A 57322-nucleotide genomic window follows, 5' to 3' on the forward strand; every position below is an offset into this window, starting at 1 on the left:
TTTTTGTATGGCCGGGATGAGGCGGTAATGGGCTTTATGACAGCCGTTTTGTTTTTTGTCGTCCTTGATTGGATGTCGGGGATCAGCGCGGCCAAGATGGATAATTCCTATGGCAGTCGTTACGGCTTGCAAGGTATCTGGCGGACGTTCTTTGTGCTGCTACTGCCTGCCGGGGGGCATTTGTTGGATGTGGTTTTCCAGATGCCTGGTTTAATCTTCGGGGCATTGTCTATCGGTACGCTATATCATGTGATCCAAAGCATGGTTGCCAACTCGATCAGGGCAGGGTGGGGGGAATGGGTTCCACTCCCTGTATTCAATTGGCTGATTAACTGGGTGAAATCTGAAATGGACAAAAAAATGGAACGGGCTGAGTCTCGTAAAGGAGCGGGTACGGATGCGTAAAATATCTAAAGTAGGAATTGATCTGATTAAATCATTTGAAGGATGCAAACTCACAGCGTACAAGCCAGTGTCCACGGAGCAGTATTGGACAATCGGTTGGGGACATTATGGGGAGGATGTAAAACAAGGTCAGAAGATCACACAGGCGCAGGCTGACGCTATGCTAGTTGCCGATCTTGCTAAATATGAAGCTTATGTCAATAATCCGTCTTACGTGCCAGTTACGGACAAGCTCACACAGAATCAATTCGATGCACTCACAAGCTTTTGCTACAACACTGGCCCGGGAAATCTAAAACAGCTATGTAACGGACGTACAGTAGCCCAGATTGCCTCAAGCATCACCAAGTATAACAAGGCAGGGGGCAATGTATTGAAAGGCTTGGTGCGGCGTAGACAGGCCGAGCTTGATCTTTTCAATACACCTGACACTCAGAAAGCTGAAGCTGAAGACAAGGTAACGGCAATCGTTAATGGAAATCAGATTGAAGGTGCAGTCATGATCAATAATACGGTGCTTATCCCGTTGCGTGCAGCAGGCGACAACATCTCAGGTTCCAAAATCGATTGGAATCAAAAGACTAAAACGGCAACGCTAGATACACCGCAATAATCCCAAGCGATTGGTAATACAAAAGGCCCTATCAGCACATTGCAGCTGGTAGGGTCTATTTGTGCTCTCAGTTTTTTTCGTAAATCTCAGTGAGTTCATTGTATTGTACAATCGCTTTTGAATCATCGCCATTCTGTATACTCTGTGTTAGCGCTGTGAATGCCTCTTTATCATTGGGGTTTACTAACATGATATTTGAACTCATTCCACTGACAATGCTATCCAGGTTCTCGGCCGATACTTTCCCTTCTGCATCAAGATACAGAGCAGCAAACTCTAAAATGATTTGACCAAATCTCTGTTCCGTCTCACTGAGTTGGGTGGCTTTCGGAGGTTCTGAAGCTATTGTTTTTTCATTTCCGTCCAACTCTATGTATAGCTTGCGCAATTCGCTAGTTTTCATATTCTTCATCAAACCTGTAACCTCACTAAAACGTTCCTTGTCTTCACCATCATAGGAACGTAACAGAACATCATTCATTTCAGAGTACAATTGAGCCTGTTCATCACTTATGGATCCTTTTGAATCATAAGAACTCAGGTACTTCTCAACATTCTCGACAAGCTTATTACGTTCCTTGTCACCGCCACATGCGGCCAGAATAACAATGATTCCTAGAAGCAAGATCGTAATCTTTAGCTTATACATGTACATCCTCCTTAGCTTTATGTTTCGTAAGTAGTCTATCAGACCTAGGAAAATGTTTCTAGATATTTTGGGACAATTTACAATATAAACAAACTGAGTTATGATGTATCTATAATCCGAAAGCATCGGTAAAGCCTCTGTTATGTATTCTGGCAGAGGCTCTTTATGATGAGAATATTGAAATCTTTCACTGAGGGGAAATGAAATGCCTAATTATGTGAAATTCAAGAGGGATAAGGTTGATATCTGTAATATTTGTTTACAGAAGAGGCAACTGACTTGGGATCACATCCCTCCAAAAGGTGGAGTTGAATTTACTGAAGTTGAACAATGGAATATCATGCAGCACATGGTTGAGAAAAACACAAAACATATACCGTCTCAAAACGGGGTGAAGTACAGGACTTTGTGTCAAGAGTGTAATAACAGCCTTTTAGGAGCACAATATGATCCTGTTATTAACTCTTTTGCTGAGGATGTTGGTCAATATCTAAAAAGTTCACTTATAATTCCCGAAGTGATCAGATTTAAGACTAAGCCAGTCAAGATTGTTAAAGCTGTTTTAGGTCACTTACTTGCTGCAAAGGGAGAGCTCTCTTTTTCAAACCAAGATGTAGCCTTTAGGGAGTACGTATTAGATCATGATATGAAAGTGCCTAGAGGGTATAAGGTGTTCTATTGGGTGTATCCATTTAACAATATAAGAATTATGCAAAATTTTAGTATGATGAAGGTGAAGGGATCTGAAAGCGGAAGACATGGAATGTTCAGCTTGTTGAAATATTTACCCATTGCTTATTTAGTTACGGATCTCGAATATTACGAAGGTTTAGACGAGCTTACTCAATATTGTATAAATGCTCCAGATACTGAGATGGAAATCCCTATTAGGTTAAATGACTTGAAAAATCAAGTATGGCCTGAAGTAGATGATTATAATGTACTTCTCACCGGGGATGATATAGGCGTTTTTGCTAAGCCTAAAATTAGAATGATTAAACAACGATAAAAAATAATAAGGTTCTGTTGGCTTATGCTGACGGAGCCTTTTTTGCGTGAAAAGTACAGAACATATGAATATTTCTCGTCCGTCAGGGGGGTTGTCCTTGGCGGACTATTTTTTTGTTGATTCAAAAACCTATTTGCCTATATACTTACATGTAAGAAACGTACGTTCCCATTCCTGTTCAGCAGCTAAGGAGGTTCGCAACATGAAAAGGTTAAGTCGCAGGGAAGAGGAAGCATTACAGGCTATAAAGGAGTTCTTTAAGGACAACAGGTATCCACCAACAACGAGAGAACTTGGCGATATGATGGGTTTGACCTCGTCCTCAACTGCCCATGGTTACCTGGATCGATTAGAGAAAAAGGGCTACATAAAACGTACTGAAAGCACCCCTAGGGGCATTAAAATTTTGATGGAGGATGAAATCTATGGGGAGTAAATTGAGCGACAACGGAATCTATGAGGGTTCAAGAATGATTCTTCCAGAACACAAAGAGGCGTACCTAGCTCATATGCGGGAACAGGAACGCAGAGGGAAACCGGTTTTGGATGAGCAGGAAGTTCAACTTATTGAGCAGGCAATTTTCGAGTCGTATAAAGAGCAAGTGCCAGTCACATTAACGGTGTTCAACCCGTTTGACGATGAGGATATACGTGGAGTTATTGCATCGGTCGATAGAGGCAGGAGAGCAGTGAAAATCGTCCGAGGGGAAGAAGATTACAGCTGGATTAGGTTAGAGGAAATTACACGCGCAAGCTTATAAGGCTACAAAACACATAGGATCTGAAGTCCGTCAGGGTGCTGTCATGACGGATTTTTGTCATTATTCATCCCAAATTCATCCATTCGTTCTACTCCCTGCTCACCTATACCCGGTAATATGTTGTTTATAGTCGACAAAATAAATATATTATCAGGAACTCTTGTTCCGTGTATGTTATTGTGTATAACTTACTAATAAAGTTAATCGTCCGTTTCATGAAGTGTAGTTTTGTTAAATTTTACCTTCTGGACGTTCGACATGTTACGACACCAGATGTCATAGGAAAAAGGTATTATTTACATACTCAATGTTTAGAACAATTTGTTCTAAACGGGCCGGGGGAGTGCGGTAATACCGCCTCATGTACGCTTAACTTCAAACTCATATAGATCTTCCCATTTACAACCCAGTAAAAGCACGGCGGTATACATATCTTCAGGCAGCATAACTCGTTTACTGTTACAAAAATGGGATATCATTCGCTGAGACCTTCCAGATCGATTTGCATATTCAGTCTGAGACCAGCCATTAGCGGTTATGAGTTCAAGTAGCCTACATCTCCCTCGGGAGATTTCCACTTATTGACCTCCAGTAGCCTATTAATGCCATGATTATATCATTGAAAAGCACTGTGGGTAAACTTGTCAGCAAAGGGCGTGCAGCATGCGATCACACCAAATTGATGTAAACCAGACGCTTAGTTACGATGCAGCAAAAACCCTTGCGCAGATTTTGATTTCTGCACAAGGGTTAGTAAAACCTATTCAAGTCAAAGTAGTTTCACCATCAGTAGAACACTCAATTTTACTTGAGTAAACTTGGGGGCGAGCTGGGGACGATTTGGGGACAGACTGTAGGTCAAACTGTAGAAATCAGTCCAAGCCAGTCCAATTAACCAATGACTTGAAACCTTGATATGACTGCATTTTATACTTCCGTTCTATTCTATATCAATCAGAGCATATGTCTTAAAATCCTGCGGTAGGTGACTACCGTACCGGTTCGATCCCGGTCCTCGGCATCCATTAATAAAAGGAAACTCCTTTATACATAAGGAGTTTCCTTTTTTTTTTATAGTTTTGATTGAATTGCCTGAGTCACAGGGATTGAGCGTCTTTTTTGCCGTTGGGGACGAGATTTAGGATCGAAGACATCGAGTTGTGCTGTTGTTTTGCGACTTAATTTCTTGGTGACGTGAGCATATGTGTCTGTGGTCACCTGGGATGTCGAGTGTCGTAGCTGATGTTGAATCTCTTTAATGGATGCACCCTGACCAAGCAAATAGGTCGCATTTGTATGCAGCAGACCATATTTTCCACTGATGGATAGGGAGGTTGAGTACCCGTCCTTGTATGGAATACAAAGTTTCCATTTGGAGTATGTTCAATTGAGGACAACGTAACCCTTAAATCTATTTCAGAGTAATATGGGGTAACGAAAAAACAGTAAGAAACCGCATGAAAGAGCATGGCGGTTTCTGGATTGCTGATGGCGAAATTGGTGGAAAATAAAATAACAGGCAGTTTCAAATGACTTTGGTTAAGTAAATCTATTTCTGAGCTAGTCAAACTTCGAGATCGTTGCTATTAAGCTCATTAACTTGCATTTACAGTTATGAGGTATTTTACGTAATCACCATTAGGATTAAAAGAATATACAACAGCGGTTCCAAGGGAATTATTAGATGAAACAACTCCCCCACTGCTTATTGAAATAAGGTGTCCACCAGACTGGATTTGAATATTTTGATTAGCGGAGAATAACTTTACAGATGAATTCCTGAGCATGTTGTAATTAACAGTTGCAATCAGTTCCCCTTGAGTTACAACAGAAGAATTAGTTGGTATTTCTTTAGCAAGTACCTGTGAAGATAGCGAAGGAATGGTAAAAATTGAGAGTGTAAGTGTTAATAAAATCAAGACACTTCTTACATTTTTCATAAACATACCTCCTAAAATTAGTATGAGGTTATTATATCACAGTAAAAGTTTGGAAAACAAATATTATTTTTACTTATAAAACAATAATTATAAGTATTCTAGATCCCTTAAATTTAAGCAATAGTTTTATAAGAATGAAGCATCATTCGGGGGGCTGGGGACGAATTTGAGACAGATTGTAGGTCAACCCATAAAAAACAGTCCTAATCAAAACAATACACAAACATCTTAAATCCTTGAAATCGTTCCATTTCAGATCAATCAAAAATTATGTCTTAAAATCCTGCGGTAGGTGACTACCGCTGTACCATTCAGTTCATAAACATTAAAAAACGATAATACATATCAGATGATGCCTGTCGGGCTGCCCATTATGAATTACCAGGATCGATGGTGTATACTATCCGTAGGCATAAATTACCTTTATCTTTGAACTTGAAGAACTCAAGGTTGCATATCAAACTAAACAATTTAATGGACGGAGGACTCGACCCATGTTGAAACAGCTTAAGCCCTATAAGGTGCTGCAGGAACGCAGAATTGAAGAGTTGAAGTCAGATGCGTATCTCCTGGAACATCAGAAATCCGGAGCCAAAATTGTACTCTTATCCAATCAAGATGATAATAAAGTGTTCAGTATCGGTTTCCGTACTCCTCCGGAAGACAATACAGGTGTAGCTCACATTCTGGAACATTCCGTTCTTTGCGGCTCCAAGAAATTTCCGGCCAAGGATTCCTTTGTTGAATTGCTGAAGGGTTCACTCAATACATTTCTGAATGCGATGACCTATCCCGATAAAACGATCTATCCGATTGCAAGTCGGAATGATCATGACTTCCATAACCTGATGGACATTTATCTGGATGCGGTACTCCACACGAATATTTATGATAATGAAAAAATATTTCTGCAAGAGGGTTGGAATTACAATCTGACCTCAGCTGAAGACGAGTTAACCTATAACGGCGTTGTATATAACGAGATGAAGGGTGCTTTTTCTTCACCGGAACGGATTGTACGCAGAGAAGTCCTGAATTCACTTTTTCCGGATACTACATATTCCTGTGAATCAGGCGGATTTCCCGATGCAATTCCTGATCTGACCTATCAAGGCTTGCTGGATTTCCACTCCAGATACTATCATCCATCCAACAGCTTCATTTATTTATATGGGGATATGGATATGGAAGAGAAATTGCAGTGGTTAGATGAGAACTATCTGAATGAATATGATCGAATTGAGATTGATTCTGCAATAAAGCTCCAGCCTGCTTTTGCAGAAAGAGTGGACACCGTGAAGACATATTCTGCCGGAAGTACCGAATCCGAAGTGGATAACAGCTTTTTGACCTACAATGCGGTGATCGGAACAAGTCTGGACAAGGAATTGAATATCTCGTTTCAAATTTTGCTGTACGCACTGCTTAACGCTCCGGGAGCGGTTCTGAAGCAGGCCTTGCTGGATAAGGGCATTGCTAAGGATGTCTATGGCACATATGATGACAGCCTGTATCAGCCAGTGTTCACCGTTGGATTGAAGAAGAGCAATCTGGCAAGCAAAGAAGATTTTCTGGGGACTGTCAAAGAAGTGCTTGAGCGTGTTGTGAAGGAAGGATTTGATCCAAAAGCGCTGCTCGCAGGTATTAATTCCTATGAATTCAACCACCGCGAAGCCGATTATGGAAGAATGCCCAAAGGATTAATCTACGGTTTCTCCTCATTGCAAAGCTGGCTGTATGATGTCGATGCTCCATTTACTCATTTGGAAGCAAATGACGTATTCGCCGAGCTCAGAACGAAGATGACTGAGGGTTACTTCGAAAAGTTGATTGATACGTATTTACTGAAAAATACGCATACTTCCTTCGTTGCTGTCACGCCGGATAAAGGATTGAACGCGCGTAAAGAAGAAGCTTTGAAAGCACATCTGAAATCAGTTCAGGCGGGACTGAGTCAGGAAGAGATTCAGCAGCTCATTCAGAGAACCGAGGCTCTCGCCGAGTACCAGAATGCACCGTCAACCAAGGAGCAACAACAGGTGATTCCGACGTTATCGATAGAGGATATTGAACCGAAAGCATCGACGCTGTATCAGACGGTAAATCAGGTCGAAGGTACAACGGTACTGCACCATAATATCTATACCAACGGGATCGGTTATCTGAGACTGTTGTTCGATATTAAGGAAGTCCCACGGCGTTTGCTGCCGTATGTTGGATTGCTGAAAAGTGTGCTCGGTTACGTCGACACTCAGAATTTCTCATTTAATGAATTGTCGAATGAAATCCATATTCATTCCGGGGGCATTCATAGTGGCATCGGTACGTATGCAAACGCGCATGAGCACCGTGATTTCAAGGCTACGTATGAATTCAACGCCAAAGTGCTGTATGACAAACTTGGATTTGCTTTTGACATGATCAACGAAATTGTGTTTACGTCCAAATTTGATGATTCGAAGCGTTTATATGAGATTATTGCCCAGTTGAAAGGCAACCTGCAGCGCAAGCTGATCAGCGGAGGGCATTCAGCGGGGATTGGTCGATCTACCTCTAAACACTCGGCTGTTGCAGACTTCAGGGAAGCGGTTAGCGGTATTGCCTTTTACCAGTGGCTTGAGGAGCTTCAAGCGAACTTTGAGGCTAGAAAAGAAGAACTGTCGACCAGTCTTCAATCGTTGACCAGCTTTATTTTCAGACCGGAAAACTTGCTTGTAAGTTACACTGCGGATGATCAGGGGTATGAAGGTTTGGAGAAACAGGTATCCGATTTGAAAGCGAAGCTGTTCACCCAGGACGTTGCCAAGGAAAAAGAGGCATTTACACCTGTGCATCACAAAGAAGGATTCAGATCTCCATCTGAAGTCCAATATGTCGTTCAAACAGGTAATTTTATCGATAAAGGGTATTCGTACACCGGCTCGCTTCGTGTCTTGCAGGGGATTTTATCTCTGGATTACTTGTGGAACAATATCAGGGCCAAGGGTGGAGCATACGGGTGCATGTCAGGCTTCAGACGTAATGGAGACAGCTATGTAGCATCGTACCGCGACCCGAATCTCGAAAAAACGTACAAAGTTTATGAAGAGATGCCGCAATACCTGAAGGATTTCAAAGCAGACACACGGGAAATGACGAGATATATCATTGGCGCCATCCAGGACCTCGATACACCAAGAACACCTTATGGCGAAGGATCATTCTCTCTGGAATGTTACCTGTCTAATGTCACTGAAGCCGATCTCCAGAAAGAACGGGATGAAGTGTTAAACACAACAGAAAGTGACATTATAGGTTTTGCCGAAGTGGTATCTTCCATATTGGAACAGCAGCAACGTTGTGTTATCGGTAATGAAAACAAGATTGAGGAACAGAAGCAATTATTTGACGAAACCCTTGATTTGATCAAGAACTAATCGAATGATGCATCTAAATCAAAGTATGAATGAATAAACACATCTGATCCAAACAGGGCGCTTTTATGAGCTGTAATAGCTTATAACTGCCGCCCTTTTCTTGTTATACATGGATTAATTCTCAAACTTAATTCTCAAACAACAATCTAATCAATCAGCTTCTGTTGAGGTTTAGGTAACGGCGAGCATATTATAGATCTTTAACGTGCGTAGATCTTCCTTAGACATTTTCAGTTCGTTATATAACTCCTGATTCTCAGACAAGGGTGTTCGAGAGAATAACATTTTCAAAGCGATGGGCATAAAGGGACGGAAGGAAACGCCTGCCATCAACCCCCACTTTTTCTCGGATTCCTGAAAAGATGCCAGAATGTTAATATACAGATTCTCCAGCGGTGTAGCCTGATTTTTCAGAATCAGCGTGGTGAGTGTGTCGTAATGCTCGGTGTGACCCCAATACATATTTTCGCATTCCTGATAATTCTCAAAATTCTTGACGTTCATATACATCACGGTTCGATAACGATTCGCGTCCGACTGTGCCATCATGTCAATGACACAACGGATGAGGCTGTTGTTGCGTCCATCATAAAAATACGAATAAAACCGTGTGGAATTTTTGAAAAAGCTGGACGGTACCGTATTCATAAGGGGAGAGGCTTGCTTCGGTTCAATATACAGCAGCTGCTCCACCTGAATGTTCAATGAATCAGCAATTTGATGCAGCGTGACTATATCAAGGGTGATATCTCCGCTCTCGTATTTGGACAGAGTAGCTTTACTTTTGTGAATCTGATCCGCCAGCTGCTGAACCGTTAACCCTTTCCATTTGCGGAAATTACGGATTTTCTTGCCCACTTCTTTGTTGATGGTGTTCATATCGGATCTCCTTCTGCTAAGTTTCTTAAGAATATGAGAAAAGGTGAAACCCCTCGGTAAAATCAATCTTTACGAAAAATATAACACTTTTCTCATGAAAAAACCTATTCAGAAGAAACATTAAGATCAATTTGTTTCTTCTGAATAGATTGTATTGCGTTTGATGGAACTTCTGAGCCATGAAATAATGTGACTACCAGAACCTCATCCCAGGATGGAGAACAGAGAGAAAGAGGCGCAGAAGGCTATGAAGTATGATTTTGATGAGATTATCGATCGCACAGGAACCAACGCCATGAATACGGATGGTTTCCGTCAATATATTTTTAATGCAACAGAAGATATGCAATTTCCCTTTAAGGATGAAGAATTTATTCGCATGTGGATTGCAGATATGGAGTTTGCCACACCTCCCGAAATACGGGAAGCAGTTAAGGAGCGTTTGGACCGGAAAATTATGGGGTACTCCCAGGTATTCGATCCCGCATACTACGAAGCTGTCTCCAACTGGATGAACAGATACTACGACTGGTCTTTTCCCAAGGAGCATCTGGAGACATCACATGGAATCATTCCCGCTCTATATGAATTAGTTGAATATATTTGCAAACCAAATGAGAAGGTGCTGATTGTGACACCCTCCTATGGTTATTTCAAATCGGCGTCGGAGCATAACCATCTTGAACTCGTTTGCTCAGATCTGATCAACGAGCAGGGACATTATTCCATAGACTTTGCAGATTTTGAAGCCAAAGCGAGGGATGAACAAGTCACGTTATGTATTTTTTGCAATCCGCATAATCCGTCAGGAAGGGTATGGTCAACAGAAGAGTTACAACGTGTGGGTGAGATCTGTCTGAACCATAACGTATGGGTAATCTCGGATGAAATTCACTGTGACTTGCTGCGTACAGGTAAGACGCATACGCCTCTTGCCAAGCTGTTCCCGGATACGGATCGAATCATTACCTGTATGTCTCCAAGCAAAACGTTCAACATGGCGGGCCTAATGTTCTCGAACGTGATTATTGCCAATGAAGGTCTTCGAACGATCTGGCAGAAACGCCATTATGGGTTCAAAAATCCGCTGAGCATTGCAGCGACTCAAGCGGCTTATGAACATGGCGACGAATGGCTGAAACAGTTGAAAACGTATCTCGACGACAATTTTGCCTTTGTGGATCAGTATGTGAAACGTTATCTGCCACAGGCAGTCTTTCATATTCCGGAGGCTACGTATCTGGCATGGATTGATATTACGGCATACGTCACCACAAATGTAAACCTGCCCTTGTTTTTCGCTGAACAAGCGGGGGTATTACTTGAAGATGGGCATATGTTTGTAGCTAATGGAGGCGGGTGTATCCGCTTGAACCTGGCATGTCCGCGTTCGGTTGTTGAAGAGGGTCTCAGAAGAATAAGCACTCTATTGGTCAATAAAGATGAAGGCGTACCCGTTCAAGTTTGATAAGTTTTCTATAATCAAGGTACTGGTTTGCTTTAACGCTGTAGTACAAAATCAAAGCGTATCAGTTTGCAGTGTTAGCTATTCTATGGTCACTCCCAAGTAACGTTAGTTATACAGGTAACCTATCCCCCTGAGGTACACTTCTGGTCTGCGGTCCCCGGTTATGTTAAAATGGTGGATAGTCTATGAGTCGTAGGATACGGCTCACGCAGGTGGCAGTTCGTTATGTGGACTGCACGGATATGTATTCATCAGGGAAAGGAGCCTTTACATATGTTTGGAAATGATTGGGACTCTGTACTTCAGGAAGAGACTGAAGCCGAGTATTTTAACAACATTCGTTATGCACTCGCCGCCGAGTATAAAACACAGACCATCTTTCCACCCAAGGAAGATTTGTTCTCGGCTCTTAAACTGACCCCGTACCATAAGGTCAAGGCCGTTATTATCGGTCAGGACCCTTATCACGGAGCGGGTCAGGCTCAAGGATTAAGTTTCTCGGTCAGACCGGGGGTGCGCGTTCCTCCTTCTTTGAAAAATATATATAAGGAGCTTCACGCGGATCTGGGTCTGCCGATTCCGAATCACGGATCGCTGGTTCATTGGGCAGAGCAGGGCGTGCTGTTGCTTAATGCGGTTCTGACGGTACGGGAAGGACAGCCGAACTCCCATCAGGGACTAGGTTGGCAGACGTTTACTGACGCTGTCATCCGGGCATTGAATGAACGTTCAGAACCGATGGTATTTATGCTTTGGGGCAGTCATGCCCAGAAGAAAGGGGCATTCATTAACCGGGATAAACACCTGGTGTTGGAGTCTACGCATCCAAGTCCGCTTGCAGCACATCGTGGCTTCCTGGGCAGTCGTCCTTTTTCCAAAGCCAATGAATTTCTGACCTCCAAAGGTATTGAACCGATTGATTGGACGATACCGGAAAACTAGACAAACGGGGGGGCGATGGCATTGCGACATTGGGTAGGACGGAAAGTAGCCGTATATCGTGCAACCGGCATACGAGAGCCACTGAAAGGAACGCTGGTCGAGTGGGATGAAGAAGCGGATTGTGTACGAATCGGACCCAAGCGGATCAAGGTATCGTTCGACAATATCGCAATGATCCGGCCTCTGCCTGAAGAGAGCCTTCCCTTGAAAAAAGCGCGTTCCGAGGTGCATAAGGTTGGATATGTGATGAAAAAGGCCGTACAGTTTGAAAATGCCATCTATTTCAAATCACAGGTTATGATTTGGCGTCGGGCCAAAATTGTAGCATTATCCACAACAATTATACGCCATAATGATGATCAGGTTGAGCTTGCAGACGGCCGGATTCTTCGTAAGGACAAGCATATGTTTGTGGTGCGCTCACGACGTGGAATACGATAAGTCCACGGATATTTAATATTCATTTCATGCAAAGATCATATGGATTTAATGTTCGGCCTTTATAGTAAACAGTATAACAACCCCTTCTAAATGATGTGTACTAAGTATGGGAGCCCGGCCGGCTGCAAACGGTCGGGTTTTTTTTATTCACTTGTGTATGATGTGTGATGTAACATAGTATTTACATTCATGTTGTACACTAATGAAATAGATATCAAGAAGGAGTGAAACCCATTGAAACGTATATGTGTTTTTGCAGGCTCCAACCCGGGAAATCACCCCGATTACACACAGCAGGCTATCAACTTGGGTAAACAGATCGCCGATAGCGGGTACGCACTTGTCTATGGCGGTTCATGTATGGGATTAATGGGTGCCGTCGCGGATGCTGCTCTGGAGCAGGGTGGAGAAGTGATTGGTGTCATGCCGACTGGTTTGTTCCGGGGAGAGGTTGTACATGGAGGCCTTACGCAGCTGATTGAAGTAGGTACGATGCATGAACGCAAGGCAACGATGGCCGAGCTGTCCGACGGATTTGTGGCTCTTCCTGGTGGTATGGGGACATTTGAAGAATTATTCGAGGTTCTATGCTGGGCACAGATCGGCATTCATCGTAAACCTGTCGGTTTGTTAAATGTAAACGGATATTACGAGCCATTGATGAAAATGGTTGATCACAGCGTGCATGAAGGTTTTTCCAATACCTCACATCTTAGTCTATGGAGTCTGGAATCCGATCCGGCTGAACTGTTGAACCGGATGTCATCCTATATTCCGGCACAGTTGACCCAGAAGTGGTCTCAGCTTCAGGATAAGTAACTACCCGCTCCAGCAGAAAACTTTTCGATGTGCCCAAGCAAGTTCCCTCTCCAAACATAGTCTATAGTGTACTTTCTTAAAAGAGGGGAGTGTCACTCATGAGCGAAATCAAAGGCACAGGATACGGTTACGGATACGGTGGGTTTGCCGGTGGAGCATGGACATCAACAGGCGCAATTCTGGTGTTGTTTATCCTGCTCGTTATCATCTCTCGTACATTCATTCTGTAATTCGGTTAGCCATTCCGGGACGGTGACATGGTCGCCGGGGCAACGCCCGATGAAGAAATGGCCTTTCCAAAGAGACGCCGGTATGGCTGGCGTCTCAGGGGAACGGTTTTTTTCTGTCTGCAAAAAAAGAACTCCGTCTCCATGGAAAAGAGAGACAGAGCGGGGCAAGAGGAGTTAGACCGTTACCTCAGCACCACCACCAGGCAAACTGAGTGTTCTCCAGGCAATGTATAGTCCAATTGCGGCTGCAATAAGAGCAAGGATGGCAGCGATAAAAGCCAACTTATCCAGTTGATGTTGTTCTTCAAGAGCAGATGATTGATTACTTGTTTTGTCTGGAACAGAGAGCCCCCGAACAGATGCCTTTTTCATGTGTTGGCGTGGTCCAGGGCGCGTTCTTGTTTTGTTGTTGGGTTTGCCAGAACTGCTTTTGGCAGAAACTCTGAGCAAGGGAGCTTTTTTGGAGGGAGATTTGGGAGATACAGATCTGTTCTTCGTTAGGGGTTTCAATGGGCGACCTCCTTACAGCGGAGTGCAGTTGTCTATGACTGATATTATATTATGTCTGCTTTACAGATTGAGTTCACAAAATGAGTGAATCCCCAGCCCTCCAAGACGTTGCCCTATTCACGGACGGGGCATGCAATTAAACGCTCTGTTAATACAGGTATGACAAACTGCGTTTATAGTGAGAATCATAGAGTTAATGTTGAACTCAGGAGGCGCTGGAATGAAAAAAATAGAAAATATCGCCCATAGGGGAGCATCTGCCGTATGTCCCGAGAATACAATGGTTGCGTTTGAACGAAGTTTTCAGCTTGGAGCGACAGGCATTGAAACGGATGTCCAGCTGTCCAGTGATGGTAGACTGGTACTGATACATGATGAGACGTTAAGCCGCACTGCCGGAGCAGAAGGCTGGGTCAAGGATAAATCGTTTGAAGAATTGCGTACGCTGGACGCAGGAGCTTGGTTCCATGCCGATTTTGCTGGAGAACGTATTCCATCTTTGGATGAATTATTTGATTTGGTTCGTGGGAAAGACATCCTACTTAACCTGGAATTGAAAAATGGTATTGTTAGCTATAAGGGAATGGAAGAAAAGTTGATCCAAGCGATTCGGGATTGGGGCATGGAACAACAGGTGATTCTATCTAGCTTCAATCATGCCTCGTTAGTGAGGTGCAAACGTCTTGCCCCGGAAATTCGCACAGCAATTTTATATATGGAAAAGCTGTACCGCCCATATGATTATGCGGCTAAACTGGAAGCTTCTGCTCTGCATCCCTACAAGGTTGCTGTAACACGAGAAGAAGTTGCTGCTGCTTTGGCTCAGGGAATTGCAACACACCCGTTCACGGTGAATGATCCTGCTGAAATGCAGGAATTGATCGACATGGGTGTTCAGGGAATTATTACGGATGTGCCGGATGTGCTGGCAGCATTGACTGCTGTACATAGTCGTTAAATCATATCTCAAACCAAGGTGCTGCATTGGAGTTCTTATACTCCATGCAGCTTTTTTTAGTACAAAAATTCATTTATGCAATAAACATGTCCCATTTGTCCATTGCCAGAGACAGCTAGTTGACATACAATGGTCTATGGGAATGAGAATCAATATCAGTTATGTATTAATAGAGAGGTGAATGTTATGTACATAGGATGCGTCTACACCACTCATAACAAGGGTGGGGACATATGAGTTCGAAAGTTTCATCAGCAAGTCAACCTACGGAATCACCTACAGCCCAAATACACACTCGTCCCTGGGCTGCCACATTGATCCTGACCGGGGGGATTCTGCTGCTCGCGCTGGGTATGGCGTTGTCCATTTCGTTTGGGGCGGCAGATATCAAGCTGAGCGTGGTATGGGAGGCCATTTTTAACTTTAATCCTGAACTGACTCCGCATCAGATTATATGGGAGATTCGATTACCGCGTATTCTTGGCGGAGCGATGGTGGGTGCCTGCTTCGCAGTAGCCGGTGCCATTATGCAGGGGATGACCCGTAACCCGCTGGCTGATTCCGGGCTGCTCGGACTGAATGCTGGCGCAGGATTTGCGCTTGCTATCTGCTTTGCCTTTTTCCCGGGCATGCCATATATGTATATCATTCTGTACTCCTTCTTGGGTGCAGGACTTGGGGTTCTGTTGGTCTATGGTTTCGGTGCGGCTTCCAAATCCGGACTTACACCTCTCCGGCTCGTTCTGGCGGGGGCGGCAGTGTCAGCGATGCTGTCAGCACTCAGTGAAGGGATTGCACTGTATTTCAAAATTGGACAAGACCTCGCTTTCTGGACAGCGGGCGGTGTAGCCGGCACGAAATGGTCCCAGTTGGAAGTCATGTTCCCTTGGGTTTTGGCTGCGCTTATTGCAGGGATTATTATCTCCCGTTCCATTACGCTGCTTAGCTTGGGGGAAGATATCGCCGTTGGATTGGGTCAACGTACTGGCTTGATCAAACTGGTTGGTCTGATTGTTGTCCTAATCCTCGCAGGTACAGCTGTATCCGTGGTTGGTGCTGTTGGTTTTGTTGGGCTTATCATTCCCCATCTCACACGCAAATTGGTTGGGGTCGATTATCGCTGGATTATTCCATGTTCCGCTGTCATGGGCAGTCTGCTGCTCGTATTCGCGGATCTGGCTGCACGTATGATTAACCCGCCATATGAGACGCCAATTGGCGCCTTGGTTGCCCTAATTGGGGTACCTTTCTTCCTCTATCTGGCGCGTAAAGAAAGGAGGACTCTGTAACGATGGAATCCTCAACTCTGGTTGGAGCAGAACGCAAAAAGAGAACAAAAAGCACCATTGTCATGATTGTACTGGGTGCGTTAATTATTACCGCTTTTATTATCAGTATGAATACAGGGTTCACCCGGCTTTCCCCTCTTGAGGTGATGCGGACCTTGTTTGGCGGTGGGACGGCAAAGCAGGAACTGATCCTGTTTGAATTCCGTTTGCCGCGTATCGTCATTTCGGTTCTTGTCGGTGCGGGACTTGCATTATCCGGTTGTATTCTGCAGGGGGTATCCCGAAATCCTCTGGCTGATCCAGGGATTCTCGGTATCAACGCTGGAGCCGGATTGGTTGTTATGTTGTTTGTCTCCTTCTTCCCGACAACAACGGCGGCTCCTGTATTTTTGCTGCCCATCCTGGCCCTGATCGGGGCAACTTTTGCTGCATTTCTGATTTATGTGCTCTCTTACAAAAAGGGAGAGGGTCTCATGCCTACACGCATGCTGCTTACAGGGATTGGGGTAGCGGCAGGGATCAGCTCAGCCATGATCGTGTTAACACTTCGGCTTAGTCCGGAGAAGTATCAATTTGTAGCCACCTGGATGGCAGGTAGCATCTGGGGTTCCAACTGGAAATTCGTATCTGCATTGCTGCCGTTTCTCATTGTCCTTGTGCCGCTTGTTCTGTATAAAGCCCGTGTGCTTAATGTACTGAACCTTGGGGATCAAACAGCGAGTGGTCTCGGCGCTCCGGTGGAGCGCGAAAGACTGATCCTGCTGGCTGCAGCCGTGGGACTAGCCGGATCATGCGTATCCGTCAGTGGCGGCATTGGTTTTGTGGGTCTAATAGGTCCGCATCTGGCACGTCGTCTCGTGGGACCCAAACATCAGTTCCTTTTGCCTGCATCCGCATTGGTCGGATCATTGCTTGTGCTTGTTGCAGATACGCTGGGACGCGTAATCTTGCAGCCTTCCGAGATTCCGGCAGGTATTCTGGTCGCCATCATTGGTGCCCCGTACTTCCTGTATCTCTTGAGCAAAACGAAATAGAAAGCAATCATGATGGTATGGTTGCTATAAGGAGGGCTTCAGTCCATGCTTCGCCGTTTCTTTGCCTATTACAGGCCTTACAAAAAGCTGTTCATTCTGGACTTTAGCTGCGCGATATTCGTAGCTCTGCTGGAACTGGCCTTCCCGCTGGCAGTTAATAGAGTCGTGGATGACCTTTTGCCAGGGGGACGCTGGGACTGGATATTATGGGCATGTCTTGCGCTGCTCGCGATCTATCTATTAAACTCGTTCCTCAACTTTGTTGTTACATACTGGGGACATAAGCTTGGTATAAACATCGAGACCGATATGCGTAAGGCACTTTTCAATCATGTACAGAAGCTATCATTCCGTTTCTTTGACAATACCAAAACCGGACATCTGGTCTCTCGTATGACCAATGACCTGATGGATATCGGCGAGATTGCCCATCATGGTCCGGAGGATGTATTTATCGCAGTCATGACGTTGATTGGTGCATTCAGCATCATGATGAGTATTAACGGAAATCTGGCCGTGTTAACATTTATCATCGTGCCGCTCATTATTTATCTATCCTTGTATTTTGGCAGCAAAATGTCCAAGGCCTTTAGCCGAATGTTCGGGGATATAGCAGATTTTAACGCACGTGTAGAAAACAATGTAAGTGGTATTCGCGTGGTTCAGGCTTTTGCGAATGAAGAGCATGAAAAAGCACAATTCGCTGTAAACAACAGCCGTTTCCGTCAGACCAAACTGATCGCGTACAAAATCATGGCTTGGAACTCTTCGATCAGTTATATGCTGATGAAGCTGGTATCCCTCTTTGTGCTGGTATGTGGCACATGGTTTGTCATTAATGGCAGTATGAGCTACGGTCAATTTATTGCCTTTATTATGCTGTCCAATGTGTTTCTTACACCTATTCAGAAGATCAACTCCGTTATTGAGACGTATCCAAAAGGGATTGCAGGTTTCAAACGGTATACAGAATTGCTCGATATGGAGCCCGACGTTGAAGATCGACCAGGTGCCGCTACCGTATCTCATCTGCGTGGAGATATCCGTTATGAGCAGGTGACCTTTGGCTATTCGGACCAGGAGCCTGTTCTGAAAGGGATTGATCTGAATATTCACGCTGGTGAAACCGTGGCCCTTGTTGGACCATCCGGTGCAGGGAAAACAACCCTGTGCAGTCTGCTGCCTCGATTCTATGATGTGCTGGAAGGTCGCATCACGATCGATGGTCAGGAGATTCAAGATATGACGCTGGATTCATTGCGCAGTCAGATTGGAATTGTTCAGCAGGACGTGTTCCTGTTCGATGGAACAGTTCGTGAGAATATCGCGTATGGCAAGCTGGATGCAACAGAAGAAGAAATCTGGATGGCAGCTCGTCGTGCACAGATGGAAACACTGATCACTTCCATGCCGGAAGGAATGGACACGTTAATTGGTGAACGCGGTGTGAAGCTGTCCGGCGGACAGAAACAGCGTTTGTCCATTGCGCGTATGTTCCTGAAGAATCCTCCGATTCTAATTTTGGACGAAGCTACATCTGCACTGGATACGGAGACAGAAGCAGCGATCCAGCAATCCCTTGCGGAATTGTCCGAAGGACGGACTACATTGGTCATTGCCCACAGATTGGCTACGATCAAAAATGCGGATCGCATTATTGTGGTTGCCGAGCATGGAATCACAGAGCAGGGGCGTCATGAGGAACTGCTTGCAGCAGGTGGTGTATACAGCCGTCTGCATTATGCACAGTTTGGCGCCTGAACGTAACAGAAAGTTCGTGAACGCTGACTCTGCATAAGAAAGCAGTATATGAATTTAAAAAAGACCCCTTCGTCTACTCATGATCCTGAGTAAGACGAAGGCGTCTTTTTCTACTTTTTATTATCACGTTACTGAGCTTGAGTTGAGGTGGTGGATTCACCTGATTCTGCTTCAGCGGTTGTAGTGGATGGCTCTGCTTTGCTGCTACAGGCTGATAACAGCCCACCAATCAGGGTAATCATGAGTATAAGGGTACTGAGCTTGCGTGTTGCTTTCATCGTTATAGTTCCTCCCGCATAGATTACTTATTGGATAATGATAATCATTTATCTATTTAGTCAATGTGATAAGTTTATTGAAAGCGGGAGGGTAGTACAATGGACAAACAGGCGGAAATCCTTTGTACAAAAATAAGGGGAATTTGAAGGAGAGGAGACAAACGTTATGTTGTACATTTTCATAACCTGGCTAATATTGATTTTAATATTGATTATACTGGCTCAAGGCATCCAAAAGAATTCCAAGGATAGAGAGGGATCTGTTAAACGTTGGCGCGGATGGTTAATCGGACTTTTTATTTTAGGTAGCGTACCATTGGGGTATGCATTATATACGGAGTTACGCGGGGGATATATAGGAGCCAACATCGGGCTGGGATTGGCTTTATTTTTTACCTGGGCATACTGTGCCCTCTTGTTATGCGTGACATTAGTGATCTGGGGAAGGTATGGGTACAAGCAGTACAGAAAGAAGTAATTTTGTTGCCCTCAAGTTTATGATAAACATATGTTTGCATGCAACAATAACCATATATGGAACGTTGAAATTAGAAATAGGTTTTAATAAAGGGGATTTACCTATGTTCCATCTTCGTCGAGCTCTGATATCGCTCTCAATCCTGATCGTATGCCTTACTGGATGTTCAGGACATATCGATTGTAATTCTGTGCAAACTCAAGCGAATACACCAAGTGAAGATGAATTCACTGGTTATGTGGTTGAGCGCAAAGACGATTCCATTCTAGTGGTTGATCCTGCGTATAAAGACTTCGGTGCGAACGGAGGAGAAAGTCGGTATTATCCGGCAAAATGGTTCTCCAATGCGCCTGATCCGCAGATCGGCTCCTATGTTGAGATCTGGACGGATGGCAGCCCCGAAAACGAGCCTTACCCTGGACAAGCCAGAGCGGGAACGATTGCTGTATCCAGTCCGGCCACCCCAGATGGTGCTCATATGAGTGAGGAGGATGCGATTCGGGTTGGACTGTTCACACCAGATGGAGAAAAGATAAGTATTCCTGTGATTGTAGATGTACAATTTTATCAGGATGTAGGGACGTGGACTATTCGCATGAGAGATGCGATGTCAACGACGGAGAATCAAGATGAGATTGAGATCAGAGTAGAGGATGTAGAGCCAGTCGAGTAACAGAGGGAGTATTTCATTTTGCATATCGATAATTAGATAATTAGATGAGAAAGGAAATTTAAATGGATATTAGGGAGTGGCTTCCCCGCGACAAGTCCGATTTTGAAGCGGTGCGTAAGTTAAGTGAATTCGGTAATGAAGAGTTGCGAGATATCATTCCTGAGCTGATGGAGTGGTTGCAAGATGGAAATTGGCCCATTTCGAAATCCGTCGAAGATTTACTTTTAAGATTTGGAGAAGAACTTGTTCCTCATATTCAAAATGTATTTAAAACAAAAGATCCACAGTGGGAATATTTTATGCTCAGTGGTTTAGTCAGTAGATTGCCTTCGCGATATCTAATAGGATTGAAGGTTGATTTGGAAAGAATTTTGAAAAATCCTACAAAAAGTGAGCTGCTTGAGAAATTGGATGAGGTTATAATACCATTGCTGAATAAAATACAATAAAAAGTAGTTCAGTGATTCAGAAAAGTTCATACTAAAGAGCAGTCCTTAGCAACCTTGAACGGCTTAATGCCTTTCGGGGTTGTTTTTTGTCAAAAACAGATCATTCATTAAAGTACAAGCATTATTACATATAACATGAGTGATATTTTGTTTCGGAGTTGGGCTAACGATCTACTTATGTTTAGTCTGCAATCCACGAAAAAACGAACGTATGTTTTACGAATCCGTTGACTTTTTGTGCCAACAACAACTATGCTATTATTGTTGGCACAAAAAGTGAGGTGAAGCAATGTCCGCCAAGAAGATGGGACGTCCGCTGTCTGACAATCCCAAAAGCGAAACGATCAAAATCCGTGTTGATCAAGAAATTATGAACAAGCTCGATGCTTCGGCTGAGAAGCTGAATACGAACCGATCAGACATCGTTCGCAAAGGGATTGAGAGGATTTACGACGAGCTCCAAAAATAGAAAAAGGAAGCAGCGTGAGTCCCGAGAAGAACAGCGCTGCTTCCTATCCCGCAATCACTATGAGAATGAGCTGACTGCATAAATATCCTACCATGTGCAGAACGCTCATTCAAGTCGATGCGAATCCATTTCTGGGAGGATGCACATGAATACAATTTTGGAAGCACTTTATAACGGGCGACTTCGCCCGGATGAGACGATGATGCCGACACATCCTGAATACCAATTATTAGGGCGGCAAATTGCGGCTCTGACAGAACAATGGAAGAATCGATTGAGCGAGGACGAATTCCGTGAGCTTGAACAGTTGTTCGACTTGTGTGGTCAATGTGATGGTATGCATAGCGAAGCTGCATTTATTCAGGGATTTCGACTGGGAGCCAACATGCTGATTGAAGTGATGAGTCAACGTGAGGAGTCGGTTTTGGCGACCTCTGCAAATTGTAGTGTAGGAATAATATGATGGTGTAGAATTTTATTGAAAAAAGAAGGTGTGATTTTGATTTTGTATCAAGGAAAATCAAGAAAATTCATCATTGTGTTGTTATCGTTGTATACTTGTTTAACATTGTATTTCTTATTCCTGGGCTTCGATAGAAGCTCGTCCAGTCCTGATCAGGGCTTGCGATACAGCTTATCCCTTCAAGGAATTCCTTTACATTTTCCAATGGGGAGAGATTTTAAGATTTGGTTTTTTGAAATGGGGAACTTTATAGCATTCATCCCCTTCGGAATGGTCATTCCGCTCCTCTTTCGCTGTGGGTTTATTCGCTTTATCAGTATATTCGTTCTCTGTATTTCGATGTTAGAGACAGTGCAAATGATTTCCCGTTTAGGTGCGTTTGATATAGACGATATCCTGATTAATACTTTAGGGGCTGCCGTGGGATATGGGGCGCAGAGGATAATAAGGCATCATCGGAACACATTAAAAGGACTTATTCGAATCTTCCTGACAGCGATTATTTTTTCAATAGGTACGATCACTGTTGTTGGCGGCCTCAATCATTATTTAGAAAACGTTGACGGAAAAAGTGTTGCACTGAATGAACTTGCTTTGAGTGACGGGGCTGTAGTATGGGATGAAGAACTCTCCAGTTTTACAGTAGGCCAGACAAATGTTGAGCCTAAAATCAATCTGTACAGTAGAGAAATACAAAAAACGAATGAGTTTTCATATCTCTTAAATGGAAAATACAAAAATATGAAAGGTTATTTCGCTATACCGGACGATGTCATCCGAACAGCAAGCCATGAGCCTATTACAATAAGCTTTATCGCCGATGGCACAGAAATCTATTCCTTGATTGTATCAGCGAACAGTGCGGAGAACCATCCTGACTCTTTTCAAACTCCGTTAAAGGGAGTTAAAGAACTGACTATAAAAGTAATAACCGATGGTTCAAATCTGATGACCAAAATAGTGATGTGGGACATTACACTTACAGAGCCAAACACAGGGCAAAAGTTCATCAACAGCATTAAATCCATGTTTTAATACATTAATAAAAGCCCTCGATCCTGCCACTTAAGCAGCAAGATCTGAGGGCTTTATCCATTTTCATGCCATATCAACAACAACAGCTAGTACATCCATTACATAACGCTGCCTTAATCCGCAATATTTCCCGCCATTTTGAGACGACGTGCAATTTCCTGGAAGTCTTCCTGCGAAATGCCTGGGGCGAATTCTTCTTCCACCGGGGGAGCTTCAGGAATCGGATAACCTTCAGGTACGCCTTGAATGACTTCCAGCGGTTGTCCATCTTCGGGGTGTGTCCCTTTCCAGATCTGACTGATCGCAGTAAAGTCTTTATCACTATAGGTATACAGCTTGGTGTGTAGACCTTTTTCTTCGTATTTCCACGCCTCTTTAAAAGATTTGTTGCTCAGGGATGGAATCGGTACCAATTTGGTTACATTCACTCCGGTTGCAATCTCAAGCGCTTTAGCATAAGCGACCACATGCACGCCGCCGCGTACCAGCAAATAGCCAACAACTGCCCGGGCTGCGGGGTGATCGGTCATTTCATAAACCTTCATTTTATGTGTGCGGGCTCCGCATTCGAGGAAAAAGTTATGCAGCAGATCTTCGACCAGATTGCCACTGTTGAAGACATTCGCTCCGGTCCACGGATTGCCCATCGAGTCGAAAGGCATTGCTCCCTGTGCGCCAGCAAGGAAATGATAAGACAGACGTGCATCCTTCACAGAACCGAGTGGTGTATTATCCGGCTCTTTGTAATCGGTAGAACCTCTAAGGCATTTGTTAATACCATGAGACACAAGCTCCACATGACCTAATTCTTCGGCGGTGATACTCATCACCAGATCGTAGAAGGGTTTCAATTTTTCCTTGGAGCGAAAGTTAAAGGATTGATAGAGGTAGTTGTTCAACGTTGACATTTCTCCGAATTTACCACCCAGCAATTCTTGTATCGCTGCCGCTGCATTCGGGTCTGGTCTCTCGACATTGGGGATTTCAATTGCGATTTCATCCATACGTTTGAACATTCGGGTATAACCTCCTCGAAATGATTGCTCAGAATAATGAAGTGATGCTGTCATGGCCTATTACACGTTTATCGGATACGCTAAACCCATAATTTTGCAAATGAGGCTTAAGGCGTATGTAATGATGCCTGCATTTGTTATTTCCAATCCCATGTTATTTATGTACAATCAGGACGAATGAAGTTAAGTATGGTTGTCATTATCTGATTTAAATGAAGGAGAACTGAGAGTGCGCAAACGTTGGATTATGGTGGGATGGGGTGTCCTGCTGCTTGTCGTTTTTGGATGTAGCGATGTTACGGCAGCATATGCAAATTATCCGAGTGAATTGGATCAACAAACACGAGATGAGCTTATAGAAAAGTACGGTTTGGAAAAGCCGGAAGATCCACTACCGCGAAATCTTTTATTGGAGGGTGACTTGGGGATGAGCTTCAAATCACCAATTGAACGGTATAAGATGGCGATTAGTACGATTCAATCGCTCCAGCAACCAATTACGTTTATCATTCGTCTACTGGTGTAAAATAAACTTCTACAGGGCAGGCTAACGTAAACATTGCCCAAGGAGTGAATGATATGAGAATGCTCATCGTAGCCCTGATGACGGTGATACTAAGTTTAAGTGGACTAGCAACAAGTTCAGCAACGGCAATTCCGGATTATGCGAAGTGGGGAATCATTGCAGTGAAGGAAACGCAAACCAAGTACAACGTGGACATCTTGGATTACAAACACATTGGCCGCACCTCGTTAACAGCAGACCAATCCCGTGAACAGTTCAAGTTATGGGTACGTAATAAAGACGGTAAACAATTTGCTGTATTTGTGAATGTCGATTTTAACCCGTCTACCCAGCAGCTGAAAAAAGTACAATTCACGGAATCGGATCGACGTTGAACTGAACAAGAACTGCACAGCAAGAAAGATAGGAACCAGACTTCTCTGTAAAAGGGAGTGAGTCTGGTTTTTTAATTTCAAAAAAATCCTTTTTTTAGTTGTTGAATAAAGAACTTATGTTCGCATATAATAATAAAACAAACACATGTTCTTATTGGAGGGATGATTATGCTAGGGAAATATATTGGTCAGATGGTTGAACTCGTCTACATGGATCGTGCAGGGCATATTACACAGCGGCAGATTCGAATCAACAGTGTGCGGGAAGGGAAGATTAGAGCATCCGCAGGGAAAGAGGGGGCACCCCGAACATTTCTGGAACAAGGTATTCTGGCATGGCGTCCCGTACTCCATAAGGAAGGGAAGGAAGAAATATGCTGAATGATTTTGAACGCAAAATTTTGCGTATTATTGTTAATTATGCGGGGCAGCGTCGCCGGGTGCCACGAATGGATGAGTTGGAGAATAAGACGGGCAGAAGCAAGGCGTTCATTCATGAGTCACTGCTGGAGCTTGAGCGCAGGCAGCATATTGTGTGGGAAAACAAGTCTACGCTGGAAGGCATATTAATTCTGCAAGCATGGGAGCAGGAACAACAGCCCATTCGTAAAAGCCCACCCGCTGGAGATGCCGTGAAATATTTTACCGAATATTAAAACGTAAAAAACGCCAACCCGGAATGCCGGATTGGCGCCATGTGAGGCAGCATACATCTATTAGAAGATAGGAAGTTGATCAAGGTTATTGGTTGGGTCGCCGTCTGCATCACCGCGAATGTACATTTCGCCGTCTCTGCCTTTAAAGACGTTTACACCTGCAATTGCTCCTGCTTTGACTTCTGCCAGTGCTTGTTGGTAGTCCAGCACACGTCCGGATGAAGTTTGGAACGCTGTCAGATCACCGTCACCATTTTTTTGTACTGCTGTGAAGCTTTCGCGTGTCGTTTGATCCATGATGTCACACTCTCCTTATTTGACCAAATAGGAATCTGGTTTCCTCTTTAGCCTGTCCGGATCAAAAAAAAGTATGCATAGCATGGCTTCATATCGCTCGCAGTGATAATTTACAGGCTCTTTTGCATCCGAACATGCAGAATGTCTGCATCATAAAAAGGCTCTTCCGAGATTACTTCATATCCGAGCTTTTCGTAGAACTTCTGCGCCTGGCATTGTGCGTCCAAAACAGAGTAGGAAAGTCCCAATTCGCGTGCCCGTTCTTCCATGGCTAACAGCAGCACACGCCCGTAGCCGAAAGCACGATGAGATTTGAGAACAGCGATACGCTGCATTTTGGCGGTATCCTTGGTGTAATAGATCAGACGCCCTGTAGCTACAGCCTGTCCATCTGTACTTAACAATACGTGATGCACATCAGGGCTGATGATATCATATTGATCGATCTCAATGTCAGCAGGCACCTGCTGCTCGATGACAAAAACATGATTGCGAATATCCAATGCTTCCTGAAGTTGTTCTTCAGTAGTTACATAACTAATCTCAGCTGCCAATTCTATACCTTCTTTCTGCTCTACGCTATCAGACTGAATTATACAAAAAAATGCTTTTCCTGTATAGTTAAGACTGGAACATACTGGGAGAGGAGGGATGAACCATGGGTATGGCAGGAGTGATGGCAATCACCCTTTTAATGGCGGCCGGCATGATTGCTTTGTTGTATTATGTGACCAAGAAGGCGTACTCCAAGAAGTGGGACGAAGATGAGTGAAATGCGACATCCTGTTCCTCAGGGTAAGACTTCAACATTGCCTTGTGGGGAGTACACGTCATGCACAACAGACTTGGAATACACATCCAGCCAAACGGGCAGGTCATCATTCACCTCTTTGGGCTCTTTTAACTGTTGAAATTGTACGGTATGTTCATCCCGTTCCAAACTGCAACCGACAGAAACGTATATTAATGCAACAAGCGCAATCAGACAGGCTACGTTTTTGGCAGTGATAATGAAACGCAGCTTACGTTCTCTCATATTCCTCATATGGAAGTCACCTCGTCATCAAAATGGTAATCATTCCTTTATTGTGCACCAATTCGAATAAAATATTACCAATATAACGATTGACAATGAACACGGTTACTTGGTATGATACTGTTACTTGATTGGCAAACAATTAAATATCATGATCTGTTAGCTCAGCTGGGAGAGCACTATCTTGACAGGGTAGGGGTCAGTGGTTCGAGCCCACTACAGATCATACGTAAAAGTCCTTGCACAGAAAGGGCTTTTTTCTTTGTGGTGGGTGTGGTTTGTTGATTACATTATAATTATGATCAAACGTTCGAGGTCACAGAAAATCAACTTATCAGTTTTAATTAATTTTAAGTTGATCAGACAGGTACAAAATCTCAGGGGAATAATGATTTGAAAAAAAGGATTAGATCTCTAATTTTTCCATCTATATATTTGAACGAATATTTATTAATTGAGTTGGCAAGATCAGAAATAAAAAGTGGGGAATAATAAATGTCTAAGGCATCTCTAATAGCAATTGGTTGTATTGTTTGCACCTTCGGATTTTTAATGAAAGCATCAGGGCAAGTTTGCACATGTTTATCACTAGCTGGACTAACATTTTTTATTGGAGATATGATTCATGCTTCTCGAAGTCTCTCATCAAATACCTTTTCTAAAGTATTAAAGTATGTTGGGTGCTTTATTTATATTATTTCTGCAGCCATAGGAATTTTAGCACTCTTCCCGGAATCTGAAATTTTCCGAATGTGTTATGACATCTTTGGTAATGTAGCAGATTTTTGCAGAATTGATCAAGCCTCTATTGATTCTAAAATTCCTATTATTTCTCTTGGTTGTACAATGATATATATTGCAATACGGATAATGATAGCTGAGCGTAGTGCGGTAATTACAAGATAATAAGGTGAACTTAACCACCAGAACTAGAAAAGGTAGTTTTTTGTATGTTCGAGCCAAAATAGCTGAATGACTATATTACTGATAACAGTAAGACTGAATCCACCAGTCTTGGAGTCTTGTAAGGTTCAAAATCTTCCCTTACTCCACTAATATAGTAACCTTAATTTGCGTTTTGTCACCAATATTAGTCATAGCTTCTCATTGCTCCTACTAGATTACCTTAAATGGTAGGGGCAGTCGTTCGATCACTACGGATTAAAACGACAGAGCCTTACGTAGTAGTCATACCACTGAAGTAGAGAGGGAAAACATCCTTCGCGTCAACCCTTTCACTAATTCTTCTGCAAATCAGCAAGATTCTGTCTACCCCAATCGCAGAGAATCTCCAGCACAGGCATCAGCGTTAATCCTTCACGAGACAAAGAGTATTCTACTTTTGGCGGTAATTGTGGGTACTCTGTACGAATAATTAATTGATCGGCCTCTAATTCCTTCAGTTGAGAGCTTAACATTTTATGTGTAATTCCATCCAAGGCTCTTTTCAATTCTCCATATCGCAATGTTTCTTTTTTCCATAACCAAAACAAAATATGCATTTTCCATTTTCCACCGATCAACGACATGGCATGTGTGAATGGTCTAACGTTTACTTCCTCAGCAGTTTCCATATTCCACTCTCCTTTTAGATAGTATCTACCTTTTAAGTGCATACTATACTCTCATTTCACCCTACTATACAATAACTCATGAAACAGAGACAAGGCTGAACAAGCCTAATAAAAGGAGAGATATGTATGGAAAATAATAATCGTAATTTCTTGCAGCCTTATACATTTGCGAATGGTTTTACGCTGAAAAATAGAGTGGTCATGGCGCCAATGACAACGATGTCCAGTTTCTTCGATGGTTCCATCACCAATGATGAAGTCGATTATTATGCCGAACGGGCGGGTGGCCCTGGGATGATCATTACAGGTGTTGCGTATGTAACCGATGGAGGAAAAGGCTTCGAAGGTGAGCTTTCCATTGCAAGTGATTCTACAGTCAAAGGACTGTCCAAAATTGCAAGAGCCATTCAGAAAGACGGAACGAAAGCCGTTGTACAAATCTTTCATGCAGGGCGCAAAACAAACTCCAAAACGCTAAGAGGTGTACAACCCACCAGTGCGAGTGCAATCGCTGCCGCACATCCAATCGACTCGGAGACGCCGCGTGAATTAACACCTGAGGAAATCGAAAGCATTATTAAGGACTTCGGCAGGGCAACCTTGCGGGCCATACAAGCTGGTTTTGACGGAGTAGAGCTTCACGGGGCCAACACGTATCTGTTGCAGCAATTTTTCTCCGTCAATTCCAATCAACGGTCCGATCAGTGGGGTGGCAGCTTTGAAAATCGTATGCGATTTCCGCTGGCAGTCATTCAGGAGGTTGCATCGGTTATCGATGCCCATGTGGATAAACCCTTCATCCTCGGTTATCGGATTTCACCCGAAGAAATTCATATGCCGGGCATCCAGCTCGAAGACTCCCTGGCTTTTGCCCAGGCTCTGACGAACACTCGGGTTGATTACATTCATTTGTCGATGGGAAGTTACAAACGAACCTCTTTAAACCAACCCGATGACAAGGAGCCGATCTTAACTAAATTCGTTCGGGTTCTGGATCAAAAAAAACCTCTGATCGGTATTGGATCGATTGAGCGGCCGGAAGACGCAGAAGAAGTTGTCAACGCGGGGGCAACTTTGGCTGCACTCGGACGGGAATTGATTCGCGAGCCGAAATGGGTACAGAAGGTAAAAGCAGGCGACCTTGGCAGCATTCGTTACCAAATATCTCCGTCTGATATGGATGAACTGCGCATTCCATTGGCAATGCAGACTTATCTAGAAGGTTCGTTTCGGGAGGTTATGCACTTAACTACCGACAGTCAGGAAGGGACTGATTACCAGAATTCGCTTGCACCGATGGAGGGCTTTGAGAAGAAGATGTAAAAGTTAATATATATTAAGGTGGATTCAACTTTTGGATCATTAATAAATATGTATCAATTACGGAGCAACCATTTCCTTGTATTACATGAGGAAGTGGTTGTTTTTTTATAATAATGATTTACAAACACAATTTAATTGTGTACAATGTAATTGTTAGCAATACAAAAGAGATGTACCTTTACAAAATAAAATCTAAACATACAGAGGAGCCAATACTCATGAAAACATTATATGAAACTACAGTTATTAATACAGGTGGACGTCAAGGGATTGTGCAATCGCCAGATAACGTATTTATGCTTGATGTCGCTGCCCCGCCTGAACTGGGAGGCAAAGTGACGACAGCTACGAATCCAGAGCAATTGTTTGCAGCAGGCTACAGTGCTTGCTTTAATTCGGCGCTGGAGTTTCAGTTGAAGAAACACAAAGTCGAAATTGAGAGAAGCACGGTATCGGCTACGGTTATGCTTGTGACAGACCCTACGGATAATGGTGTGAAACTGGAAGTGGAACTTGAAGTTAAAATTGAAGGTCTGGATGAGGAGACAGCACAGAAATTTGTCAAACTTGCTCATGACTACTGCCCATATTCCAAAGGCATCAAAGGGAACGTCAATGTTACCGTTGGGCTAGCTTAATCATTAAGCCAAGCCAAGTCAATTCAACCGTTAGTTTGAACTTCATTGTTGAAGTCTGAAGCACGTATCTAAAATACGGTCTAAACTACCTGAAGGCCTCCGAGAAATCGGAGGTTTTTTTGATATGCTCTTTAACTTTGCAGCGACAACCAATAAATAGGTAATGAAATCAATTACGATTGAAATATACCCATATGGGGTATATTATAAGAGTAGAAATCGAAAGTTCAAAGGAGTGCAACTCATGAAAAAGTATGCAATGATATTGCTGACTACGGTGATCACGGGCAGTCTGATGTTAAGTGGATGTGGCAAGAATGCTGGGCAGGATAATAGCAGTAGTGACAGTCATGCAATGAGTACAGGAATGATGCACCACTCGGATTCGGGAGAATTACCGGAAGGGCTGCAGGAAAAGAAAAATCCTACATATCCAGTGGGCAGCCAGGCCGTGATGAGTACGGACCATATGGCTGGAATGAAGGGTGCAGAAGCGACCATTGTGGGGGCCTATGAGACGACAGCGTATGCAGTCTCGTACACACCCACCACAGGGGGAGACATTGTGAAAAATCATAAATGGGTGATCCAAGAGGAAATTCAGGACCATACGGATCAACCGTATGCAGCAGGAGCAGAGGTTGTGCTGAATGCTGATCACATGTCTGGAATGAAAGGTGCCAAGGCAACGATTGACTCTGCTGAGCAAACGACGGTATACATGGTTGATTATAACCCGACCACAGGCGGAGATCCGGTGAAGAATCATAAATGGGTCACGGAAGAAGAATTGTCTATTCAATAATATATTTTAATGAATAAACAAATTTTCACTCAATTATGGGTTATACTGGAACTATAAGATTAAAGTTGCTGGAAAGGGGAATGTATATGATGGACTTTAGCAAGCCGCCCCATGCTTCGGAATCACATACACACAAACAGCGCCATGAAGAAAATGAACAACAGCTTTTAGCCGGAGGAAAAAGCATTTGGTGGGAAATCAGCAACTGGCTCATTCTCGCTGGGATACTTGCGGTGATCTTCGTATTGTTTAAGTTCGTTTTCTAGAAAAGATTAAACATTAAAACTTTGGATAAGGGCCATATTACATGGGCTCTTTTTTTTACGCTCGTACATATAAATCATCAACCGAATAACAAATGACAAAAATAAATATTTGTCACGAAAGCAAGAAAGAATTACTTGAAGGCGTGACTGCACAATGGCTTGAAGATGAGATTATCGCGCCTTGGACGGCAATAACTAAGGATCAGAGTTATAACAGAGAGGGCACACGTCATCTAAAAGTATATATAGAAGCATTAATCGCTCGTAAACGTCATTATGCCGAATCCGATGCAGAGTTGTTTGAGATGTACGCACGGGTAACCCAGGAATCAGCAGATATTATCAATAAACATGTGCAGCATCTGGTGCGTCATTTGAGTGAGATCATCCAGCAGGAGAACCCATTCCAATTCAACAACCCAGATGTGCTTGCTGCGGCGATTCTTCAAGCTACCGCTCGTTTTCATCATCCGGCACACGTCTACGAATGGCAAAGCCCTGCAATTGATGCGGAATTTGAGCAGGTGTGGTTGTTGATCGAAAAGGGATTATTACATTTGGAACAAGAGAGGGAGTCATCGTAAATGAAAAAGCTAACAGGTAAAGTGGCCATTGTAACTGGCTCATCCCGGGGATTGGACGTGCTATTGCAGAGCAACTCGCTGAATTGGGCGCAGATGTCGTCATTAACTATGCGAGCAGTCCCGATAAAGCAGAACAGGTGGCAGATATTGCTCGTCAAAAAGGAGTGCGTGCCATTACCGTTCAGGCTGACCTTGCTCGGAAGGAAGATGTGGAGCGTTTATTTTCCGAGACGATTAGCCAGCTTGGAAAAGTTGATATTCTGATCAACAATGCAGGCATCATGAAAACGACGCCTCTGGCAGATGTGACTGAGGAAGAATTCGATCAGCAGTTTGCCATCAATGTTAAAGGTACATTTTTTGCTTGTCAGCAAGCATTGAAACACATGGAGGATCAGGGCCGAATCGTTAACTTCTCCACTTCCGTAAACGGACAGATGTTTCCGGGATACAGCGTGTACGCAGGTACCAAAGGTGCAGTTGAACAGATTACTCGTCAGCTCGCGAAGGAATTTGGCTCCAAACAAATCACCATTAATGCCGTTGCACCAGGTCCGGTGAATACCGAATTGTTTTCAGTCGGAAAGACGGAGCAACAGCTCGAAGGGCTGCGTAAAATGAATGCATTTGGTCGTCTGGGTGAGCCAGAGGACATTGCCAATGTGATCTCTTTCCTTGTCAGTGCAGAGTCGCAATGGGTCACAGGACAGACGCTGCGTGCAAACGGTGGCTTCATTTAATTATATCATGCACGAAGTTTACTCTTTTTGACACACAACCGGGCGAATCCCCATATGATGCATTACATCAGCAAGTAATTGGGGAAATGGGGAATCCGGGATGGCAAAAGCAAAGGGAAAAAAGGCTCCCGTGTTAAAGAGTGACAAACTTCGTGTATCCATGAAGTTGGTTACTTCGGATGTATGTGAGCGCTGCAAGACCCCCTGTACACGAGGAATGGATTATGCAGCACGGATGCGAACCGATGGAGCTGTAGGCAAGGGCGTACCTTGTATATTGACTCGTCATACCTCGTAGTCAGCAGCATAATAAAATTGATCCACAAGAAATTCGCATAATTACGCATTGCCAATAACTATACTATAGGGGCGTCCTTTAACAGGGTACGCCTCTTTTTGATCGTTCCAAGGGGTGGAAAATATTCTGGATAAAAAATGAAAAATGATGAAAAACAGCGCAACTTTGTGGATGAGTCTGCAGTATAAATGTACAACAGCTAGCAGCAGGGGAGGGAATATTGACGGAATGAAATGGAAAAGAATTTTGCTGTGTGTCACGGTATTCTCCTTGCTCGGCGGGTCTTTATTGTTTGCAGATTCAGTGAACGAGAAGATTCGGGTTCTCATAAACGGCAAGGAAGCAGCTGACGGTGGTTATCTGATTGACGGAACGACCTATGTACCTGTAAGGGAAGCGGGCGGAATCGCCAGATGGGATAGCACAAACAAGAGAGTAACGGTTATCAAACCGAATGTACATATTTTTCTCTTCAAGGGAGATACCGTGTTTGGCAACGTGAACGTGGGTAAGTTGAAATTTAATGTGTTCTCACAAGTCGATAGTTTGACAACGGATATAGCTGCTGTAAAGGTGACGATTACCAACCCAAGTGGTGAGGTTAAGGATATTCAATCCCAGGAGCTTAAGACACAGAAGGATAACTTCTGGTTCCGAACGTACGATTTTACGTATGATTTTAGCCGGGCTGGTAAGTACCAAATCGGTTTTTATATTAAAGAAAATGCAAACAGTGGTTATGTGCTGGCAGCCGAGAAAATCATTACCGCGCTGAACGATTGAAGCAAAAATAACCTTGTCGGTTAAATTGACCTGAACCATTGAACATGTTACGATATGCAAGGTTACACAATTTCTATTTATAAAGCGAGGTATATCAATGAGCGATCACACACATGAACACGGCGATGCCTGCGGATGCGGTCAAGACCACGACCACGACCACGAGCATGAAGAAGTTCTTCTGACACTGACAGACGAGAACGGAAATGACGTGGAAATGGTTTTGGTGGAGACGTTTGACGTGGAGAAGCATGTTTATGCGCTCCTGCTGGAACGTAACAATCCTGAAGCTGACGGCATCATTCTGCGTATGGAAGAAGAAGACGAGGAAATGGTGCTCTACAATATTGAAGACGAAGAAGAGTGGACCCGTGTTGAAGCGGCGTACAACGAACTCGTTGCAAGCCAAGAATAGTCATCCTTTTGGAATAAAGCAAGAAGGCTCCTTGATCACAGGGGGCCTTTTGTTTGCTTTTTATTAGGTGTATCTGCTGTTTTTTCTTGTCATAGGGACAGTGAAATAGGTGGGAAAATGCAAACGATACAGCGATCATAAGCCCAAGGCAGGACAAGTATGGGTGGAGAAAAAATAAAAAGGCCAAGCATCCCGCTTGGCCTTAGAGATCGATCAACCTCATTTAGAGGTGGCTGTTCTAGAAAATTGCATCTGCTTCTACGATGACTTTTACGTTAGTTACGCTACGGTCTTCAGGTCCTTTTACAGGCAAACCAACTTCAACATGATCAATGATGTAGTCGATGTTTTCCTGAGTGATAACCTCACCTGGAAGCAGAATCGGAATTCCTGGCGGATAAACGTAGATGAATTCCGAAATAATCCGGCCCGCGGATTCCTTGAAAGGAATGACTTCGGTATCACCATAGAACGCATCACGTGGAGTCAGCATCAGCTGTGGCACATCTGGAACCTTGACCACCAACTCATGAGCTGGATTCACTTGATAATACGTACGGGATAGATCTTGCAGGGCGCTCAGCAAGATTTCTACCGAATCATCCGTATCTCCCGGCGTGATGAGGCAAAGAATATTATACATATCACTGAGCTCCACCTCGATTTTGTAATGCTCACGTAGCCAGTTCTCTGTTTCGTAGCCTGTAATTCCAAGGTGGCGAACATGAACAGTTACTTTGGTTGGGTCGTAATTAAAGGTAGCCTCTGTGCCCAGGAGCTCTCTGCCGAAGCAATACAGACCGTCCATATCATTAATGGAGCGTCTTGCAAACTCAGCCAGATCAATAGCTTTCTGTGCCATCTGATGGCCATTCAGAGCCAGATTACGTCTCGACGTGTCGAGCGAAGCCAGCAGGATGTAAGAAGTCGACGTCGAAGTCAACATACTCAAAATGGTTTGTACACGTTGCGGATTGACATATCCATTCTTCGTGTTCAGGTTAAGTACAGAACTCTGAGTCATGGATCCACCCAGCTTGTGTACACTTGTTGCAGCCATATCAGCCCCGGCGGCCATAGCTGAGAGTGGCAGATCTTCATGGAAATGAATGAGTACGCCATGCGCTTCATCCACAAGTACTGGGACTTGATAGCTATGCGCCAGTTCAACAATTTCTTTCAGATCGGTACATACGCCGAAGTACGTTGGGTTAATGACGAGCAGTGCCTTGGCATCAGGATGACGCTCAAGAGCACGTCGGATCGCGCCCGTAGTGACACCGTGATCGATCCCTAGATTGGCATCCTGCGCAGGAGAGACGAACACAGGTTTCGCTCCTGAGAAAATGATGGCAGACATGACCGACTTATGCACATTACGGGGCACAATAATCTTGTCACCCGGCTCACATACGGACAAAATCATGGTCATGATGGCACTGCTTGTGCCTTGCACACTAAAATAGGTATAATCGGCTCCGAAGGCATCGGCTGCCAGAATCTGCGCTTCCTCAATGACACCGGTTGGCTGATGCAAATCATCTAGCGGTGCGATGTTAATCAAATCTATGGAGAGGGCATTATCGCCGATAAATTCACGAAATTCGGTATCCGTTCCCAATCCTTTTTTATGTCCCGGAATATGAAATTGCACCGGATTGAGTGCCGCGTGATTTTTTAAAGCGGTAAACAGCGGCGTACGGCGGTGATCCATCAGTGCTGTCACAACCTTTCCTAATTATAATTTGTAAGAAAAACGTCTTTCGACGTAAATTCTATGAAGACAGACCGCATATAGCGGATGTTATTCTTGCGATCACGGATTTAAGTTCAGCTTCGCTGAAAACTTATCATATTGTAATCTCAAACAAATTTGAGTATAGCAAATTAAGAACCGAATGCAAGCAGTATTGCTTGACAATTTTTCGAATTGCTGAGATTTGGACACATCCCCGAGGGTTACAGTAAGGATAGGAGATGGGCAAGCGAGCATCGAAAGGGGAAAAAGAATGCAAACCAATACAAAACCAGCCAAAATCTTGCGATCACCTTTTTTTATCGCCATGTGGCTAACGCTTTTTCTAGTTGAAATCATTAAGGGTGCCCTGCTGGTCGCTATTTTGCCCGTGTATATGGACAATATTCTGGGCTTGTCCGCTGGCGTGATTGGTGTGGCCTTTGCCCTTCAATATTTGGGAGATAATCTGTTCCGGGCTCCCTCTGGCTGGGCTGCAGAACGGATTGGGTTCCGCGCGACAATGGTGACGGCCCTAATTTGTACATTAGTTGCTGTAATCATGATTATATTCTTCAAAAGTGCATTTGGACTTGCCATGGCTTGTCTCATTCTTGGAATTGGTACGTCACCCCTTTGGCCTTGCGCCATGACAGGCGTGACCGCGATGTCGGGGCCGCAGAACAAAAACGGTACAGCCATGGGCGCGCTGGAGATGGCGGCTCTTGGGGGCACTGGACTTGGGCCGATCGGCATGAACTGGCTGCTGGAGCGGACGCATCACGATTACCGCACCATTTTCCTGGTGTTGATGGGTGTTGCAATCCTGGTTATTCTGGTCGCCTTAGTTCTACCCGGACGTGTCGTTGTTGAGGGAGAGCATGCGCAAAGTGAGACCAGCCGGGCAGATATGAAATATCCGGCTAAACCGAATATTCTTACGCCTTTCATCCGACTCAAAAACAGTGTCCAGGGCACATTGCAGCGGGTACGCAGCACCCTTAATGTGAATCCGCTCGTATATCCTGCACTGTTTATGCAGTCTTTTGTTATTGGCCTGCTCAGTCCCGTGCTTACGCTATACACTCGCACAGACCTGCACATCTCGCCCAACCTGTACAGCTTGTTGCTGATAGCCGGTGGTGGCATCACGGTCATTGCACTGCTGCCTGTAGGGAAAATGGTAGATCGGTTTGGAACGGCACCGTTCCTGAACATCGGTTTTTTGATGGCAGCAGCAAGTCTGTTTGCTTTTTCTTCCATTACGTCCATTCCTGTTGTGTTCGGCATCGTCATGCTGGTTGGCGTTAGCTATGCGATGATTCTCCCAGCCTGGAATGCGTTTGTAGCCACATTGATTCCCAAAGGAGAACGCGGAGCGATCTGGGGTTTCTTCTTGACCCTTCAGGGATCAGGCATGGTCGTAGGGCCGATTGTATCCGGTCTGCTGTGGGATCACATTAGTCATCCTGCGCCATTTATCGGAAGTGCTGTCGTTATGGCTGGACTTGCTGTTGTGCATTATGTGTTATCCCGTAAACCGTATCGTACAGCTCCTGCCAAATGATGCGATTGAAGTCTGGTAAGGTTGATCTATTAAAAAAGGGAGTTCCAACAACCGTACAGGTTGTGGAACTCCCTTTTTGATTGCTAAAATGCCTCCATTTCGCGGCCATTATATCATGAAAAACGGGAGCTTGCCCCTGTGCATCTGCGGAAAGCTGCGATCCTTCGGATCAATCGGTGAAAAATAGTCAAATAACCAAGTACCCTTACATAAAATGAAGTATAAAATAGGGTAAGCCGATTGAGTAGAAGCGATTGAAGAAGATGGCCGGAGCATCTCCGGTACAGATGGAGGGAGTGCCGTGAATAAGAGTTATGAAGTTGAATATTGCAATCTGGAGCTGCGGTTCAACCGTCGGCATATCCAAAATTTGATCAAAGACCTTATTCGTGAGGGGTATTCACTATATTGGAGCGAGGACGAATCCTTTTTTATTCTGTCAGTCCGCACCGGACGCAAGCTGGTAAAGCTCCGTTTTCAACAGACGCGCAGCGGGAATTACAAGATGACGGGAGATTATATTATCAAGGACGCAAAGCTTGCGGAATGGTTAGAGAAGCTGATTGGGGATACACGCGGGCATGCCGTTGTGAAACGGTTTAAGGATCAACAGATGACCGTGGAGAATATTTTGTTCGGTGAAGTCATTCGTCTCGTTGAAGTATCCGGGTTCAAACAGCGTGTTATTTTTCAAAAGGAACCTGCGCCGACGGCGGAAGAGATGGAAGAAATGTTCCTCTCGCGCGAAGGTGAGGAGCGACTCATGCTGCTGCGCATGGAAGTGGATGATGAACTGGAGCGTCTGTATGCCGCCATTCAGATGGATAATATCGAAAAAGCAAATGCCTGTCGGAAAGTCTTAAAGCAGTTGTCAGGGCACCTGTTGATGCTGGAAGGCTGACATATAACGCTGTATTTATGAAAATACGATGAACACCTCAGGTAATTGGGGTGTTTTATCGCTGTGCGACCATGGTCCGGGGTTCACTTCTATGCGTAAAACCGTTAAAATGGGGGTATTGTTGAGAATTCATTCAATAAAATTAATTGGAGCAAAGGATGGAGGACCAGATGGCGAAACAACAGATCGGTGTCATTGGACTTGCAGTAATGGGCAAAAATTTGGCCCTTAACATTGAAAGCAGAGGTTTCACGGTATCGGTATTTAACCGTTCCCCGGAGAAAACCAACGATCTTCTGAAAGAAGCCGAAGGTAAAAACCTGACAGGCACATTCTCTATTGAAGAGTTTGTGGCATCCCTGGAATCCCCGCGCAAAATCCTGATTATGGTACAAGCTGGTTATGCAACCGACGCTACCATTGAACAACTGCTTCCTCATTTGGATGAGGGCGACATCATTATTGATGGCGGTAACGCATACTTCCCTGACACCCAACGTCGCAGCAAAGAGCTGGAAGACAAAGGCATTCGCTTCATCGGTACAGGTGTATCCGGTGGGGAAGAAGGCGCGTTGAAAGGCCCGGCAATTATGCCAGGTGGACAAGAGAGTGCGTACAAGCTGGTTGAACCGATCCTGACAGCCATTTCGGCCAAAGTCGGGGACGATCCTTGTTGTACATACATCGGACCGGACGGTGCCGGACACTATGTGAAAATGGTGCATAACGGTATCGAGTACGGAGATATGCAGTTGATTGGTGAAGCTTACCACTTGCTCAAATCTGTATTGAACGTATCCGTTGAAGAGTTGCATGAGATCTTCACCGAGTGGAATCAAGGGGAGCTGGACAGCTACCTGATCGAAATCACTGCAGATATCTTCTCCAAATATGATCCAGAAACAGGCAAACCAATGGTTGACGTCATTCTGGACGCGGCTGGACAAAAAGGAACAGGTAAATGGACAAGCCAAAGCGCGTTGGATCTCGGCGTTCCATTGTCCATGATTACGGAATCCGTATTCTCCCGTTTCCTGTCTGCTATGAAGGACGAGCGTGTAGCAGCTAGCAAAATTCTGAATGGACCAGCAACTGAAGCGTTCTCTGGCGACAAAAAAGCGTTCATCGAGAATGTTCGCAAAGCCCTGTTTGCAAGTAAAATCGTATCCTACGCACAAGGCTTTGCCCAAATGCGCGCAGCTTCCGACGAGTATGGCTGGGATCTGAAATACGGCAACATCGCCATGATCTTCCGTGGTGGCTGCATCATCCGTTCCCAGTTCCTGCAAAACATTAAAGAAGCGTATGACAAAGATGCAGCACTGAAAAACCTGCTTCTGGATCCATACTTCCAAAACATTGTTGAATCCTACCAAGGTGCATGGCGTGAAGTTGTAGCTGCTGCGGTAACTCAAGGCGTTCCGGTTCCTGGGTTCTCCAGCGCATTGTCCTACTACGATAGCTACCGTACAGAGCGTTTGCCTGCAAACCTGCTGCAAGCACAACGTGACTACTTTGGCGCTCATACGTTCAAACGTCTGGACAAAGAAGGCGGCTTCCACCACAACTGGATGGAATAGTAGCGTATACGCAAGTCCGTGAAATCTGGCTAAAGTGTCCTGAATGAGGGGCCTTGGCTTGAAGCTAGGCATGGACAGAAGCTTGGAAAGGGGACTTGGAGAGTCGGTTCATACCGATGAGCTCCAGGTCTCTTTTTTATCGTATGTGTAAGCTGATCTGAGTTCGTTGAAATCGTTTGGAGTACATGGACATGCTTCGATATGCTCTGGAATTGCTTGCGGATGCTTATAAGGAAGTCGGTCACTATGGCCTTCCCCCGTCCGCAGGGCTGTGTTATGATAGGACAAAAGTGCTCACGAATTGCTTGAATTAAAGGAGTGTACACCTTGAGCAAGTCTAACAATATTATTCTCATCGGCATGATGGGAACTGGCAAATCAACCGTTGCTGACATGCTCGCACGCGAGCTGGGTTACCGACTGATTGATGTGGACGCCGCGGTGGAAAAAGAGGAAGGCTGTACGATTCCTGAATTGTTCACAGGCAAGGGAGAGACGTATTTTCGCGATGCCGAGAGTCGCATGTTGTGCTCGGTGTTAGAGAAAAAGGCGCAGGTGATTGCAACCGGAGGCGGTGTGGTTCTGCGTTCGGACAACTGTGATGTTATGTCGAAGAACGGCTGGGTGGTTGCCCTGACTGCGGATCCGGCAGTGATCGTAGAACGCGTCAGCGGCTGTGATAACCGTCCGCTCTTGGCAGGCAATGCCGAGGAACGTATTCAGACGATTATGCAGGAACGGAAGGACGCATATCGGTTTGCACATTACACAGTGGATACAACTGAGTTATCCGCTTCTGAAGTGACTCGTTTAATTTTAGCGCATTACCGCGTCTAAGCTTGTAATTATGTGGAGGAAGATATGCCGACGGATTTAAAGTGGTGAATGGGGACGTGTTACCGCAGTAGATTGAAGTGAAAAACGGGCCGATTGGCCCGTTTGACTGACGGTAAGGATCAGAATGCACAGTGGTTATAGAAAAATGCTGAATACAGCTATTTTATCCTAACCTTTAACCCCGATCCTGATGCTCTTTATTCTTCCTCTTGCCATTGCAGCATGCCGCCAACCATATTGGTGCAGCCATCATATCCGAGCTGCTGCAAGTACTCACAGGCACGCTCGCTACGGTATCCACTGCGGCAGATTAGAACAATCTCACCGGACTTTTGAATTTCGGACAGTCTGTCCGGAATCTGTCCAAGCGGGATGTGCTTGGCGCCCTCGATCATGCCTTGTGCGACTTCATCGTCCTCACGGACGTCTATCATCTGCAGCTTCTCTCCCGCCTGCAAACGGCGGCGCAGCTCAGAAGGTTCAATTTCAGCAATTTGTGTCATATTCAGGTCCTCTTTTCTGTATGGACTTAACGCCTATAATGATACCCAAGCGATGTATGGAATGTCAATTTGGCAGTTCAACATCACCGCATGTATCCTGAACCAAATAGGTAACAGGATCATCTAACGAAGCACATTATGATCAATGAAGGAGAATTTCATCCATGGACGTTATCGTTAAACCAACCCCATCTCTGAACGGGGAAATTGGAGCTTTGTCTTCCAAAAACTACACCACACGCTACTTGCTTGCTGCTGCGCTGGCAGATGGCACAAGTACGATCCATTACCCGGCTCATAGTGAAGATAGTGACGCTATGCGCAGATGTATTCGTGATCTTGGAGCGGTTCTTGAAGAAGATGATAGCAAAATCGTTATCCAAGGCTTCGGCAGCCATCCGCGTGATGTGCGTGAATTAAATGTAGGTAATGCGGGTGCAGTACTGCGTTTCCTGATGGGGATAACGGCACTTTGTCCAGAGGTTACGTTTGTAAATACGTACCCGGATTCTCTTGGCAAACGCCCACATGATGACCTGATCGATGCACTTGGTCAGCTCGGCGTTGAGGTGCAGCATGAACAAGGACGCTTGCCAATTACAATCAAAGGGGGTCAGGCCAAGGGTGGACATATCCGTGTATCCGGTTCGGTCAGCTCCCAGTATTTGAGCGCGTTGCTGTTTGTAACTCCTCTTTTGGCCGAAGACAGCACGATTGAAGTATTAAACGACTTGAAATCCAAAGTGGTCATCGGTCAGACGCTGGAAGTATTGGAACAGGCGGGCATCGTCATTCATGCGAGTGATGATTACATGTCCTTCCGCGTACCTGGCGGTCAAGCCTATAAACCGCAAACATATACCGTTCAAGGAGACTATCCGGGTTCAGCTGCAGTCCTCGCGGCAGCGGCTGTTACTCAATCGGATGTTAAAATTTTGCGATTGATGGAACAGAGCAAACAGGGTGAGCGTGCCATTGTTGACGTTCTGCGCATGATGGAAGTGCCGTTGACGCATGAGAACGATGTGGTACATGTTCAAGGAAACGGGAGATTGAAAGCCGTGGAATTCGACGGAGATGCCGCCACAGACGCGGTTTTGGCGATGGTAGCGGCTGCTGTGTTTGCGGAAGGCACCTCACGGTTCTATAATGTAGAGAACTTACGTTACAAGGAATGTGACCGAATTACGGATTATTTGAACGAACTGCGGAAGGCAGGAGCCAATGTAGAGGAACGTCAGGCCGAGATTATCGTACACGGTCGTCCGGAAGGCGTCGAAGGCGGCGTTGAGATTAACGCTCACTACGATCATCGCGTAATTATGGCACTGACCGTTGTTGGTCTGCGTTCCAAAGAACCGCTTCGTATTCGGGATGCACACCATGTAGCCAAGTCTTATCCCCAATATTTCGATCATTTGCAGGCGCTTGGCGCCTCGGTTCAATGGGTAAAAGAGTAAAATAACACGTTTAAGAAGTTGTTCAAAAAACCGCTTCATCCCATCTTCTCGGTACTGAAAACCGGTCTTTTTGAACACGCACTTTAAGCAGAAAAGGATGGTGCTTGAACATGGAATTTAACAATCCTACTCGTGAAGAAATTGGACAAATTTTGCGCAAGGCAGGCAACATTGCAGTCGTCGGCTTATCGGACAAATCAGATCGCACTTCCTATATGGTAGCGGAAGCGATGCAAAGCAGAGGTTATCGCATCATCCCGGTAAATCCACAGGTACAAGGTGAGATTCTCGGTGAGACAGTATATGCAACCCTCGCGGATATCCCTGAGCCGGTAGATATCGTGAACGTATTCCGCCGCGATGAATATTGCGCAGATGTCGCTCGTGAAGCTGCGGCGATCAAAGCAAATGTACTGTGGCTTCAGCTTGGTATCCACAGCGATGAAGCCGTACAGATTGCTGCTGAGAACGGCATGACAGCGGTAACGAATCGTTGTATCAAGGTAGAGGATTCCATCGTTCTGCGCGGTGCTGGACGCGGTTAAATCTCGATCACTTAATCCCGTTAACCTCGAGTTGACGGGATTTTTCTGTTGTATACTTGGAATATTGAATAAATGACCAACAGGTTACTGTTTTGCTTTGACAAAACGTTGCGTAAAGCTTACCATCTAGGATAGAAAGGAGAGGTCGCCATGAATTGGCTCGGATCCTTGCAGCAGCTCGGACGAGCGGTAATGCTGCCTACAATGGTCCTTCCCGCCGCCGCAATTTTGCTGAGTGTTGGCAGTTTGCCCTGGGACGCCTGGGGATTGAAAGTTGTTGGTGAAGTGTCTACCGTGGCCGGACACGGTATTTTTTATTTTTTGCCGTATTTGTTCGCTGTCGGTGTAGCGCTGGGACTCTCCAACCAGGCCGGACAAGCGGGACTCGCTGCTCTGGCTGGTATTGTGATATATGATCAGGTGACTCGCAATTTCGGGGATGGCACCGTTCAACCTGCTTCCTTAATCGGAATTATTCTCGGTGCACTTGCCGGGGTGACGCATAATCGGTTCAAAAGTATTAAACTGCCCGAAATCTTACAGTTTTTCGGTGGTTCCAGGTTTGTTTTGCTCATCGTAGGGCTGTGCTCGGCACTGTTCTCCTTCTTTATGTTATGGATCGCACCCATTTTGCAACATGCATTGAACGCCATCGCCACCTGGGAATACAGTCTCGGCGGTTTTGGGCTGTTTATATATGGGGTCCTGTACAGGGTGTTGGTGGCCTTCGGACTGCATCATCTGCTGAACAATGTGTTCTGGTTCCAACTGGGGACGTATGAAACAGCAGACGGCAATATTGTGCAAGGGGATTTGCCGCGATTTTTTGCGGGTGATCCAACAGCAGGGTATTTTATGGCCGGGTTATTCCCGATCATGATGTTTGCGATTCCAGCGATTGCCTTTGCGATTATTCAGGAGGCAAGGGAAGACCTGAAGCCGAAAATCAAAAAAACATTTCTTACTTCCGCACTTGTTTGTTTTCTGACAGGGGTATCGGAGCAGATTGAGTTTGCCTTTTTGTTTGCGGCACCCTATCTGTTCATCGTGCATGCAGTCATGTCGGGACTTGCGATGTGGATCAGTTACTGGCTTGATATACGCCATGGGTTCTCCTACTCGGCTGGCATTATTGACTACATACTCAATTTCCATCTATCGGAGAATGCTTGGAAGCTCATACCGATTGGCATACTATATGGGTTGGTCTATTATTTCCTGTTTAGGTGGGCGATTCGCACGTTCAAGATTCCAACTCCAGGACGCGAAGAGGGGTCCATGCTGGAAGATTGGGTAGGTAACATTCCTTATCAAGCTCCTCTCATTTTGGAAGCATTGGGCGGGAAAGAAAACATTGTGCAGGTAGAGGCCTGCATTACACGACTTCGACTCACCGTGCATAATGATCGATTAATCGATACAGGTGCAATGAAGAGTATGGGGTCTGCAGGGCTGATCAAGCTGGGTGGCGGTAACGTACAAGTGGTATTTGGCACCTATTCGGAATTAATCCGGGAAGAGATTGCGAAGCTGCTTGAACGGGATCTGCAACAAGTTCTGTTCTGTGCGCCTGTGCAGGGTAAAATGCTGCCGATTGAAGAGGTGCCGGATCAGATATTTGCAGCCAAGCTTGTGGGCGATGGTGTAGCCTTTGTCCCGGAAAAGGGAGAGCTGGTCTCGCCTGTGTACGGAACGATTATGCACATGTATCCGACAATGCATGCCTTGGGCATTTCGACTCGGGAAGGGCTTGAGGTGCTGCTGCATATCGGTATCGACACTTCCCAACTGAAAGGCCACTTTGAAGCCTTTGTTCAGGAAGGGGACACGGTGGAGCCGGGGCAGTTGTTAATCAAGTTTGACCTAGCTGTACTGCGAGCCGAGGCGGCATCGCTGACGACACCAATGGTGATCACGAATCCCGATCGTGTCAAATCATGGAGCTTTGCTCCATTTAAGCAAGTTAAGAAAGGTCAGGCATCCGTTATGTCCGTGGTGCTCTATGACAGGAACGTTGGAGGGGTAGAATGAAGATACAAGGCATCAACGGCGCTGCAGGCATAGCCATCGGCAAAGCATTTGTCCTGCCCAGTTGGGAATGGGATCTGCCGGATCAGAAGATGGATTCAGTGGATCTCGCCCAAGAGTTCGAACGGCTGTACGAGGGCATACGGACATCGAAGGATGAGATTGAATATATCAAGAACGAGTTCAAGGAAGTGGTCGGTCCTGAAGAGTCCAGCATCTTTGATGCGCATCTGGCTATTCTGGAAGATCCGGTGTTCATGAACGAAATTCGCGGCATTATTGAACGGCAGTACAAAGCAGCAGAAGTAGCCGTCAAAGAAGCCATTGATCATTTTGTCACCATGTTCGATCTGCTTGACGACGAGTATATGAAGGAGCGGGCGATCGACATTAAGGATGTGGGTAACCGTCTGTTAAAACATCTGCTGGGCGCACCGGAAATTACGCTCCCATCGGATACCCAGCCTTATATACTCGTGGCCAAAGAGCTGTCGCCCTCTCAATTGGCGCATTTGAATCCAAGCCACGTGCTGGGCATTGTGACACTTATCGGAGGCAAAACGTCACATTCGGCAATTATGGCTCGTGCCCTTGGCATTCCTCTCGTTTCCGGTCTGGAGGCGAGTCTTGGCATGCCGGTAGAGACCGGAGATATGTTGGTTGTCGATGGAGATAACGGCCTCGTCTTTACGGAGCCGGACCGCAAGACGATTGAACGTTACACGATGATTCGCAGCAAACAACTGAAGAAAAAAGAACAGCTGCAGGTACTTGCAACAGTGGATGCCGTAACTAAAGACGGTTCCGTTCTGCATCTGGCTTCTAACATCAGTTCCGTCAAGGAACTGGATATGGCACTGAAACATGGGGCGAAGGGCGTGGGGTTGTTCCGGACAGAGTTCCTATACATGGACCGTGCTACGTTCCCTGGTGAGCAGGAACAGTATGAGGTCTATCGTCTTGTCGCTGAGAAAACTGCAGGTCAGTCTGTCGTTATTCGTACGCTAGATATTGGTGGTGACAAGCAGCTAGATTACTTTGAACTGCCAGAAGAAGATAATCCATTTCTCGGATATCGTGCGATTCGGATCAGTCTGGACCGCAAAGATCTTTTCAAAACGCAGCTCACAGCCATTCTGCGTGCCAGTGCTGCGGGCAATGTCAAAATTATGTACCCGATGATTTCTTCGGTAGAAGAACTTCAGGAGGCCAATGAAATCCTGCGTGAAGCGATGTCTGATCTGGACGAGCGAGAATTGCCGTACGATCCGCATATTCAGGTGGGCATCATGATTGAGGTTCCCGCAGCGGTGATGATAGCCGATCTGCTTGCCGAGGAAGCTGATTTCTTCAGTATTGGTACCAATGATCTAGTGCAATATGTACTGGCTGTGGACCGAATGAATGAGCAGATTGCACATATGTATCATCCGTATCACCCGGCTGTACTGCGCATGCTTCGTGCAACAGTGGAGGCGGCTCACACGGCAGGCATTGATGTCAGTGTATGCGGAGAGATGGCAGGAGACGAGCGCTCGATTCCCCTATGGCTGGAGCTGGGGATCAGCAATCTGAGCATGTCTCCACAATCTTTGCTGCGTGTGAAGCACAGGGTATTGAATACGACGGCTGCTGCTGCCAAAGAGGCAGCTCATGATTGCTTCACTTTGCGGACAAGTGCAGATATCGAACAGCGTTTGCAGGTCTTCAATGATTCGATGGGCAGTCCGGATGAACAGAGTGGATCGAACGCATCTTGAATAGGATATTTTCAAATAAATACCTTTAAGTGAAAATATTAACTTTTGTATAGTTTTGGAAAATAGTCTTATTTCAACGATAAAGCCCCACGCCATATTGGCGAGGGGCTTTGTTTTATTTTTCAGCAAGGGCATCGCAAAATGCTTTGCCATACGGCGGAAGGTCAGGTGGACGACGAGCTGAAATGATGTGTCCATCCACAACAACGGCTTCATCTTTCCAGATGGCTCCCGCGTTTTCCATGTCATCCCGGATGCCTGGTGTAGAAGTCACCGTAACCCCGTCCAGTATTTTGGCGGATATCAGTACCCAGCCTGCATGACAGATCTGTCCAATCGGCTTACGATCCACATGCATTTCCTTGACGAGTTCAAGTACTTTAGGATAGCGACGAAGCTTGTCCGGTGCCCAGCCGCCGGGTACAAGAATACCATCATATTGTGAACTATCGAGTTCATCAAAACTGTATTCCGCCTCGGCGGGAACACCATATTTACCAATGTAGGTTTTGCCTTTCTTCTCTCCGGCGAGATGCACCTCAGCGCCTTCTTCACGGACACGATGCACCGGATACCACAGTTCCAGATCTTCGAATTCCTCATCGACCAGGGCGATGACTTTTTTGCCTGTTAATCTCATCATCATCTCTCCTTTTGCGGTAATTAGCACATAGCGTCTTTATTGTAACAGATTATCAAGGTGACTTCATCGTCATGCAATCTAGCGATCGGGGAAGCGATTACAACTCAATGAACGCCTACATTCGACAACCTTCTTCTGGAGACGGTGGTAATTTGTGCAACCTATGGTGTATAGCAGGATTTGAGCGGAAATAGGTCGAATGGTATCTGTATAAGAGTATGGAACGAATGGGGTGATGACTGTGCGTAAGACGTGCAGATGCGGACATGTAATGGAACTGGAATTAAGAACGGTGGTATATGCCAAAAAGGTGGAGATTCGTAACGTACCTGTATTTGCTTGTACGGATTGCGTTTCCTATGAAGTGCTTCAGCCGGTCAAGCCGGATTTGAAAGAGTGCATCAGTACACTTGGTGAACAGCCTGCGAAACAGGATGTATCATTTGGAGAGCGAAATGAACTTGCGGATCTCTTTCATGAACAGCTGCTGGCCTGGCCGGACGCTACGGACCGTGAGATGGAGCATCGGATGCAACGTGCTGTGGAGGAGAGAATTAACCTGCTGCTGGATATTATGGGTTACGCCCAAAACTCTAATGATGAAGAATGGATCGAGACAACACAGCGCAGATTAGGTCAATTATCCGGCTTTGTATGGCAGGCGCACTTCTCGAATGCTGTCTAATTTTGACGTGCAAAATGCTTGTTTTCATGAAAATTGGCTTTTTCGCCCGCTTTTTGTTAAGATATCGTAGAGTGAAAACGCTCAACATAGCGGTAATCCTGGTAAAGGGGGATGTATATCAAATGGCTGACATGACTAAAATGACAAGTATTGAACAGCTAAACTCCGCAGTGGAGGCTACCGAGGATCAACCTTTGCTTCTGTTTAAGCACAGTACACGCTGCCCGATCAGTGCGAACGCCTATCAGGAGATGAACAATTATTTGCAAAATAGTCCAAATGAACAAGTGAAATACGGTATCATCTATGTAGTGGAAGACCGCCCTGTATCCAATGAAGCAGCGGACAAGCTGGGTGTTAAGCACGAATCTCCGCAGGCGATTCTAGTCAAAAAGGGAATTCCTGTATGGCATACTTCCCACTCGGATATTACTTCAACCACAATCACGAAAGCACTGCGTGAGTCCTAAAGCCTATTTTAATTGATTAATGCATAAATTTGTCGTAATATAAATCTTAATGAAAATGGTATGAAAATTTACTGGTAATGGAGAGAAGTACTGTGACGGTAACCATTTATGATGTGGCACGTGAAGCCGGTGTCTCTATGGCAACGGTATCACGGGTTGTTAATAATAACCCTAATGTTAAGCCACAGACACGCAAAAAAGTATATGAAGCCATCGATCGGTTGGGATATCGTCCGAATGCGGTAGCCAGAGGTCTGGCGAGCAAGAAGACAACCACGGTCGGGGTCGTTATTCCGGACATTTCGAACTCAACCTTTGCAGAGATTGCTCGCGGAATTGAAGATATTGCGAATATGTATCACTACAACATTATTTTGTGTAACGCGGATAAGAAGAAAGAAAAAGAAATTCGTGTAATTAACACGTTGCTCGAGAAACAAGTGGACGGTCTGCTCTTCATGGGTGGAACTGTGACGGACGAGCACATTCAAGCGTTCCAATCAGCGGCTGTACCGATCGTTCTCTGTGCAACAAGTGACGAGAAGGGCACATACCCTTCTGTAGATATCGATCATGAAGCAGCGGCATTTGACGCTGTAAATACGTTGATCCGTCATGGACACAAGGAAATCGCAATGATCAGTGGTACCCTGCAAGATCCTGCCAACGGTTATGCTCGTTTCCAAGGGTACAAGAAAGCGCTTGAAGCAGCAGGTATGGAATATCAGGAGGATCTCGTACGCATTGGTAACTATCGTTATGAATCCGGTGTGGAAGCGATGAAGTATTTCCTCGGATTGAAGAAAAAACCATCAGCAATCTTCGCTGCAACAGATGAGATGGCAATTGGTGCGATTCACAGCATTCAGGATGAAGGTCTGAAAGTTCCAGATGACTTCTCTATCATTAGTGTGGATAACATTCGTATGGCTTCCATGGTTCGTCCTCAGTTGACTACTGTAGCTCAACCGATGTATGACCTGGGCGCTGTAGCCATGCGTTTGCTGACCAAGCTCATGAAGAAAGAAAACGTGGAGAACCCACGGGTTATCTTGCCGCATGAAACGATTCTTCGTCTGTCTGTAAGCCACGCAGACGTCGTTTAAATCAGGCGTTGAGGTTCATCGTCATTTCTAATTGAAATGGAAGATGATTGAAGAAAGGGAGAAGGCATTCTCTCTACATAGTGGAATGACGAAAGCTCCGGAAACGGAGCTTTTGTGCTGAATGGGCAGAATGTAGAATGCTATATAGGAGGTCAGAACATGCGTGAAACAATCGGTATCATTGGTGCAATGAATGAGGAAGTCGAACTTCTCTTGGCTGGTATGAAACAACTAGAGACTGTAAAACAAACCGGGATTACCTATGTTGCAGGCGAATGGCTGGGTAAACAGATTGTAGTCTGCAAATCAGGCGTGGGGAAAGTAAATGCGGCTGTGACGACACAGATTTTGATTGATCGTTTTCAGGTCAACCGTATTATTTTCACAGGTGTTGCAGGTGCAGTTCATCCAAAGTTGAATATTGGAGATATGGTCATCTCGTCCGAATGTGTACAGCATGATATGGATGTGACTCCACTTGGATTTGAGCGCGGGGTTATTCCTTACCAGGAGACGTCCGCCTTCCCGGCGGAAGCATCCCTTATCGCATTAGCTGAAGAAGCCTGCAAAGCGCAGGGAGCGAACTATCTGATCGGCAAAGTGCTGTCAGGAGATCAATTCATTGCAAGCAAGGATACGGTGAAAATGCTGTATACCGAAATGAATGGGGCATGTGCGGAGATGGAGGGAGCTGCCGTAGCGCAAGTGAGCTACATGAATCGTGTTCCGTTCGTTATACTTCGCGCAATGTCTGACAAGGCGGATGGATCAGCACATGTGAACTTTGCCGAGTTTACGGTGGAGTCTTCCCAGCGCTCTCACCGTATTGTGGAACATATGCTGGAACATATGTAAACCGTTAAGGTTTACGCATGTTGAACATCATAAAGGCTTATAAGCCAACAAAAAACCGCTTATTTCGTAGCAGATCATCCATGATGAACCTGTTTACGAAGAGCGGTTTTTCTATGTATACGTATTGAGAAATCATCCATGTGAATTCGTGATTAGTACATAAAACGATGGCGGAATCGCACGCGGTCGAACTGTTCTTCCGATTCGATGGGCACTTGGCTGCCAATACGGACCATGAGACAGTTTGCCGGATGTGAACAAATCTCGGGATCGTCGGTGGCGTACCAGGTCATGTCTACAGTTTGCATCAATTTTTCCATCATCTTGCGGTAGTCCCACACGGAAAGGGCGCTGCCCTTCAGATCCCAGTGCCAGTAATATTCTGTCGTAAATACGATATATTTCTCCATCTGTTTATTTTCAAACGCAGTGAGCAGCATTTCCCGTCCAATCCCCAGCGATCGATAGGCATCTGCAACCTCAATGGCGCCAAGCTCAATCAAATCAGTCATATTGCCTTCCGACCAACGCTCGCATTCATCAGCATAATGGAAAGTCACATAACCAACAATGGTCTCATTCTCCCGTGCAATGATGATTCGACCTTCAGGCAATGCGGCAATTTCGGACAATGCCTCCTGCTGTTCCGAAGGGCGCCTGAAGGCATCCAGATCGGTATGAAATTCAAGCTGCTTAATCGTCTCAGCCAGAACGGGCCCCTCAATGATGATTCGGTGGCCGGACTTGAAGATGGAACGCATATGATGCTCCTTAATATGCTCCATAGTTCATGCTCCTCTCTCCCCCTACTTATAGAGGTTGTTCAAAAAGTCCGCTTTTGATTACGAAGGATGCCTAGTGGCATCATCAGCATCGAATATGGAATTCAGCCGAAATGTCCGTTGCTCACGTAGTTTTCCCTACGCTCCGCTACTCCATTTCTAGCTTCATCCCATCTTCTTGGTACTGAAAACCGCCCTTTTTAAACACATATTTATAGCAAAAAACCAAAAATTTGAAAAGCCATAGACGATGATTGAAAAGATTTGCTATAATTGCGTAGACAAAAAATGTTCACAAATCAACTGCAGTTTGGGTTCATCGGTTTGGCCTGGCAAGTACATGATGAGAAGTTCTCTCTACTAATGTAAGCGCTAACTGGAAGTTCAGTCAACACAAAGGCAATCAGAAGTGACCCATAATGGGAATCGAAATGTCGAGTTGAAGGAGGCTGGCAAGCATGAGTCAAGCACATGGTGAGATGCTGCAAACGGTTGTGTCTGAATCTAATCTGGGCGATTACACAGAGGCCAGAAGCCGGTTTGATTGGGAATCGGTTGAAAGGCACTTTACGTGGCACGCCAGCGGGAAAGTCAACATGGCGCATGAAGCGATAGATCGTCATGTGCTGGAAGGAAGAGGCGGAAGAACGGCATTATTATACAGCGATGCTTCGCGTGAAGAGGCATACACGTTTGCTGATTTGAGCGAGCAGTCGAGTCGCTTCGGTAACGTTCTGCGCAAATATGGCATAGCCAAGGGAGATCGGGTATTTATTTTTATGCCACGGAGTCCTGAGCTCTATTTTAGTCTGTTAGGCATATTGAAGGTTGGGGCTATTGCAGGTCCGCTATTTGAAGCCTTCATGGAAACTGCGGTGAAGGACCGGCTGGAGGATAGCGGAGCCGTGGCACTGGTAACGACCCCTCAATTACTTGGACGAATCAAACGTTCGGAATTGCCTGAACTGAAGCATATTTTTGTTGTAGGTGGAGGTCCGCAGACGGAAGAAGGTCTTATCGACTTTGATGCAGAGATGTCTGCGGCGTCGGATGATATGGAAGTGGAGTGGCTGACTCGTGAAGACGGTCTGCTCATTCACTATACTTCCGGTTCTACTGGCAAACCGAAAGGTGTTTATCATGTGCAGAATGCGATGATTCAGCATTATTATACCGGCAAGGTTGTACTTGATTTGCGTGAGGATGACGTATACTGGTGCACAGCCGATCCAGGCTGGGTAACAGGTACCTCCTACGGGATTTTTGCACCGTGGTTGAATGGTGTGACCAACGTTATTCGCGGGGGACGTTTCAGTCCGCAAGATTGGTACAGCACCATTGAGAAAAACAAAGTCAGCGTATGGTACAGTGCGCCGACGGCTTTCCGCATGTTGATGGGAGCGGGCGAGGAGACCATTGCACAGCATGATCTGAGCAGTCTTCGTCATGTCATGTCTGTCGGTGAGCCGCTTAATCCAGAAGTGGTCCGTTGGGGCTGGAAAGCCTATGGACAGCGAATTCATGATACCTGGTGGATGACGGAGACGGGGGGACAGTTAATCTGTAACTACCCGGGCATGCCAATCAAACCAGGTTCCATGGGACGTCCTTTACCGGGGATTGAAGCAGCCATTATCGATGATCGAGGACAGGAACTGCCGCCATACAGTATGGGGAACCTGGCTATTCGTACTTCCTGGCCTTCTATGATGGCGAAGATCTGGAATAACCCGGCCAAATACGAGGAGTACTTCCGACTTTCTGGCTGGTATGTATCCGGTGATTCCGCTTATATGGACGAAGATGGCTACTTTTGGTTTCAGGGCCGGATCGATGATGTCATTAACTCTTCCGGTGAACGCATTGGCCCCTTTGAGGTGGAGAGCAAGCTCGTAGAGCACCCTGCGGTAGCAGAGGCAGGCGTTATCGGCAAACCGGATGTAACTCGCGGAGAGATCATCAAGGCCTTTGTGGCACTGCGTGAGGGGTATGAGCCGACACCGGAGCTGAAGGAAGAGATCTATCGATTTGTAAAAGAGGGCTTGTCTGCTCACGCCGCTCCGCGTGAGATTGAGTTCAAGGATAAACTGCCCAAGACCCGCTCCGGCAAGATTATGCGCCGGGTGTTGAAAGCTTGGGAGCTGGATCTGCCAACAGGCGATCTATCGACCATTGAAGATTAAAGAGTAAACCAGCGGATGCAACGTGTCTGCCTGTCCATAATTCAAAGCCTGATCCGTATCTCAATGCGGATCAGGCTTTTTGCTTTGGAGTATCCATGAATAACAAAACCCCATCCTCATGATGCGAGAATGGGGTCAAGAGTGGAGTTAGGATCTCTGTATTACGGTTGGAAATGCACGGCTCCAGACGGCTCAGATTCGCCTATGCTGTTGCTGGCGGATACCTTGAACCATCCACTGGTGGATGCAGGCACTCCGTAGTCCATGGAGGTACCTGAAGTTGTGCCAATTTTGGTGTAAGGGGCTGCCCCTGTCTCACTAAAATATACAGCATAACTTTGAACACCATCTGCTTCCGGATTGGAGGCCCATTGAATGCGCAGTCCTTGGGAGAGCGCCGACACGCTCACTTGGCCTGGTGTAGCTGGAGCCGTAGTTGCGGCGTTCTCATTCGGAGAGTCTTCCGGTGTAACAACTGTTCCCGGAACATTAATCGGTTCATTTATTTCTTCATCTGCAGGAGGCTCTACCATTCCTGCACTGCTAACTGCTGCGCTAGGAGCAGACTCACGACCCGCTACATCCACTGCTGTCACGTAGAACGCAAAGTTTCCACCTTGTGCATATGCGGTAAATGATCTGGACTCACCTGTCAGGACAACCTGCCCCTGATTCTGGAATCCAGCGCCATTTACTGAACGATACAGGCGATAACCAACCACGTCACTTTCAGGTGTTGCATTAAACGTAATCACGGCGTTCCCGTTGGCAACGGAAATTCTCACATTGCCTGGTGCATCCGGTGCTTTGCCGTTATCCGTTCTTGGATCGATCTGTGTCGGCATGTCTGCATCGGCATCTTCCGGCAGGTAATATGCGAGTGATTCGTGACGACTCATGCGTGAGAATGCACTTTGCAGTTCCTTGATGAGATCAGAGATCGGTTTCTTACGTTTGACAACGGTTTTCTCTTTCGTCATATCTCCAGGTGTTTCATCACGCGGAATGTAGTTGACACCATTGTAAGTGATATATTTGGCTTTGGCGACGCCATCATCGCTGTCCTTCGGCACAAATTTGCTATTGAAAATATCAGTGACAAATCGGTCGGTCAGAGAGGTTGGCAATTTGCCACTATAAGCCGATACGGTTCGTGTCTCGATTCCGGATGGTTTCTTGAACGAATCGGTTACGAACATCTCTTTGTCTGTAGCGATAACTTGATTCATGATTTGCGTCCACAGCTGTTGTGCACGTTTCTTCTGTGATTTGGTCTCCAGTGTGTTTACCGGCTGTTTGTATCCAACCCATACACCCAATGTGACATCCGGCGTATAGCCTTCAAACCAGACATCGGCGTAGTTTTGAGTTGAACCCGTTTTGCCTACGATAGGCACACTCTTGGAGTACTTGTAATTTTCACGAACTTTATCGGCTGTACCTTCCGTAATAACGGTGCGAAGCATATCTGTCATCAGGTATGCCGTCTGTTCTGAGAAAGCTTGAACAGGTTCTGCATCGTGTTTATATACGATATTCCCTTTTGAGTCTACAATTTTGCTGATCATATAGGAATCATTGTACACACCCTTGTTGGCAATAGCTCCATAGGCATTAGTGAGCTCTTCAACGGTAACACCGTACTGAAGTCCTCCGAGAACACCAGTCTGGGCTTGATAATCTGCCGGCTGGATGGTGGTAATCCCCAGCTTCTTGGCAAAAGCCCATGATTTGTCGATACCAACTTCTTCGTTGAATAGCTTCAGCGCAGGCACATTCAGCGAGTAGTTGAGTGCTCTACGGGCAGTCACAAGTCCCTGGTAGCGATTGTTGGCATTTTTCGGAATATGGAATCCGGTCTGGCCGTCCTTCAGAATTATCGGTGAATCATCAATAATGGAGGCCGGTTGAACAAGTCCTTCATCCAGTGCAGGCAGATAAGCGGCAATAGGTTTCATAGTTGAACCTGGCTGACGCACCATCTGGGTTGCATAGTTCATCTGCTCATCCTGGAAATCACGGCCTTCAATCATGCCGAGAATGGCGCCTGTTTTATGATTGATCAACATGGCAGCAGTCTGTTCTTTTCCCTTCACGGGATCGTCAGAAGCGAAATTACTGTCATCTTCGGCAATGGTACGCATCGTTTTGTAGATACTCTTGTTGATGGTCGTGTAGATACGATATCCACCTGTACGCAATTGCTGCTGAGCTTCTTCCAGCAGGGCACTGCTTTCTTTTTGCGGTGTATCTGTACCCGTATCCTTGGCTGAATCCGATTTGGCATCCGTGCCTTCAGCTTTATCCGAATTGAGTTGCATCAAAATCTGTGCAGCTTGACGCTCTGTTTCCATCATAAGGTATGGATAAGTATTGTAAGCTTTGATGGTTTTGGGTGCGAGTGAACTCTTGATGTCAAAAGCAAGAGCTTCGTCATACTCGGATTGATTAATTTTGCCCAATTCCAGCATACGGCGCAAGACCAGATGCTGACGATTAATTGCACGCTCAAAATTGTCCTCAACAAAGTCGCCTTTTCCATTAAAGGCAGAATAAGAGGAGGGGAGCTGAGGCAATCCTGCCAGATAGGCAGCCTGAGCCGTGTTTAATGTGCTCAAATCATTAATATTGAACAGTCCTTTGGCAGCTGCCTTGACTCCATATACGTTATATCCACTGGAGCCGTTACCAAAAGGAACCTTGTTCAAATAGGCTGTCATAATTTCATCTTTGGTCAGGAAACGTTCGAGTCGGAGCGAAAGTAAGATTTCTTTCACTTTCCGGTCCTCGGTTCGATCCAAATTGAGGAATACACGCCGGGCCAATTGCTGAGTCAGTGTGCTGCCGCCGGTCTGAACAGATTCTTTTAGCACTTTCTGTTTCACGGCACGGAGCGTTCCGCTCATGTCTACACCTTTATGTTCGTAAAAATGATTGTCTTCAATCGAAATGACTGCATCAATAACGTTCTGCGGGATCTGGTCAGAGGTGACCGGACGCCTGTCTTCTTCTGTTCGTAATTGACCGATCGGACTGCCGTCGGCAAAGTAAGCAAAGCCTGTGATGGAGTTTTCGCTGACTTTTTGTTCAATCAGCGCCCTTGAACGGACGGGTTCGTCTTTTACAATGGAACTGACGTATCCCATCAGAGCACCGCCTACGAATAGTACCCCCATGAATCCCAGGACAACCATCCATTTGACGAAACTACCCAGTCTGCGGGCAAAGCTGCGCTTGCGGACAGGCTGTTCATCGGGCTTTTTCTTATTAACATCAACCATTCAGTGTCTTCCTCCTTTTAACAGCACTTATTATAGCATAAAAAGGCTGGTTTGCATGCCTGAGAAATACAAGCAATGGTCGAAAATTGCCATTCTTTCTT

61 protein-coding genes, 1 tRNA gene and 1 pseudogene (1 of these 63 running past the window's edge) are annotated in these 57322 nt (G+C 45.4%); 48 read left to right on the forward strand and 15 right to left on the reverse strand.

Annotation, left to right across the window (positions count from 1 at the left end; genetic code table 11):
• Nucleotides 1–405 carry the 3' portion of a phage holin family protein gene (locus HW560_RS15790; protein ID WP_179263851.1) on the forward strand. The gene continues 60 nt to the left of window position 1, outside the view, so 405 of the gene's 465 nt are visible here — the last part of the coding sequence; its start codon lies beyond the left edge, outside the window; the stop codon is at nt 403–405.
• Complete coding sequence (locus tag HW560_RS15795; protein ID WP_179263853.1) at nt 398–1018, forward strand: glycoside hydrolase family protein; 621 nt, start codon at nt 398–400, stop codon at nt 1016–1018. Before HW560_RS15790 ends, HW560_RS15795 begins: the two co-directional genes overlap by 8 nt.
• Before the next feature lie 67 nt (nt 1019–1085).
• Here HW560_RS15795 and HW560_RS15800 read toward each other — a convergent pair whose 3' ends face one another.
• A complete protein-coding gene (locus HW560_RS15800) occupies nt 1086–1667 on the reverse strand; it encodes a hypothetical protein (RefSeq protein WP_179263855.1) in 582 nt (193 codons plus the stop codon).
• Between the two features lie 205 nt (nt 1668–1872).
• Between HW560_RS15800 and HW560_RS15805 the strand changes: the two genes are divergently transcribed.
• The 3 genes from HW560_RS15805 (at nt 1873) to HW560_RS15815 (ending at nt 3437) form a co-directional block, all read left to right on the forward strand.
• The gene (locus tag HW560_RS15805) at nt 1873–2676 is read left to right on the forward strand and encodes a hypothetical protein (protein ID WP_179263857.1); all 804 of its coding nucleotides are present in this window, start codon (nt 1873–1875) and stop codon (nt 2674–2676) included.
• 202 nt (nt 2677–2878) lie between these two features.
• Complete coding sequence (locus HW560_RS15810; RefSeq protein WP_179263859.1) at nt 2879–3112, forward strand: LexA family protein; 234 nt, start codon at nt 2879–2881, stop codon at nt 3110–3112.
• Nucleotides 3102–3437 carry a YolD-like family protein gene (locus HW560_RS15815; protein WP_179263861.1) on the forward strand — a complete coding sequence of 112 codons (336 nt, stop codon included), beginning with the start codon at nt 3102–3104 and terminating at the stop codon, nt 3435–3437. Before HW560_RS15810 ends, HW560_RS15815 begins: the two co-directional genes overlap by 11 nt.
• A 1595-nt stretch (nt 3438–5032) precedes the next feature.
• Here the strand turns inward: HW560_RS15815 and HW560_RS15820 are convergent.
• Nucleotides 5033–5377 carry a hypothetical protein gene (locus HW560_RS15820; protein WP_090901222.1) on the reverse strand — a complete coding sequence of 115 codons (345 nt, stop codon included), beginning with the start codon at nt 5375–5377 and terminating at the stop codon, nt 5033–5035.
• A 494-nt stretch (nt 5378–5871) separates the two neighbouring features.
• Here HW560_RS15820 and HW560_RS15825 point away from each other — a divergent pair, with 494 nt between their 5' ends.
• The gene (locus HW560_RS15825) at nt 5872–8793 is read left to right on the forward strand and encodes an insulinase family protein (protein WP_090901219.1); all 2922 of its coding nucleotides are present in this window, start codon (nt 5872–5874) and stop codon (nt 8791–8793) included.
• A gap of 171 nt (nt 8794–8964) precedes the next feature.
• Here the strand turns inward: HW560_RS15825 and HW560_RS15830 are convergent, their stop codons facing one another.
• On the reverse strand, nt 8965–9672 hold the full coding sequence (locus HW560_RS15830) for a helix-turn-helix domain-containing protein (RefSeq protein WP_090901216.1): 708 nt from the start codon (nt 9670–9672) through the stop codon (nt 8965–8967).
• A gap of 247 nt (nt 9673–9919) precedes the next feature.
• Here HW560_RS15830 and HW560_RS15835 point away from each other — a divergent pair, with 247 nt between their 5' ends.
• The 5 genes from HW560_RS15835 to HW560_RS33495 all read left to right on the forward strand — a co-directional run bounded on the left by HW560_RS15835 (nt 9920) and on the right by HW560_RS33495 (nt 13572).
• Nucleotides 9920–11140 (forward strand): MalY/PatB family protein, encoded by a 1221-nt coding sequence (locus HW560_RS15835; RefSeq protein ID WP_179263863.1) that lies wholly within the window; start codon nt 9920–9922, stop codon nt 11138–11140.
• Between the two features lie 273 nt (nt 11141–11413).
• A complete protein-coding gene (gene ung / locus HW560_RS15840; protein WP_063565748.1) occupies nt 11414–12082 on the forward strand; it encodes a uracil-DNA glycosylase in 669 nt (222 codons plus the stop codon).
• A 21-nt stretch (nt 12083–12103) separates the two neighbouring features.
• Complete coding sequence (locus tag HW560_RS15845; protein ID WP_090901210.1) at nt 12104–12523, forward strand: hypothetical protein; 420 nt, start codon at nt 12104–12106, stop codon at nt 12521–12523.
• Between the two features lie 234 nt (nt 12524–12757).
• The gene (locus HW560_RS15850) at nt 12758–13342 is read left to right on the forward strand and encodes an LOG family protein (RefSeq protein WP_179263864.1); all 585 of its coding nucleotides are present in this window, start codon (nt 12758–12760) and stop codon (nt 13340–13342) included.
• Nucleotides 13343–13440: 98 nt separating this feature from the next.
• Nucleotides 13441–13572, forward strand: coding sequence for a YjcZ family sporulation protein (locus HW560_RS33495; RefSeq protein WP_208642734.1), 132 nt, complete (start codon nt 13441–13443; stop codon nt 13570–13572).
• A 174-nt stretch (nt 13573–13746) separates the two neighbouring features.
• Here the strand turns inward: HW560_RS33495 and HW560_RS15855 are convergent, their stop codons facing one another.
• Nucleotides 13747–14082: a hypothetical protein gene (locus HW560_RS15855; RefSeq protein WP_090901204.1), complete on the reverse strand. Its 336-nt coding sequence runs from the start codon at nt 14080–14082 to the stop codon at nt 13747–13749.
• Nucleotides 14083–14302: 220 nt separating this feature from the next.
• Between HW560_RS15855 and HW560_RS15860 the strand changes: the two genes are divergently transcribed.
• The 4 genes from HW560_RS15860 (at nt 14303) to HW560_RS15875 (ending at nt 19124) form a co-directional block, all read left to right on the forward strand.
• Complete coding sequence (locus HW560_RS15860; RefSeq protein ID WP_179263866.1) at nt 14303–15040, forward strand: glycerophosphodiester phosphodiesterase; 738 nt, start codon at nt 14303–14305, stop codon at nt 15038–15040.
• A 233-nt stretch (nt 15041–15273) separates the two neighbouring features.
• Nucleotides 15274–16329 carry a FecCD family ABC transporter permease gene (locus tag HW560_RS15865; RefSeq protein WP_090901198.1) on the forward strand — a complete coding sequence of 352 codons (1056 nt, stop codon included), beginning with the start codon at nt 15274–15276 and terminating at the stop codon, nt 16327–16329.
• 2 nt (nt 16330–16331) lie between these two features.
• Nucleotides 16332–17363, forward strand: coding sequence for a FecCD family ABC transporter permease (locus HW560_RS15870; protein ID WP_090901195.1), 1032 nt, complete (start codon nt 16332–16334; stop codon nt 17361–17363).
• 45 nt (nt 17364–17408) lie between these two features.
• Nucleotides 17409–19124: an ABC transporter ATP-binding protein gene (locus HW560_RS15875; protein WP_179263868.1), complete on the forward strand. Its 1716-nt coding sequence runs from the start codon at nt 17409–17411 to the stop codon at nt 19122–19124.
• 128 nt (nt 19125–19252) lie between these two features.
• On the opposite strand, the gene HW560_RS15880 is transcribed toward HW560_RS15875, so the two are convergent.
• Entirely contained in the window at nt 19253–19402 is a 150-nt protein-coding gene (locus tag HW560_RS15880) for a hypothetical protein (protein WP_179263870.1), read from the reverse strand.
• A 581-nt stretch (nt 19403–19983) separates the two neighbouring features.
• Here HW560_RS15880 and HW560_RS15885 point away from each other — a divergent pair.
• The 5 genes from HW560_RS15885 to HW560_RS15905 all read left to right on the forward strand — a co-directional run bounded on the left by HW560_RS15885 (nt 19984) and on the right by HW560_RS15905 (nt 22969).
• Entirely contained in the window at nt 19984–20553 is a 570-nt protein-coding gene (locus HW560_RS15885; protein WP_179263872.1) for a DUF3221 domain-containing protein, read from the forward strand.
• 62 nt (nt 20554–20615) lie between these two features.
• Entirely contained in the window at nt 20616–21002 is a 387-nt protein-coding gene (locus HW560_RS15890; protein ID WP_179263874.1) for a DUF5071 domain-containing protein, read from the forward strand.
• A 289-nt stretch (nt 21003–21291) separates the two neighbouring features.
• The gene (locus tag HW560_RS15895) at nt 21292–21471 is read left to right on the forward strand and encodes a ribbon-helix-helix protein, CopG family (RefSeq protein WP_179263875.1); all 180 of its coding nucleotides are present in this window, start codon (nt 21292–21294) and stop codon (nt 21469–21471) included.
• Between the two features lie 145 nt (nt 21472–21616).
• Complete coding sequence (locus tag HW560_RS15900; RefSeq protein ID WP_179263876.1) at nt 21617–21934, forward strand: DUF6809 family protein; 318 nt, start codon at nt 21617–21619, stop codon at nt 21932–21934.
• A gap of 15 nt (nt 21935–21949) precedes the next feature.
• A complete protein-coding gene (locus tag HW560_RS15905) occupies nt 21950–22969 on the forward strand; it encodes a VanZ family protein (protein ID WP_257031946.1) in 1020 nt (339 codons plus the stop codon).
• Nucleotides 22970–23082: 113 nt separating this feature from the next.
• On the opposite strand, the gene HW560_RS15910 is transcribed toward HW560_RS15905, so the two are convergent.
• The gene (locus HW560_RS15910) at nt 23083–23985 is read right to left on the reverse strand and encodes a manganese catalase family protein (protein ID WP_179263877.1); all 903 of its coding nucleotides are present in this window, start codon (nt 23983–23985) and stop codon (nt 23083–23085) included.
• 229 nt (nt 23986–24214) lie between these two features.
• Here HW560_RS15910 and HW560_RS15915 point away from each other — a divergent pair, with 229 nt between their 5' ends.
• The 4 genes from HW560_RS15915 (at nt 24215) to HW560_RS15930 (ending at nt 25541) form a co-directional block, all read left to right on the forward strand.
• Nucleotides 24215–24511, forward strand: coding sequence for a hypothetical protein (locus HW560_RS15915; protein ID WP_179263878.1), 297 nt, complete (start codon nt 24215–24217; stop codon nt 24509–24511).
• Nucleotides 24512–24564: 53 nt separating this feature from the next.
• Nucleotides 24565–24885, forward strand: coding sequence for a DUF3889 domain-containing protein (locus tag HW560_RS15920; protein ID WP_064636525.1), 321 nt, complete (start codon nt 24565–24567; stop codon nt 24883–24885).
• A gap of 168 nt (nt 24886–25053) precedes the next feature.
• Nucleotides 25054–25266 (forward strand): hypothetical protein, encoded by a 213-nt coding sequence (locus HW560_RS15925; RefSeq protein WP_064636528.1) that lies wholly within the window; start codon nt 25054–25056, stop codon nt 25264–25266.
• Nucleotides 25260–25541: a hypothetical protein gene (locus HW560_RS15930; protein WP_179263879.1), complete on the forward strand. Its 282-nt coding sequence runs from the start codon at nt 25260–25262 to the stop codon at nt 25539–25541. The genes HW560_RS15925 and HW560_RS15930 overlap by 7 nt, the downstream gene beginning before the upstream one ends.
• Before the next feature lie 60 nt (nt 25542–25601).
• Here HW560_RS15930 and HW560_RS15935 read toward each other — a convergent pair whose 3' ends face one another.
• From HW560_RS15935 to HW560_RS15945, 3 genes are all read right to left on the reverse strand, one after another.
• A complete protein-coding gene (locus HW560_RS15935) occupies nt 25602–25838 on the reverse strand; it encodes a DUF3892 domain-containing protein (protein WP_179263880.1) in 237 nt (78 codons plus the stop codon).
• 110 nt (nt 25839–25948) lie between these two features.
• Entirely contained in the window at nt 25949–26392 is a 444-nt protein-coding gene (locus HW560_RS15940; protein WP_090901168.1) for a GNAT family N-acetyltransferase, read from the reverse strand.
• A 236-nt stretch (nt 26393–26628) separates the two neighbouring features.
• Nucleotides 26629–26883 carry a hypothetical protein gene (locus HW560_RS15945; protein ID WP_090901166.1) on the reverse strand — a complete coding sequence of 85 codons (255 nt, stop codon included), beginning with the start codon at nt 26881–26883 and terminating at the stop codon, nt 26629–26631.
• A gap of 144 nt (nt 26884–27027) precedes the next feature.
• Here HW560_RS15945 and HW560_RS15950 point away from each other — a divergent pair.
• Nucleotides 27028–27100, forward strand: a tRNA-Val gene (locus HW560_RS15950).
• A gap of 269 nt (nt 27101–27369) precedes the next feature.
• Nucleotides 27370–27780: a hypothetical protein gene (locus HW560_RS15955; RefSeq protein WP_179263881.1), complete on the forward strand. Its 411-nt coding sequence runs from the start codon at nt 27370–27372 to the stop codon at nt 27778–27780.
• Between the two features lie 332 nt (nt 27781–28112).
• Here HW560_RS15955 and HW560_RS15960 read toward each other — a convergent pair whose 3' ends face one another.
• Nucleotides 28113–28448 carry a winged helix-turn-helix transcriptional regulator gene (locus tag HW560_RS15960; protein WP_179263883.1) on the reverse strand — a complete coding sequence of 112 codons (336 nt, stop codon included), beginning with the start codon at nt 28446–28448 and terminating at the stop codon, nt 28113–28115.
• 126 nt (nt 28449–28574) lie between these two features.
• Between HW560_RS15960 and HW560_RS15965 the strand changes: the two genes are divergently transcribed.
• The 9 genes and pseudogenes from HW560_RS15965 to HW560_RS16005 all read left to right on the forward strand — a co-directional run bounded on the left by HW560_RS15965 (nt 28575) and on the right by HW560_RS16005 (nt 34300).
• Nucleotides 28575–29771 carry an NADH-dependent flavin oxidoreductase gene (locus HW560_RS15965; protein ID WP_179263885.1) on the forward strand — a complete coding sequence of 399 codons (1197 nt, stop codon included), beginning with the start codon at nt 28575–28577 and terminating at the stop codon, nt 29769–29771.
• 218 nt (nt 29772–29989) lie between these two features.
• Nucleotides 29990–30409, forward strand: coding sequence for an organic hydroperoxide resistance protein (locus HW560_RS15970; RefSeq protein ID WP_064636540.1), 420 nt, complete (start codon nt 29990–29992; stop codon nt 30407–30409).
• A gap of 244 nt (nt 30410–30653) precedes the next feature.
• Nucleotides 30654–31214, forward strand: a complete 561-nt coding sequence (locus HW560_RS15975) for a YdhK family protein (RefSeq protein WP_090901160.1) — start codon at nt 30654–30656, stop codon at nt 31212–31214.
• A gap of 86 nt (nt 31215–31300) precedes the next feature.
• Nucleotides 31301–31480 (forward strand): hypothetical protein, encoded by a 180-nt coding sequence (locus HW560_RS15980; protein ID WP_064636548.1) that lies wholly within the window; start codon nt 31301–31303, stop codon nt 31478–31480.
• Between the two features lie 92 nt (nt 31481–31572).
• Complete coding sequence (locus HW560_RS15985) at nt 31573–32064, forward strand: TetR/AcrR family transcriptional regulator (protein ID WP_143067040.1); 492 nt, start codon at nt 31573–31575, stop codon at nt 32062–32064.
• Nucleotides 32065–32804, forward strand: a pseudogene (locus tag HW560_RS15990) (SDR family oxidoreductase).
• A gap of 100 nt (nt 32805–32904) precedes the next feature.
• Nucleotides 32905–33102 carry a hypothetical protein gene (locus tag HW560_RS15995; protein WP_090901151.1) on the forward strand — a complete coding sequence of 66 codons (198 nt, stop codon included), beginning with the start codon at nt 32905–32907 and terminating at the stop codon, nt 33100–33102.
• 228 nt (nt 33103–33330) lie between these two features.
• Nucleotides 33331–33885: a stalk domain-containing protein gene (locus HW560_RS16000; RefSeq protein ID WP_090901148.1), complete on the forward strand. Its 555-nt coding sequence runs from the start codon at nt 33331–33333 to the stop codon at nt 33883–33885.
• A 97-nt stretch (nt 33886–33982) separates the two neighbouring features.
• Complete coding sequence (locus tag HW560_RS16005; protein ID WP_063565566.1) at nt 33983–34300, forward strand: DUF1292 domain-containing protein; 318 nt, start codon at nt 33983–33985, stop codon at nt 34298–34300.
• Between the two features lie 238 nt (nt 34301–34538).
• Here the strand turns inward: HW560_RS16005 and HW560_RS16010 are convergent, their stop codons facing one another.
• Nucleotides 34539–36014 carry an aminotransferase class I/II-fold pyridoxal phosphate-dependent enzyme gene (locus HW560_RS16010; protein WP_090902557.1) on the reverse strand — a complete coding sequence of 492 codons (1476 nt, stop codon included), beginning with the start codon at nt 36012–36014 and terminating at the stop codon, nt 34539–34541.
• Between the two features lie 295 nt (nt 36015–36309).
• Between HW560_RS16010 and HW560_RS16015 the strand changes: the two genes are divergently transcribed.
• From HW560_RS16015 to HW560_RS16030, 4 genes are all read left to right on the forward strand, one after another.
• On the forward strand, nt 36310–37602 hold the full coding sequence (locus tag HW560_RS16015; protein ID WP_090901144.1) for an MFS transporter: 1293 nt from the start codon (nt 36310–36312) through the stop codon (nt 37600–37602).
• A 301-nt stretch (nt 37603–37903) separates the two neighbouring features.
• On the forward strand, nt 37904–38503 hold the full coding sequence (locus HW560_RS16020; RefSeq protein ID WP_090901140.1) for a hypothetical protein: 600 nt from the start codon (nt 37904–37906) through the stop codon (nt 38501–38503).
• A 170-nt stretch (nt 38504–38673) separates the two neighbouring features.
• Entirely contained in the window at nt 38674–40083 is a 1410-nt protein-coding gene (gndA, locus tag HW560_RS16025) for an NADP-dependent phosphogluconate dehydrogenase (RefSeq protein ID WP_179263887.1), read from the forward strand.
• 327 nt (nt 40084–40410) lie between these two features.
• Nucleotides 40411–40920 (forward strand): shikimate kinase, encoded by a 510-nt coding sequence (locus tag HW560_RS16030; RefSeq protein ID WP_256222175.1) that lies wholly within the window; start codon nt 40411–40413, stop codon nt 40918–40920.
• A 197-nt stretch (nt 40921–41117) separates the two neighbouring features.
• On the opposite strand, the gene HW560_RS16035 is transcribed toward HW560_RS16030, so the two are convergent.
• Nucleotides 41118–41423, reverse strand: coding sequence for a rhodanese-like domain-containing protein (locus HW560_RS16035; RefSeq protein ID WP_090901134.1), 306 nt, complete (start codon nt 41421–41423; stop codon nt 41118–41120).
• Between the two features lie 164 nt (nt 41424–41587).
• On the opposite strand from HW560_RS16035, the gene aroA reads away from it, so the two are divergent.
• The 4 genes from aroA to ptsP all read left to right on the forward strand — a co-directional run bounded on the left by aroA (nt 41588) and on the right by ptsP (nt 47216).
• Entirely contained in the window at nt 41588–42883 is a 1296-nt protein-coding gene (aroA, locus tag HW560_RS16040) for a 3-phosphoshikimate 1-carboxyvinyltransferase (RefSeq protein WP_090901131.1), read from the forward strand.
• 110 nt (nt 42884–42993) lie between these two features.
• The gene (locus tag HW560_RS16045; RefSeq protein ID WP_024631155.1) at nt 42994–43428 is read left to right on the forward strand and encodes a CoA-binding protein; all 435 of its coding nucleotides are present in this window, start codon (nt 42994–42996) and stop codon (nt 43426–43428) included.
• A gap of 150 nt (nt 43429–43578) precedes the next feature.
• Nucleotides 43579–45459: a glucose PTS transporter subunit IIA gene (locus tag HW560_RS16050; protein ID WP_063565571.1), complete on the forward strand. Its 1881-nt coding sequence runs from the start codon at nt 43579–43581 to the stop codon at nt 45457–45459.
• Nucleotides 45456–47216 (forward strand): phosphoenolpyruvate--protein phosphotransferase, encoded by a 1761-nt coding sequence (gene ptsP, locus HW560_RS16055; RefSeq protein WP_090901128.1) that lies wholly within the window; start codon nt 45456–45458, stop codon nt 47214–47216. The genes HW560_RS16050 and ptsP overlap by 4 nt, the downstream gene beginning before the upstream one ends.
• A 115-nt stretch (nt 47217–47331) precedes the next feature.
• On the opposite strand, the gene HW560_RS16060 is transcribed toward ptsP, so the two are convergent.
• The gene (locus HW560_RS16060; protein ID WP_090901125.1) at nt 47332–47859 is read right to left on the reverse strand and encodes a type 1 glutamine amidotransferase domain-containing protein; all 528 of its coding nucleotides are present in this window, start codon (nt 47857–47859) and stop codon (nt 47332–47334) included.
• Nucleotides 47860–48130: 271 nt separating this feature from the next.
• Between HW560_RS16060 and HW560_RS16065 the strand changes: the two genes are divergently transcribed.
• The 4 genes from HW560_RS16065 to HW560_RS16080 all read left to right on the forward strand — a co-directional run bounded on the left by HW560_RS16065 (nt 48131) and on the right by HW560_RS16080 (nt 50975).
• Nucleotides 48131–48544, forward strand: a complete 414-nt coding sequence (locus HW560_RS16065) for a hypothetical protein (RefSeq protein ID WP_090901122.1) — start codon at nt 48131–48133, stop codon at nt 48542–48544.
• A 122-nt stretch (nt 48545–48666) separates the two neighbouring features.
• Complete coding sequence (gene ytxJ, locus HW560_RS16070) at nt 48667–49014, forward strand: bacillithiol system redox-active protein YtxJ (RefSeq protein ID WP_090901119.1); 348 nt, start codon at nt 48667–48669, stop codon at nt 49012–49014.
• Nucleotides 49015–49106: 92 nt separating this feature from the next.
• On the forward strand, nt 49107–50120 hold the full coding sequence (ccpA, locus tag HW560_RS16075) for a catabolite control protein A (protein WP_024631149.1): 1014 nt from the start codon (nt 49107–49109) through the stop codon (nt 50118–50120).
• 159 nt (nt 50121–50279) lie between these two features.
• A complete protein-coding gene (locus HW560_RS16080) occupies nt 50280–50975 on the forward strand; it encodes a 5'-methylthioadenosine/adenosylhomocysteine nucleosidase (protein ID WP_090901116.1) in 696 nt (231 codons plus the stop codon).
• A gap of 152 nt (nt 50976–51127) precedes the next feature.
• On the opposite strand, the gene HW560_RS16085 is transcribed toward HW560_RS16080, so the two are convergent.
• Nucleotides 51128–51760 carry a GNAT family N-acetyltransferase gene (locus HW560_RS16085; protein WP_090901113.1) on the reverse strand — a complete coding sequence of 211 codons (633 nt, stop codon included), beginning with the start codon at nt 51758–51760 and terminating at the stop codon, nt 51128–51130.
• A gap of 455 nt (nt 51761–52215) precedes the next feature.
• Here HW560_RS16085 and acsA point away from each other — a divergent pair, with 455 nt between their 5' ends.
• On the forward strand, nt 52216–53940 hold the full coding sequence (acsA, locus tag HW560_RS16090) for an acetate--CoA ligase (RefSeq protein ID WP_090901109.1): 1725 nt from the start codon (nt 52216–52218) through the stop codon (nt 53938–53940).
• Nucleotides 53941–54101: 161 nt separating this feature from the next.
• Here the strand turns inward: acsA and HW560_RS16095 are convergent, their stop codons facing one another.
• Nucleotides 54102–57221, reverse strand: coding sequence for a transglycosylase domain-containing protein (locus HW560_RS16095; RefSeq protein WP_179263889.1), 3120 nt, complete (start codon nt 57219–57221; stop codon nt 54102–54104).
• Between the last annotated feature and the right edge of the window lie 101 nt (nt 57222–57322).

It is taken from the genome of Paenibacillus sp. E222 (genome assembly GCF_013401555.1).
GTDB lineage: Bacteria > Bacillota > Bacilli > Paenibacillales > Paenibacillaceae > Paenibacillus.

Excerpts from the sequence above, each read along its gene's own strand:
- HW560_RS15820 (WP_090901222.1), bottom strand. The coding sequence starts at position 5,377 with ATGAAAAATGTAAGAAGTGTCTTGATTTTATTAACACTTACACTCTCA.
- HW560_RS16095 (WP_179263889.1), bottom strand. The coding sequence starts at position 57,221 with ATGGTTGATGTTAATAAGAAAAAGCCCGATGAACAGCCTGTCCGCAAG.
- HW560_RS15960 (WP_179263883.1), bottom strand. The coding sequence starts at position 28,448 with ATGGAAACTGCTGAGGAAGTAAACGTTAGACCATTCACACATGCCATG.
- HW560_RS15885 (WP_179263872.1), top strand. The coding sequence starts at position 19,984 with ATGTTCCATCTTCGTCGAGCTCTGATATCGCTCTCAATCCTGATCGTA.
- HW560_RS15980 (WP_064636548.1), top strand. The coding sequence starts at position 31,301 with ATGATGGACTTTAGCAAGCCGCCCCATGCTTCGGAATCACATACACAC.
- HW560_RS15875 (WP_179263868.1), top strand. The coding sequence starts at position 17,409 with ATGCTTCGCCGTTTCTTTGCCTATTACAGGCCTTACAAAAAGCTGTTC.
- HW560_RS15895 (WP_179263875.1), top strand. The coding sequence starts at position 21,292 with ATGTCCGCCAAGAAGATGGGACGTCCGCTGTCTGACAATCCCAAAAGC.
- HW560_RS16010 (WP_090902557.1), bottom strand. The coding sequence starts at position 36,014 with ATGGATCACCGCCGTACGCCGCTGTTTACCGCTTTAAAAAATCACGCG.
- HW560_RS16080 (WP_090901116.1), top strand. The coding sequence starts at position 50,280 with ATGCGTGAAACAATCGGTATCATTGGTGCAATGAATGAGGAAGTCGAA.
- HW560_RS15945 (WP_090901166.1), bottom strand. The coding sequence starts at position 26,883 with ATGAGGAATATGAGAGAACGTAAGCTGCGTTTCATTATCACTGCCAAA.
- acsA (WP_090901109.1), top strand. The coding sequence starts at position 52,216 with ATGAGTCAAGCACATGGTGAGATGCTGCAAACGGTTGTGTCTGAATCT.
- gndA (WP_179263887.1), top strand. The coding sequence starts at position 38,674 with ATGGCGAAACAACAGATCGGTGTCATTGGACTTGCAGTAATGGGCAAA.
- HW560_RS15795 (WP_179263853.1), top strand. The coding sequence starts at position 398 with ATGCGTAAAATATCTAAAGTAGGAATTGATCTGATTAAATCATTTGAA.
- HW560_RS16085 (WP_090901113.1), bottom strand. The coding sequence starts at position 51,760 with ATGGAGCATATTAAGGAGCATCATATGCGTTCCATCTTCAAGTCCGGC.
- HW560_RS16045 (WP_024631155.1), top strand. The coding sequence starts at position 42,994 with ATGGAATTTAACAATCCTACTCGTGAAGAAATTGGACAAATTTTGCGC.
- HW560_RS15805 (WP_179263857.1), top strand. The coding sequence starts at position 1,873 with ATGCCTAATTATGTGAAATTCAAGAGGGATAAGGTTGATATCTGTAAT.
- HW560_RS15910 (WP_179263877.1), bottom strand. The coding sequence starts at position 23,985 with ATGTTCAAACGTATGGATGAAATCGCAATTGAAATCCCCAATGTCGAG.
- HW560_RS15935 (WP_179263880.1), bottom strand. The coding sequence starts at position 25,838 with ATGGATCAAACGACACGCGAAAGCTTCACAGCAGTACAAAAAAATGGT.
- HW560_RS15865 (WP_090901198.1), top strand. The coding sequence starts at position 15,274 with ATGAGTTCGAAAGTTTCATCAGCAAGTCAACCTACGGAATCACCTACA.
- HW560_RS15835 (WP_179263863.1), top strand. The coding sequence starts at position 9,920 with ATGAAGTATGATTTTGATGAGATTATCGATCGCACAGGAACCAACGCC.
- HW560_RS15890 (WP_179263874.1), top strand. The coding sequence starts at position 20,616 with ATGGATATTAGGGAGTGGCTTCCCCGCGACAAGTCCGATTTTGAAGCG.
- HW560_RS16000 (WP_090901148.1), top strand. The coding sequence starts at position 33,331 with ATGAAATGGAAAAGAATTTTGCTGTGTGTCACGGTATTCTCCTTGCTC.
- HW560_RS16050 (WP_063565571.1), top strand. The coding sequence starts at position 43,579 with ATGAATTGGCTCGGATCCTTGCAGCAGCTCGGACGAGCGGTAATGCTG.
- HW560_RS15810 (WP_179263859.1), top strand. The coding sequence starts at position 2,879 with ATGAAAAGGTTAAGTCGCAGGGAAGAGGAAGCATTACAGGCTATAAAG.
- HW560_RS33495 (WP_208642734.1), top strand. The coding sequence starts at position 13,441 with ATGAGCGAAATCAAAGGCACAGGATACGGTTACGGATACGGTGGGTTT.
- HW560_RS15825 (WP_090901219.1), top strand. The coding sequence starts at position 5,872 with ATGTTGAAACAGCTTAAGCCCTATAAGGTGCTGCAGGAACGCAGAATT.
- HW560_RS15800 (WP_179263855.1), bottom strand. The coding sequence starts at position 1,667 with ATGTATAAGCTAAAGATTACGATCTTGCTTCTAGGAATCATTGTTATT.
- HW560_RS15955 (WP_179263881.1), top strand. The coding sequence starts at position 27,370 with ATGTCTAAGGCATCTCTAATAGCAATTGGTTGTATTGTTTGCACCTTC.
- HW560_RS15815 (WP_179263861.1), top strand. The coding sequence starts at position 3,102 with ATGGGGAGTAAATTGAGCGACAACGGAATCTATGAGGGTTCAAGAATG.
- HW560_RS15830 (WP_090901216.1), bottom strand. The coding sequence starts at position 9,672 with ATGAACACCATCAACAAAGAAGTGGGCAAGAAAATCCGTAATTTCCGC.
- HW560_RS15900 (WP_179263876.1), top strand. The coding sequence starts at position 21,617 with ATGAATACAATTTTGGAAGCACTTTATAACGGGCGACTTCGCCCGGAT.
- HW560_RS15975 (WP_090901160.1), top strand. The coding sequence starts at position 30,654 with ATGAAAAAGTATGCAATGATATTGCTGACTACGGTGATCACGGGCAGT.
- HW560_RS16015 (WP_090901144.1), top strand. The coding sequence starts at position 36,310 with ATGCAAACCAATACAAAACCAGCCAAAATCTTGCGATCACCTTTTTTT.
- HW560_RS15970 (WP_064636540.1), top strand. The coding sequence starts at position 29,990 with ATGAAAACATTATATGAAACTACAGTTATTAATACAGGTGGACGTCAA.
- aroA (WP_090901131.1), top strand. The coding sequence starts at position 41,588 with ATGGACGTTATCGTTAAACCAACCCCATCTCTGAACGGGGAAATTGGA.
- HW560_RS15880 (WP_179263870.1), bottom strand. The coding sequence starts at position 19,402 with ATGAAAGCAACACGCAAGCTCAGTACCCTTATACTCATGATTACCCTG.
- HW560_RS15870 (WP_090901195.1), top strand. The coding sequence starts at position 16,332 with ATGGAATCCTCAACTCTGGTTGGAGCAGAACGCAAAAAGAGAACAAAA.
- HW560_RS15925 (WP_064636528.1), top strand. The coding sequence starts at position 25,054 with ATGCTAGGGAAATATATTGGTCAGATGGTTGAACTCGTCTACATGGAT.
- HW560_RS15995 (WP_090901151.1), top strand. The coding sequence starts at position 32,905 with ATGGCAAAAGCAAAGGGAAAAAAGGCTCCCGTGTTAAAGAGTGACAAA.
- HW560_RS16005 (WP_063565566.1), top strand. The coding sequence starts at position 33,983 with ATGAGCGATCACACACATGAACACGGCGATGCCTGCGGATGCGGTCAA.
- HW560_RS16065 (WP_090901122.1), top strand. The coding sequence starts at position 48,131 with ATGGAACTGGAATTAAGAACGGTGGTATATGCCAAAAAGGTGGAGATT.
- HW560_RS16060 (WP_090901125.1), bottom strand. The coding sequence starts at position 47,859 with ATGATGAGATTAACAGGCAAAAAAGTCATCGCCCTGGTCGATGAGGAA.
- ytxJ (WP_090901119.1), top strand. The coding sequence starts at position 48,667 with ATGGCTGACATGACTAAAATGACAAGTATTGAACAGCTAAACTCCGCA.
- HW560_RS15920 (WP_064636525.1), top strand. The coding sequence starts at position 24,565 with ATGAGAATGCTCATCGTAGCCCTGATGACGGTGATACTAAGTTTAAGT.
- HW560_RS15860 (WP_179263866.1), top strand. The coding sequence starts at position 14,303 with ATGAAAAAAATAGAAAATATCGCCCATAGGGGAGCATCTGCCGTATGT.
- HW560_RS15930 (WP_179263879.1), top strand. The coding sequence starts at position 25,260 with ATGCTGAATGATTTTGAACGCAAAATTTTGCGTATTATTGTTAATTAT.
- ung (WP_063565748.1), top strand. The coding sequence starts at position 11,414 with ATGTTTGGAAATGATTGGGACTCTGTACTTCAGGAAGAGACTGAAGCC.
- HW560_RS15985 (WP_143067040.1), top strand. The coding sequence starts at position 31,573 with ATGACAAAAATAAATATTTGTCACGAAAGCAAGAAAGAATTACTTGAA.
- HW560_RS16035 (WP_090901134.1), bottom strand. The coding sequence starts at position 41,423 with ATGACACAAATTGCTGAAATTGAACCTTCTGAGCTGCGCCGCCGTTTG.
- HW560_RS15965 (WP_179263885.1), top strand. The coding sequence starts at position 28,575 with ATGGAAAATAATAATCGTAATTTCTTGCAGCCTTATACATTTGCGAAT.
- ptsP (WP_090901128.1), top strand. The coding sequence starts at position 45,456 with ATGAAGATACAAGGCATCAACGGCGCTGCAGGCATAGCCATCGGCAAA.